The sequence below is a fragment of the Enterococcus sp. UD-01 genome, assembly GCF_044909655.1.
GTDB lineage: Bacteria > Bacillota > Bacilli > Lactobacillales > Enterococcaceae > Enterococcus_L.
In genome coordinates, this window is the sequence record NZ_JBIYEU010000019.1 from 1 (window position 1) to 57,671 (window position 57,671).

A 57,671-nucleotide genomic window follows, 5' to 3' on the forward strand; every position below is an offset into this window, starting at 1 on the left:
GCCCATACAGATTGTGATGAATATGGATTTATTTTGGATGTTATTGTGACTCCTGGTAACCGTCATGATAGTCAAATTGCTCCTGATTTAGTTGCCTCTATCTGTACCAAATTTCCAGCGATACATGCTGTGGCTGCTGATGCTGGGTATAAAACGGCCACTTTTATAGAATTTCTCCGACGGAGAAATCTTCACCCTGTTCTTCCTTATACACGACCTAGAGGTGATCGAACGTTACTATCCAAAAATCAATTTGTCTATGACGAATACTACGATTGTTACCTATGCCCTGAAAATCAACCCTTACATTTTTCTACACTTACTCGAGAGGGATACCGTGAATATAAGTCAAAATCTTACATTTGTCAGAATTGTCCGCAATTGAAGCAGTGCACAAGAAGTCAAAATCATCAAAAAGTAGTGACTCGTCATATTTGGCAAGCTGGGTTGGAGAATGCAGAACATCTTCGTCATACTTCCTTCAATCGAGAAACATACCGCAAGCGTAAAGAAACCATTGAAAGAGTGTTTGCCGATGCAAAAGAGAAGCACGGGATGCGCTGGACAAAATACCGAACCTTGGAAAAAGTCGCAGTGCATACGAGGCTGATTTTTGCTGCAATGAATTTAAAGAAATTAGCCCTGTGGGGCTAGAAAAAGGTGAATGCCTTTATTTTTTTACTTTGATTTTGATACTAAGATAAAAAAATACGCTCAACACTCTATTTTCTGAATGTTGAACGTCTTTGTCTACAGTCTGAGAAGCTTGAATTCAAGCTTCCTCACTTTTTACTTTTTCATATATTTCTTTTATTTTATCTATCAATGCTATTGATTCCTGTGATGAATAAAATCTATCTGCTCTCTCTAATACATTTAAAAGCTCTGTAAATCCCTCAGTAGATTTAGCTTTTTCTAACTGAGTTAACACTTGTGGGATACTCAATAATTGGATAAATTGATCATGGTGTTCTTTACTTTTCAAAATATAACGTATATTAGAGCCAGAAATCAAATATAATTCCAAACACAAATTACCTGTATCCGCAGCTAAAGCTCTGTGTATTTCTGTCAGCATTCCAACATTATTTTCATATTCCTTTTCTGATTCCAAAATTGATAAAGATTTACTTATTTTTTCAATTTCATTTGCGCTTTCTTTTGACTTCTCAATCAAATATGCTACATTGTTTACTCCGTAGTTATCAACTAATTCTTTAATTATTTCTTTTCTAGCTTGTTCCTTTGCTTCAGTAGTAATCTTTTTAATTTGGTTACTTGATAACCTCCACTGTAAAATTCCTACAAATACTAATACTACGCCTAAAATACCTATCTTGATTATCCATCATCATTTTAATAGAATCCACATATTGATCTTTTGTCAAATATATCACTCCTTTAAAATGATAATACCAAACTTTCAGATAAAGTGGAAGCTGATGCTTTTCATTGCAGATACCTCTCTTTCAAACTAGTTTTACCAGCCATCTTATTGAGCGCTTGTGTCATACTATCGACATCATCATGTTCTGCATTAGGGAATGCAATCAACTCTTCAACATAGTCATTAACCCAAGGCCTCCAAAGTGGATGAGGTAAATATACATTCCCCGCTTCCCATAATGGAGCTACTGCATTTGCACGTACTTCTTTTCCGCCTTCTGGATTTACAGGCACTATACCACTTAGTTCATTTTTAAGCATTTCAATTACTGCAGTACCGTTGGCTTTGTCCTCAATATAAATACCGCGAGCTTTTGGCCATTTAGCCGCCATTACATCAATTGCTTTCATCGTTTCGACAATCCCCATTCGTTCATGATGTCGATCCAATAAATAAAAATCTGCTCGCTTCTTCCCCCGTACTTGGCCAGAAACAAAGTCAGAGGTATCGGTATCTTTAAACGTACAATCTCATGATTGAGCTTGATGATCAAAAAGACGTGGTAAGATGACTACATCATCGCCAAGCCCTAACTCTGTTTTCTTTTCTAAAGAAGGAACATAGTATTTAATCCATGAACGTTTGAACACATTACCACCAGCTGGTGTTGGTCGCTGCTGATAGAGTGCTGCCCAACCTCTTGATCCAGTAACTGCTTTCGTTTTACTCGCCCATTCAACATCTTTGCCTATTTCTGGAGCTAATGCTTCACCTGGTTCTCTGCCTAAGAGATCATCGTCCTCTGCAATCGCCGGTATTTTAATTTCTTCCCACGGCAGAGTCATTTCTTTTAGCAGCCTGCCTGCTAAATCATCTTCATGCCAACGAGTCATGATAACAATAACACTAGCATCAGCTGTAAGACGTGAATAAAAAGTATCTTGCCACTCATTATAGATTTTATCCCTAATGGTCTTACTCTCTGCTTCTGCCCTATTTTTAATTGGGTCATCTATGATCAGTAGTCTAGCTCCACGACCTGTGGCACCACCTAAGATAGATGTACTATAAAGCGATCCTAGATGACCTTCAACTCCCCATTCACTAACGGAAGATGTTTCCGAACTTATTTTTAGACCAAATAAAGAATCAGAAAAAAGCCTGAACTTTTCACGATTTTTACGACCAAAATTTTTATACAATTCTTCGGAATATGAAACGAACATTGCCAAGCTATCCGGATGTCGCATTAAATAGTAAGCTGGGAATGTTTCTGTGATTACCGTTGATTTCCCATGTTGTGGTGGAATCTCAATAATATAATACTTTTGTTCACCGTCTATAATTTTCTGCAATCGATCAGTGATATATTTTTGATGCCGTAGCAGCTCCCACTGTTTTCCGTGAGACAGAAAAAAGAAGTCAGCATAATTACGTCTAGCTAACTCCTTCAAGGCTTCTTCTGCTATTGCATCCAAATCAAGATGAGTTTGGACCATTTGCCAATCTCCTTAATTCTTCCTCCGTCAAGCCATCTAACGGATTGTTTATATTAACAGCCCCACTATGTTTGATTTCATCGATTGCTTTAAATCCACCACGATCAAGGATATCTTGATAGATAGATTTTTTAAGACTCTGCAGCTTTTCCCAATCCCTGACCGGTAAATAGTACAGCTCATGCTTAGATCGTTCATTGAAAAGCTTTCTACGTTCCGTTTCTAATTCGAATGACTCTGCATCTAAGCTTTCCACATGTGCTAACAGTCCTCTTTTGCGTTCTTTTAGATCAGCTTTTCGTCCGTCAATTGCATCTGCAGCTCTTTGAACTCCAGCACGTTGATGTCCCAACTCTGAAAGTTCCAGAGAAATTTCATCAATTAGTGCATTTATTCGGATGATTTCGCCTTCTGCTTCGTAATGTTTTTGAATCTTTTCTTCAGTATCTATCGCAATTCCTATGAGCATAGCAAAACTACGCAAGCCCTCGTCTTTCATGCGCTCACGTAGTCTTTTCATTTCTATTTGTATTTTTTCTTTGATGTAAACATTTGTCAGCAGCCTATGACCTTGTTGTCTAGCCGTTTTTTTAGAATATCCAGCTGCTATTGCAGATTGAGTAGCATTGAATGATTCTAAATAATACAGAACAAACAAATCATATTTCTCTTTAGTTTTTCCCGTAGGTACGTTTGAATCACTCATGCTATCCCTTCTTTCTATTTATTTTTTTCTAAAATTGAAACCAAAGAATTCCACTTTTCTCTATCACTGATATTGTCAATTTCTTTTGCTAATTCTTTATACTCTTCAATTTCATTGATGTTACTTTCTATTAGATGCTGCTTAAAAGAAAATCTATCCTTTCCAAAAATCTTCTCATACAATTCATGTATTTCAGATCTAGCCTGAATCACCAACCTATTCTTAGTTTCATTTACCAACCTGACTGTTTCTTCTTTTAAGCCTAGAGCTAAAGTTGCTGACTCTAGCTCTTCAATAATTTCAACATGTCGTTCTGCACTTATAGTGTCAAACGTACCAGCAGTTTTAATTAAATCAGTTTGTAATTTAATGATAGGTGCCATAGCATCTTTTACAAAATCTATAGTCGCATAAGCTTCTTTAACTGCTTGTTTCAATTTAATTGATAGACCATCTTTCTTTAAAGTAAGTTCTGCGAATTTTTCAAAATTCCAGAATACTAATATAATAGTCGTACTCACCAATATGATCATATTGATTTGCCAAGGCTTGTCATTGATCACTAAGTATAATTGAGGAACACCGATAATTAACAAAACTAAAATATTTTTGATGAAAGCATATATTTTCTTTTTCATGTTGTTCAAATCCTCCTTGTTTCCTCTATTATATCAAGAAACAAGAAAAATATTACTTTAATCCCTAAGTATTTTATCCGCTTCAATGAGCGTTTTTAAATCACTGACCGAAGTCAGCTTTATTTCACCGGCTTTCAGATTTTGTAACCATTGAGCCATAGTCGCTCGAATAATTTTATGATACTGTTCATAGTCCTCAGCATCTTCAAATTCTTTGGCTATTTCCATGTCTAAAACGTCGATTAGATCATCTTTATCTTTTGTTCCCATTTACAAGCACCTCAAATCCTATATAATAAGAAATTGAGATAGTGAAGACACCACGCGTGGTGTCTTCACTATCTCTGGGGGTGCTTGTCACCTGTAGAAAGAGTCGAGTGTTTGCTGCACTCGGCTTCTTTTATTTGGGATATGGTTTATTTAGTGGAATTATTTGCTTCCGCATTTTTTTGTCCAATGGCATTAAATACTTAGAATGAATCGTTTTTCAATGAGTCTTTTTCCCATTAATAATAAAGCATTCTTCACCACCAGTTTTCCCCTCATAAATCCAATTGGTCGCTTGATAGATCCACCATGATGATGTTGTTCTGTATCTGCATAACTAACGTTCAAACGCATTGATAGATTAAATTCTTTTAAGAACTTAATAGCCTTAGATAATATCTCAGAAACAAAAGCTTTATGATTCGTTAATGCTACTCTAGTCAGCTCACAGCATTCGGTTTGTTTCAATCCATATGGACTACCAATATATTGATTAGCTCCCCTCGAGAAATTGACTACACCAATAAATTTTCCATCCTCCCATGCACCTACTTTTATTAATTTACCAGCTGGAACCGATTCAGAATAATGGAAATGAGTACAAGCATATTTAGCAGCTGCATGAGTAGCCCAATCAATTTTCAACGTCATTCCCCACAACAGGGACATTTCACAAGTTTAGGCAATAATTCTGTTAAACTTCCTTGATCATCCTCTGTTCCTGGTTCAAAATCAGGTATTTCCCAATCACCTAGCATCTGCTCTATTTCAGTATCTTCAAAACCAGTTAGCAACTGAAGTTCATTTTCAAGCCCTTCTAGTAAATTTGCTAATTTGTCTTGATTCCACTGCCCGGAAATCTTGTTTAAGGCTACATTTAAAGCTTTCTCTTTGTCTAAAGGTAAATCTATCAATGATACGTCGATCTCTTCACATAGATTGATTTCCTTTGCCACAGCCACATGTTGATGACCTCCGACTAAGTTACCAGTTCTTTTATTGAAAATTGGAGGTTCCACAAAACCAAACTCCAAAAGAGACCTTTTTAGTTTCTCATATTCTTCCATACCTGGTTCAAGATCAATTCTTGGATTATAATCAGCTGCCTTCAACTCAGCAATCTTCATCTTAATTATTTCCATGTGCCATTCTCCTTTTATGCTTATCATAATTTTGCTGTATATGATCACAATTAAAAAAGCCAAATCCTAAGTAAATCAACTTCATACTGTCAATTTCTTTGGGTTCCGCTTCATTGAAACATTCTATTAAAGTAAAGTCCCTTTTTAATTGAGCTTGTCTTGTCTTTCCTCTTGGGTAAGATTTACTTAAGCTCAAATACCAGTAATTCATACACTCCCTTCCTTTCATAAACAGATGAACAAAAAAACACAGATAGTATTATCTGCGCCTAGCTAAGTTTCTATTTTTTAAAAATATCATTAAAAACAAAACCCCCGATCCCTACAAGGGATAGTATTACAAAAATCACAGGATTCTCTCCGACGATGTTTTTGAAAAGTGAGAACTCTGAGTTTTTTTCGATGACTGCCAACAACACAGTCAAAAGTGCTATATATACTGATAATGTAGATATTAATAAAGTGACTCTTCCTCTAATTCTATCTCGTTTCATTAGCTTATGGTACTCATTGAAAAGTAGATCTGCTTTTTCATTGTTAATAGTTTCTGCTACTTCTATCGATGGGATAGAATCTTTTTCAACATATTCTTCTTTTAGTTCAGATTTAAGAGACAATAGCCTTTGACTTATTTCTATTTTCTTATCGTTTGTAACAAAACCAGAATCAACTATGTCTAATATTAATTCATCCAAGATAATTTCTGGCGACTCCATCCTATCCACATCTATATCTTCATCCCGGCTAACTGAATTTATTAATGAACTAATCAGATCAACAGTAAAGTTTTTTTCTTCAAGTACAATAGGTTTCAATAGGCTTACAATCTTTTTAGATGCTCTTCTGTATCCTTTGTTTTTATCTCTTTTCTGTAAATATCTATTTATAAAATATGTTGCTATTGGTGCAATAACCCAAGATAAAATAGGTAAACTTTTAAATATTAACTCACCAAAACTTTTAATCACTTCCATTATATACACTCCCAATTTAAGTATATAAATTATATCAGAAGAAAGTATTTAAAACTATAATAATTTGATATAGTCTTTCATAAAAATTACTCCTATTCTGCTGGTAAAGTAGCAATGAACTCGATAATTTCCTTACGCAAGAAATATACTTTTTGGTCACTTTTGTGTTTCTTTAGATCCATACTTGTATATTTATCTAAAGTACCTTTAGAACAGTTTTTGAAGAATTTTCGTGCTTCATTAATATTCAAAATCTCTTCTGAACCTAAAGGATCAATCAATCCAAACACCTTAGTGAACGCTGCTTCTAAACGGCTTACAATATATTCATCTACTTGTTTGTCAGTCTCTTCATTGGGTTTTATTTGGATAATTGTTGCTGACATAAGCTCCCTCCTTTACTCAATCCAATGTTGTTCCTTCCAATATGGTATTTTTTGTTTCATTAGATCCATGTAACTCATACCAATAATTTCAAGTTGCCTGCATAGTTGCGAAACCTCAAATAGTGTTTCGTCAGCAAGCTCTACTGAATGACAAAGTAGATCGTTTTTTTGTTTTTTAGTGAGCTCATTAATTTCAGTGGCTAAAATACACGCGATTTCTCGCTCGACTTCTACCTCTTTGCGCTCCTTAGATTCTCTCCTTTGGAAAGCATCTAAAGCTAAAGCATCTTTTTTTACCTGGCAACCATTGACTAAACCCATCAAACCAAGCATTTCTTGACTAATTGCAAAAGTCAGTTCGCTATTGTTAAAGGCATCGCTATAAAGAACTGCATTATCTGCTGTCACTGGATAGTCATTAAAATGTCCATTGGTTGTTGTATAAGCTAGGTATGTTTTTTGTGTAAGCCCACTATCTAATGCTGCTTTTTTTAGTGGTTTACTTAGAATCATTGATTTCATTTACTTCTCCTGTTTATTTTTCGTATTTCTTCATATTTTTATCCGATGATTTTTCAGATAAAATACATTTAAGCAATATCAATTACAGCGTCCTGTAACTGACGTTCCACGGTCCAAACCTCGATCTGATACCAACTTTCAAGCGCTTCATCACTCATCCCCTTAGCTAAGGCTACAACCTCTTTTTCCCTATGCGGAGAGGAATTAATAATAAAAGCTATTTTTTCTTCTCTGGTCATACTCCCCTTCCTTTCAATTATTTTTGTTTCTATTTTGTAAACTCATTGTTCAAAAAAATATCATCAGGTTTTAAGTTAAATACTGCAGCAATTTTTACAGCTAAAGGATAACTTAGTCCTCTCTTCCCGTTTTCAATAAGTGAATAGTAGCCTTTCGTTATGCCTACCATTTCTGCTACATCAGAACCGCTGTAATTATTCTCTTCTCTGATTTTCTTCAATTTTTCTAACAATCTTCACACCTCCTAAGCCAACTAAATTTAAATTCATCGTATTTACAAATAGTATACAAATCAACAGAATATTACCTTTTTTGTAAACTTCTTTCAAATTCTTTTGCGTTTACTATTTGTAAACGTTAGAATCAGTATAGAAAGAGGTGGGAACATGAGTTTTGGTTACAGACTTAAGATGCTTAGAACATCTAAAAAAATGACTCAGACAGAATTAGGCAATATTTTGAATGTGACAAAATCCTCCATTTCTGGTTATGAAAATGGAACAAGATTCCCTGATCAAGAATCATTAGTGAAAATTGCTGATTACTTCGACGTTACCACAGATTATCTTCTTGGTAAAAAACAAACTCCTGAATGGGCAAGTGACGATCAAGTCATTGAATTAGACAAGATATTAAAATCCAAAGCAGGTATGGCTTATGGTTCTGAAGGAGAAATATCGGAAGAAGATAGAGAAGCAATAGATGATTTAATTGCTGGGTATTTTTGGCAAAAGAAGCGCAAGGAAAAACGTAAAAAGTAATATGAATTTAAACTCTATAATTTTGGAGGCAGCTGAACGAGTCAATTCCTATAACCCCTTTTCTATTGCTAAAGAATTAGGAATAGATATCCAATACACTGACAAACTCCCCAGCAGTTAGTTTGGTCTAGCTGTGCCTGATTTAAATGTGATATTTTTAGACACTTGCTGCAAAGATTACAATTATAGATTTAGATACTTCCTCTGCGCTCATGAGCTTAAACATATGGTTGCTGATACCGGAATTCAAAATTATTACAATATATCTAATAAAACAAAAGGACAAATAGAGTATGAAGCGAATAAAGAAGCTATCAAACTTCTTATTTTGCACTATAACGAGGAGTACAGTATTAATCATTCAACTTCAACTCAACAAATAATATCTATGTATGATATACCGCAAGACTTGGACTTTATGGTTCAGAAAGAATTAGAAAAATGTTATTTTAAAAAAGGAGTACTAAAAATGAAAGGAATTTAAAAATGTGGGTATTTAATATTTTATTTTTGGGTGGATTTTTATTTAACTTAATATATTTTGTTATATCTCTTGTAAAGAAGTGGAAAGAAACTCCTATCACCAAAAATTCTTATATATATATGATTGGAGCTTCGACTTTCTCTTTCTCTAATATCTCTTATTTTATTTCTTCGGAAATGGAAGTAGGCAAGTACTTGGCACGAGCGTTAGTTCTTTTCCTCATACAGTTTATTCTTATAGGCGTGGTTTATATTCTTTATTCGTCTCAACCGAATGACAGAAAAAAAGGCTTTTCTAATGATAAAAATGAAGGTTTTAATTTCAAGTGGAAAAGAATATAATTACTATTATTAATTCCTTTAAGTTTAGTAATCGTTCTTGAGTTAGCTTCTTCTATTAGCAAAATAAATCTAACCACTAGTCCTAATAATTCTGAAACAAAAAATAACACATTTAGCTCAGAACAAAAGAAAATAGAACAGTATATACCAACTTCCACTAATCTTGAAAAAAAGATGAAGCTACTGAATCTGTTAATACTAAAACAACATCAAATTCTACTAAAGATGAAAAACAATATAATTAGAAACTGGCGATATAACATATTTGAATGATAAACCTAGCGTTGAACAAAAAGCAATCTTGCAGGAGTTAGCTGAATCGTATTTTAAAGAGCTATATCCGTACAAAGGAAGTAAAATTCATTCTGTTCTTGGGGTCATCCGAAATTGGACTAAAGATAAAGAACATTGGTTTTACAAAGCAGAAGCCACGATAGTTAACGAATTTGGTGCAGAAAAATCAACGGTCATTGAAATTTCAGTTGAGCCTACTGGAGTTGACAGTGGCATCGTCTCTATAATTGAATATTAACAAATAGAGTGGTAAGTTTATGATTTAACTTCAAGCTAACTTGAATAAGGAGATGAATAAGCAGTGCCCTTAATCGATGGAATCTTCCCCCAAATTTTATCTTATTTATCACTGTTGATGACTGGTATATATTTAATTTTTCTTTACTACTCCGGTGATTCTCTAACCAAATTTTTGGCTAGCCCTAAAGAAAAGATATTAGCCTTTGTTTTTAAGCAATTAGCTATAATATCTTACGATTTTGTTATAGTGATTTCTTTGTTCAGTGTATTTTCTAAAGCAATTGGCGTACCTGTATCAGAACTTAAGAATTTAAACGAATCTGAAAATCGATTAATGTTTACAGTCTTTATCCTCTTTTTTGTAGGTTGTTACATATTAAGTCTTTATGTGCTGAAATTCCTTAATAAATATGTTCTTTATAATAACCATATAATAACAAAAACTAGTAATTTCTATATATGTTTGGAAGAAGATTTTAATACAGAATTCAAAAAGAATGATCATGTTTATTTTTCAGTTCCTAGCAAAAAAGAACTACTTTGCTACAAAATAATTAAAAATGGAACTCAAACTGATTATTTAAAAATTTATTTACCTATTGAGTTTATAAAAAAGCATACTATTTTTTCTAAGAAAAACCCTTCTCCCAAAGTCGTCAGAGACGAAAATAGAAACAAATTCATCTCTGCAATAAATAAATCTAGATATGGTACTATCCCTGTTTGGCTACTTATAATTACAGTAATAATGCTATCATGTTTATCAGTCTATAACATCGTTTCTGCTCCTAATGGTTTCGAAATAATTTCTCTTATCCTTTATGCTCCTTTGTTGTTCTGGTTATGGATTTCACTATGGTGGGCAACTGGTAAAGAAGTAATAATATTAACATTCAAAACTACATTTAAACAAAAAAATGATCTCAGATGAAAAAGAAAATATTTCAAATGAAAAAGTTTAGCTTTCATTTTTTTAAATTTATAAACGCTGCTTTTAAAGTAATTCTATAGCTTATCCACAACTTAAGCATTAACAGTTCTGCACAGAGTGTGAATAACAATTCTAAACCTGTCGAATTCGACGGGTTTAGAAATAGGAGGTTATAATTTGGCGTCAAGAGAAAATATAAACACTAATAGCATCTCAGTATTTTTTCTAATAAAGTACTTTTTCGATTATGTTTTCGAGTGATTTTCGAGTGACTTTCGTGCTAATAATAATTCTGAAATATTCTGACAACACAAAAAAAATTTAGCAACCACTATATATAGTATTCTTTTTTCCAACTATTTTTTTTCACTCTATATATAGTACTAATACAAGAACAGTATATTTCTTTTTTTCGAGTGATTTTCAAGTGATTAACAAGCGAAAACTTATGCTATAAGGAGAACAATAATGGATTTAAAAAAAGAAGGAATAAATATAGAATATAAAACATCAAATAAATGCCTACCAAAAGACTTTTGGGAAAGCTATAGCGCCTTTGCAAATACCAAAGGAGGAAAAATATATCTTGGTATATCAGAACCACTTAGGGGATCATATGAAATTGTAGGTTTGCAAGATGCTCATAAAATAGAAACAGATCTTTGGAATTTATTAAGTGATAAAAATAAAGTTAGTCATAATTTGTTGAGTAGTGACGATGTAGTTATTAAAACAATAAACGATAAAGATATAATTATTGTAAGCGTTCCTGAAGCACAATATGATCAAAAACCCGTTTATATAAATAATAGAAAAGATTGCTGTTATATAAGAACCAACGACGGAGACAGAAAAGCAACAGAAGAACAATTCAAATATATGGTTGTAAATTCTCAAAATGATATTGATTCAGAAATCTTGAATGGCTATGATTTAGACGATTTAAATATGAAAGATGTTCATCTTTATAAAAATGAAATTGCTGAAAAAATTGGAGATGAGAGTATATTAGAAAAGTCTGATAAAGACTTTCTTATATCTTTAGGAGCACTAAAAAAAGACAGATTGGACTCCTCAAAACCTTACAAACTTACAGTTGGAGGCTTACTTTTCTTCGGAAAATACAATTCAATAAGAGATAGATTTCCTAAATTTCAACTTGATTATTTTAGAAAACGTAGCTCACTAGATACTGATTGGCTTGATAGAATATCTGTTGGTGATATGAGCTATCCAGACTTAAATATTTTTTCATTCTACAAACTCACTTTTGGGAAACTACTTGCCGGAATCAAAGAACGATTTGAGTTGAATGAAGATTTCACTAGATCGTCGTTTCAATTGGACTTAAGTACAGCTATCAGAGAAGCATTAATTAATTCTTTAATGCATGCATATTATGATTCAGATCAACCAATTAAAATAACAGAATACGATGATTATTATGAATTCTTTAATCCAGGTAACATGAGAATAACAAAATCGGAATTTATACATGGTGGAACATCAATAATTAGAAACAGCACTATATCAGTCTTATTTCGACGAGCTGGTTATGCAGAAAAAGCTGGATCTGGCGGACCTAGAATATTCGACACTATCACAAAACATAAATTGAAACTTCCAGAAATCATCTCAAGTGATTCTTCAACAACTTTACGGATATGGAAAACAGACATTTTAGGTAGTTTGAAGAATCATGACTTAACTGAAAAAGATCAAAAGTTACTAGAATTTTTAATTAAAAATCATCGTATATCAAAATCTACAGCAATGAAAAGCTTAGAATTCACTGAGTATCAATTCAAAATTACAATTAATAATCTTTTAGAAAAAAACATAATTAGAAAAATTGGTGTTGGAAGATCAACTGAATATATATTGGATCATAGCAATGAAATGGCAATTTACAGCAATAAAAAACTTATAAAAATGCTCGAAGATACTATGCTTTTCCCTGATAATTAACTATTCAATTGATAGATCAAATACGATCTAATTGCCCTCTATAGGGCTTTTCTTTCTCAACAAAAAGAACATACATTCTTATTTTCACACCAAAATAAGTTTTAATCATTTATATTCTTATGTTTAAATTTTTTTGATTAATATTCCTGAAACAAAATATTATCCGAGGTGACATCATGCCAAAAATAAAAGAAGTTAAGAAAAAGGATGGTTCCACTGTTTATAAATCTCAGGTATATTTAGGAATAAACCCAGCAACTGGTAAACCAAAATATACAACAATTACTAGTGATGCTTATAAACAATTAGAAGATGAAGTCAATAGGACGATAGCTGACAGAATTGATAAAAAGACTGTTAAAAATAATAGTATCACATTTAAGCAAGCCTACGAAGAATGGTTTAATCTGCATAAGAAAAACGTTAAGCCGTCGACCGTTGAAACTGTTGCAAGTAAAATGAATGCTATTCTGCCTTACTTAGCTCATTATAAAGTCCGAAAGATAACACCAATCATTTGTCAAAAAATGCTAAATGACATGGTAGAGTTCAAACGATACAAACGATCTTCTGCAGCGAACTATAGAATGTATTGCAGCATGATTTTTAGTTACTGCATAAAAAATGACTATCTATCTAAAAATCCGATGTAGTTTGTCACTGTACCGAAGACAGCCGATGATTTTATTTATAACGATGAAGATGCTCAAGAACATAGAAGGTACTGGCTTAAATCGGAAGTTGTTGAATTTCTAAAAATTGCAGAAAAAGAACTAAAGTTTTTTGACTATGTCATGTTCCGCATGTTACTTTTTACTGGTATAAGAAAAGGTGAACTGCACGCTTTGCATTGGAATAATGTAAACTTTGCAACTGGAGAATTAAGGATTGCCAAAACACTTGTGAATATCAATAAACAAGACATCTTGCAGAAACCAAAATCAAAAGCATCCAACCGCACTATTATTTTAGACGAAAGCACAATGGAACTATTAAAATGATGGAAACAAATTATTCGCGAAGAATATATAGTTTTTGGCAATAGAAAGCTCTGGGATAATAACCCGCCAATTTTTAGCGAGCCTAGCGGAAAATACTTCACCCTATCACATCTAAATAATGTGATGAACTACAATTTCTACATACATCATACAGATTTTTATAAAATCACTATACATCAGATGAGACACACTCATGCATCTTTACTGTTTGAAAGTGGAGCAAATCTAAAAGATGTTCAAGCAAAATTGGGGTATGAAGAAATGCAAACGACGATGAATATCTATACCCATGTTACAGAAACAAAATCGAAGAAAACTGTTGATAATTTCGCTAGTTTTATGGATATTTGACAATCATACATTTTTTATACATTTAATTTGAATTGAAGAAACAAAAAAAGGCACTTTCTCGAAACGAGAGAGTGCCTTTAAAGTCAATAATATCAACGTTTTTAACGTTTTGAGAATTGTGAAGCTTTACGGGCTTTCTTAAGACCTGGTTTCTTACGTTCTACCATACGAGCATCACGAGTAAGAAGTCCAGCGCGTTTTAAAGCGCCGCGGAAGTCAGGATCTACTTCTAACAATGCACGAGCGATTCCGTGACGGATCGCGCCTGATTGACCAGAGTAGCCTCCACCATTTACGTTTACGATAACATCATAAGCGCCTTTAGTTTCAGTTACACCAAATGGTTGGTTGATAACTTCACGCAAGTCAGCGTGTGGAATATATTCTTCAACGTCTTTTTTGTTTACAGTAATTTTACCAGTACCTGGTACTAAACGTACGCGGGCAACAGATTTTTTACGACGGCCAGTGCCGCTATATTGTACTTGTGCCAATGAATTTCCCTCCTTAAATTAGGTTAGTGATATCTAATACTTCTGGTTGTTGTGCAGCATGTGGATGCTCAGCTCCACCATAAACGTTCAACTTAGTAAATTGCTTACGACCTAAAGTGTTTTTAGGAAGCATGCCTTTGATTGAGTTTTCAATCAAACGACGAGAGTTTTTATCACGCAATTCACCAGCAGTAACAGATTTCAATCCACCTGGGTATTGGCTGTGACGGTAGTAAATTTTATCAGTTGCTTTGTTTCCAGTTAATTTCACTTTGTCTGCATTAATTACAATAACGAAGTCTCCAGTATCCACATGAGGTGTGAATGTTGGTTTATTTTTTCCACGTAGAATTGAAGCAACTACTGTTGATAGACGTCCTAAAGGAACATCTGTTGCATCTACTACGTACCATTTACGTTCGATGTCGCCGGCTTGGGCCATATATGTTGTACGCACGTTTTTTTCCTCCAATTTTCTATTCGATGTTTGACATACACTTGAGTTTCCGGGGCTCTTGTGGGGCAAACAATACCATTTAACATAATACCCTCAATTCCTTGTAAAGTCAATGGATTTCCAGGTTTTTCCCTTTTTTTCTGAAACTTTTTATTAGTTAAAAGAGATATCTTTGCATAAAAAAGAAAAATGCACTAGTATGCGTAATATTTACTACGCACTCTAAAAATGAATATTTTTACTTTATATAGCAAAATAATGAATATTTATTTATAAAATGGTTGATTTCCGTATTTTCAAGTGGTATGATAAGAACAATTCAACCTGATAATAAAAAGGAGTGTTCTCAATGAAAGAAAAAGTTGTTTTAGCTTACTCCGGAGGATTAGATACCTCTGTTGCCGTCAAATGGTTAGTCGATGAAGGTTATGATGTTATCGCCTGCTGTTTGGATGTTGGTGAGAAAAAGGATCTGGATTTCATTAAAAATAAAGCTTTAGAAGTTGGCGCTTCTGCTTCTTATACTATTGATGCTAAAGAAGAGTTCGCACAGGACTTTGCTTTAATCGCTTTACAGGGCCATACTTTTTACGAACAGTCCTATCCCTTAGTTTCTGCATTGTCACGTCCTTTAATTGCTAAAAAATTAGTTGAACTAGCTCACGAAACAGGTGCTACTACTATTGCTCACGGGTGTACAGGAAAAGGGAATGATCAGGTCCGCTTTGAAGTGGCGATTAATGCTCTTGCACCCGAGCTTAAAGTAATTGCACCGGTTCGCGAATGGAAGTGGTCACGGGAAGAAGAGATAAATTATGCCAAAGAAAAAGGCGTTCCAGTCCCAGCAGATTTGGACAATCCTTATTCTGTCGATCAGAATTTATGGGGACGGGCGAATGAATGCGGCATTTTAGAAGATCCTTGGGCGACTCCGCCAGAAGGTGCTTATGAATTAACAGTCAGTTTAGATGAGGCCCCAGATGAAGCGGATATTATCGAGCTAACGTTTATCGAAGGCGTCCCTACTGCAATTAACAATCAAAAAATGTCCTTATCAGAATTGATACTTGAATTAAATGACTTAGCTGGCAAACATGGAGTCGGTCGGATCGATCATGTGGAAAATCGTTTAGTCGGTATTAAGTCTCGGGAAGTGTATGAATGTCCGGGAGCGGTCACCTTAATGGCGGCACATAAAGAATTAGAGGATTTAACATTTGTACGCGAAGTTGCTCATTTCAAACCGATTATTGAAAACCAACTGTCTCAAATCATCTACAACGGCCTATGGTTCAATCCATTAACGGATGCTTTAATTGCTTTCTTAAAAACAACTCAAAAATATGTTAATGGCGTTGTTCGTGTGAAATTATTCAAAGGGCATGCAATCGTGGAAGGTCGTAAATCAGCCAACAGTCTATATAATGAAAATCTAGCAACCTATACATCCGCTGATACCTTTGATCAAGCAGCAGCAGTTGGCTTTATTAAGTTGTGGGGATTACCAACAAAGGTGAATGCCGAAGTGCAGGCTGAATTGGAGAAGCCATAGGGATTTATATTCTATCAAATCTATTTAGGAGGTGAATCAATGGAAAAATTATGGGGTGGTCGTTTTGAAGGTCCAAGCGAAGCTTGGATTGATGCATTCGGTGCATCTATTTCCTTTGATCAGAAGTTAGCGGCCCAAGATATTACAGGTAGCTTAGCGCATGTAGCGATGCTGGCTAAAACAAAGATCTTAACAGAAAATGAAGCCGCCCAGATTACGGCAGGTCTTGAGTCTCTACAAAAAAAGCTGGCAGATGGTGAATTAACGTTTACGATTGAAGATGAAGATATCCATTTAAATATCGAAAAATATTTACATGATGAAATTGGTCCTGTGGCTGGAAAATTGCATACTGCCCGCAGCAGAAACGATCAAGTTGCTACAGACATGCATCTTTACTTAAAAGAAACAGTTAAAGCTGTTATTGAACAGATTCATTCATTTCGCCACGTTTTGGTGAAAAAAGCGGAAGCAAATATCGAAACACTGATGCCCGGATATACGCACTTACAGCACGCTCAGCCAATTTCATTTGCTCACCACATGATGGCTTATTATGGCATGCTAACCAGAGATCAAGAACGATTTATCGAAAGCTTAAAACGGATTGATATTTCACCATTAGGCTGTGCAGCCTTGGCAGGCACTACCTTTCCGATTGATCGGGCATATTCTGCAGAACTAATGGGTTTTTCTGCTATTTATGAAAATAGCTTGGACGGCGTCAGCGATCGTGATTTTATTTTAGAATTTTTGAGTAACAGCTCGATTTTGATGATGCACCTTTCACGTTTTTGCGAAGAAATTATTTTATGGTGCAGTCATGAATTTCAATTTGTTGAATTGACAGATACATTTTCTACAGGCAGTTCAATTATGCCGCAGAAAAAAAATCCAGATATGGCTGAATTAGTACGTGGAAAAACGGGCCGCGTGTACGGCAATTTATTTTCGCTGCTGACCATTCTAAAAGGTCTACCGTTAGCTTATAACAAAGACCTGCAAGAAGATAAGGAAGGCATGTTTGACACCGCAGACACGATTTTAGCCAGTTTAAACATCATGTCTGGTATGGTTGAAACAATGGCATTGAACCAAGATAAAATGGCACAAGCCACCGAAAAAGATTTCTCCAACGCGACAGAATTAGCGGATTACCTTGCAAATAAAGGAATGCCGTTCAGACAGGCGCATGAAATTGTTGGTAAATTGGTTTTAGCTTGTACCAAACAAGGAATCTATCTGCAGGATGTTCCCTTAGAGGACTATCAAGCACTATCGCTTCTCATTGAAGCAGATATATATCAAGCTTTAGCTTCTAAAACCGCAGTAGAACGTAGACATTCCTATGGTGGCACTGGGTTTAATCAAATAAAAGCAGCTATTGCTCGCAGTAAAAAAACGCTCGAAAACGAAAGAACTGGTAAAAAATAGCAAGCTACTTTTTACCAGTTCTTGTTTTAATTAACGAGTTTTCGTACGTGTGTCTGCATCAATACCAGGTGCTTTACCTAATTTTGCTTGTAGCATCCAAATATTTTTTTCGATATCTGTTTTGTTGGCAATAAAGATATCTTGGGTAGAGTCATCGCCTTCTTCACCAGAAACTTCAATTCCTTTTTGGTAAAGATCAGCTAAGTAACGGTAACCTTCTACTAATTTTTCCATGCGTTCTGGAATAGTACGATCCCAGTTGCCGATTTCGTCTTCAATTCCAGTATGGTCAGCAAATTCTTGTAAAGTTGAATATGGTGAACCATCTAAAGTAATTAAACGTTCTGAAACAACATCTAATTGATCATTAATTTGATCCATGTATTCATCCATTTTTGGATGAAGCGTTAAGAATTCTTCTCCACGCATATACCAGTGTGTTTGGTGGATTACCACTGAAAATTGGCTTAGGTCAGCAACGAGTTGGTTTAACACTTCTTTGGTTTGTTCAAATTTCATTATGCATCATCCTCCTAATATTTTCTACATCTTTAATTGTAGTACAGAATACAGAAAAAGTATACTAAAACCATTCATATTTATAATATTTTTAATTTAATAATAATTATAATCTACGAAAATACTTATTCTGAATTTGATACTGCTTGAGTATCCAGAGAATCGATAATTTCTTGAGCAACGACATTCATCGCTTCTTCTAACTCATCGTTCATCTTATCCATAGTTTTAGCACCAGAAATAAAAGTGATATAAAGATTGATAGCTTCTTCTTTATTTTTCTCCGGTAAATACCACTTTCCTTTTTCTTTTTTCAAGTGTAATTTAAATTCTACCGGATCTGCTTTGACTTTTATTACTTTGACACGTTCTTCCAAAATATTAAATGTTGCTTCAACTGTTTTTTGATCCTCATCACTAATTTCTGAATTTGATAAGGTTTCTTTTACCAATTCTCTCGTCATTTCCTGTACAGCACTGACTAAGTCTAAACCCGTCACATAATATGTGATTGTTGCTCCGTTTCTTGTTTCGTTTACTTCCACAATCTTATATGTCGTCTTTTCTTTTGCCTGCTTCTGTAATTCCTGCGTCACTTGCTGTACCTGTTTTTTTGGAACTTTAGCACTCGTTGTATTTAAACTTTGAGCAAAATTTTCTCCAAACGTTTGTATGGTTTCATCCAATTCCTGACCAAACTGTTCACCATTTTGAAATTCTTTGGAAAATTTGCGTTCTTCTTTTTGATAGACTAATCGATTAACAAACAACTCTCCAGCTTCTTCTCCGGAGATCCCTTTTGAGCCGCAACCTGCCAATGCTATTAAAGCTATAACACTCACCACTGTTGCTAACCATAATTTTTTCATTCACTGCCTCCATTCTCTTACTTATTAGTAAAACAAGTTCTTTCTGTTTTGTCAAAATTATTTATTCCAAGTCTACTCTTACTTGCGCGAGCTGATGATAAACCGCAGAAAGCTGCTGCTGTGTGGCTAAAAACAAAGGATATATCTGTTGATAAATCTGGTGATTCTCTTCATTTGGTGTCACTATTTCATAAATTCTAATTTGTTTGCTGGTTTGTTTTAAATCTGCAATCGCACCAACACTTTGCCAGCCTAACAAAACAGCTCCCAATGCAGATGCTTCAATACTTTCAGTCAACGCTAAGGAGTGTCCTAAGACATCTGCCATCATTTGCTTAAAAACAGGTGAATCTGCAAAACCGCCGGTCGCCCGAATTTCTGCCACAGGACCACCTAGCTCCTCCAACTCAGTTAAGATACGCTTGATATTTAGACAAATGCCTTCAACTACAGCACGCATCATAATACTATCTGTATGGTTTCTTTTCAGCCCAATAAAACTACCGGTCGCTTCTGCATTCCATAAGGGAGCTCGTTCTCCTAAAAGATAAGGATGAAACAATAATCCCTTTGCACCTGCCGGAACTTCTTCCACTCTTTCCATTACAGCATCATAGGGATTTTCGCCAGAAAGGCGGGCTTGCTCTTGGCGTTCTTTTAATAAATTTTCGCAAGCCCAATCAAAAATTCCGGCGCCATTACTAGTGGCGCCGCCAATTACCCAATGCGTTTCATCCAACACACAACAAAATGTTTCTGCCTGCGGATGCAAATAGGGTTGATCCACAATATAACGCACAGCTCCGCTTGTTCCGACTGTCAATGTGGCGGTCCCTGCTTTCATTGTGCCTAAACCCAGATTTGATAATGGTCCATCTGCTCCACCTAAAATAAAAATCGTATCCGGATTAAGCCCCAAAAGCTCAGCCCATTCTCTTTTTAAACCTGTCAATTGATGAGTAGGAGCAACTAAGCGCGGCAACTGTTCTTTAGTAATAGCCATTTCAGCTAACGCCAACGAATCCCAATCAAGTTGATGAATGTTTAAAAAACCAGTTCCTGAAGCTGTACTAAAATCCGTAATATATTGTCCAAATAGACGATAAAGGATATATTCCTTCATTCCGATAAAAGCAGCAGCCTGTTCAAAAAGCTCCGGCTGGGTTTCTTTTAACCAGCGAATTTTATGAAAAGGAGTCATTGGGTGCATTGGCAACCCTGTATTTTGATAAATAGTTTGCCCAAACGCTGTTCCTTTGAAAGCTTCTGCTTGTTTTTCTGCTCGATTATCCGCCCAAGTAATCACTCGAGTTATAGGCTGATTTTCATGATTCATAACGATTAACCCATGCATTGCCGTTGAAAAAGAAACGAAGGAAACTTCACATGGATGGATTTTTTTTACCACCTGCTGAATACAATCCACGACTGCTGAAAACAGCTGATCGATATCCTGTTCTGCCATCCCTTCAGTGTCTTGGATTAATGGATAGCGCACATACGCAGTTGTTTGCACCTGCCCCTCTTCATCAAACGCAACCGCTTTCGTTTGTGTCGTACCGATATCTACGCCAATTGCTAATTTGTTCATTAAATCTCCTCGTTTCCTGCCGATAGTCTTATTTTTTATACTGAAAAAAAGAATTACTGCGTATGTTTATAATAGAGGGGGAAGCTTTATGCTATTTATCTATTTTACCATTGGTTGCATTATTGGTTCGTTTCTTTGCTTAGCGGCAGAGCGCGTTCCTCTTGGTCAGTCTATTTTATATCCGGCCTCACACTGCGCCAATTGTCAGACAAGGCTTACCTTTTTGGAGCTGATACCGCTTATTTCCATCTTATTTTTAAAGTTTCGGTGTCGCTATTGTCAAAGTAAATTATCCAGCATTTACTTTTTTAGCGAGTTGACTTGCGGGTTACTTTGGCTTTTTGTTTTTTTGAAAAGTGCAATGCCTGTTTATACACTCTCTTTTTTATTGTGTGCCTTTGTATTGGCTTTGACTGATATCTTCTACTTGATTGTTGAGCCCAAATTTTTTTATTTTTTCGCGGTTCTTTTATGTATGAATCATTTTCAGCTTGGTCTGTCATTTCATTTTATTGCCGGCTTCATTGCTCTTTCAGGTCTTTTACTCCTTAACTATATTTTACCAGATTCTTTAGGCGGTGGAGATAGTCTTATCATAATTTTATGGAGTATTTTATTAGGAAGCAGCAAGATGGTTCTTTTGCTGTTTATCGCAAGCGGCACCGGGTTACTTTTTTTATTGATTTATCAAGTTTATACACGAAAAAAGCTGCAGAGGCTGCCTTTTGTTCCTTTTTTAAGTATTGGTTTATTCGCAGTTCTTTTATGTACATAAAAAGAATCAAAAGAAATTAATCTTTTGACCCTTTTACTAACATGAACGTTTATATTTATGCTTTCTTTTGCCAATTTTTTCTTATAAAACCTGCTCGTCCGGAGCCTTCCCGATAGAGATTATAGTGAACACTATGCTTTTTATAATAATCCTGATGGTACTCTTCTGCAGGATAAAAAGGCTGTGCTGGTTCGATTTTTGTCACAATTGGTCGATCAAAGCGACCGCTATTTTGTAACGCGGCTTTTGATTGCTCAGCAATTTCCTTTTGCTTTTCATTTGCATAAAAGATGACTGGACGATAAGAATCTCCGCGATCGGCGAATTGACCGAGTGCATCGGTTGGATCAGTTTGCTGCCAATACGTTTCTACTAAGGTTTCATATGAGATTATGCTTGGATCATAGGTGATCTCCACGGCTTCCGTATGTCCGGTTGTTCCTGTCGTAACCTCTTCATAGGTTGGATTTTCGACATGCCCGCCAGTATAGCCTGAAATAACTGAGATAATACCCGGTTGACTATCAAAAGGTTTGACCATACACCAAAAGCAGCCGCCGGCAAAGATCGCTTTTTCATATTGCTGTTCCATTTATGCTCACCTCTTTTTTCTTTATAATAATCCGGATACAAAAATAAAGATATTGATTTGCTTTGAAAAAAGCCGTTGACATGGGATGGTTCCCACATGTTACATTAAAAAAAAGAAAGGAAAGTGAATGATATGAAAATTATTGTTGAAGAAACATACGAAAAAATGAGTCGAGTTGCCGCAAATATTTTATTAGGAAAAATGTACCAGCAAAAACGAGTGAATTTAGCTATTACTGCAGGTTCAACACCTGTTAAAATGTACGAATATTTAGTAGAAGACGTAAAAAATAAACCATATTTTGATAATGTTCATTACTATAATTTTGATGAAATTCCATTCAAGCAAAAGCAAGGCTATGGTGTAACAATGTCTAATCTTAACAGTTTATTCTTCGAACCAGCAGCAATTCCAACCGACCAAATCCATTCTCTTGATGAAAAAAATTATAAAGAACAGGATAAAAGAATTGAACAAGATGGCGGTTTAGATTTGATTTTACTGGGAATTGGTGCAGATGGTCACTACTGCGGCAACTTGCCAGGAACAACCAAATTTGAAGACCTGACTTCTTATGTAGGAGAAGATGCAACTGAAAATATGAAAGACATCTTGCTTAGCGAAGTTGGCGGCGACGAGAATGAACGTCCAGATTTTTATGTTACTATGGGACCAAAAAGTGTTATGCAGGCAAAAGAAATCCTACTTTTTGCTACTGGAAAGAAAAAAGCAGCAATTATCAAGCAAGCCTTCTTTGGTCCAGTCACTAATGATGTGCCCGCTTCTTTATTACAAACACACCCCAATTTAACGATCGTTCTAGATCAGGAAGCTGCTTCAGAATTAGCTTTATAGGTCACTTAGTAAAAAAACGAGCGACCGCAAACCATTGTTATAGTTTGCGGTTGCTCATTTTTTTGCTTATTTATTTAATTCATTCAGCGCATCTTCTGCAGCCATTTGAGCTTCAATATCAGAGATACTGTAAACATTTTCGCTTGCAACGCTAACTTCTTTTGGTTCCATATTACGGTAACGAGCCATACCAGTACCAGCTGGAATGATCTTACCGATGATAACATTTTCTTTCAAGCCAAGTAATGGATCTTTCTTACCGCGGATCGCAGCATCGGTTAACACACGAGTTGTTTCTTGGAATGACGCAGCAGATAAGAAACTGTTTGTTTCTAGAGATGCTTTCGTAATTCCTAGTAACACTGGACGGCTAGTTGCTGGAACTCCGCCGGCTACTAATGTGTCATAGTTACGATCTTTAAATTCTGCGATATCAAGTAGTGTACCTGGCAGAATTTCTGTGTCACCTGGATCCATAACACGAACTTTACGCAGCATTTGACGAACCATTACTTCGATATGTTTATCACCGATTTCTACCCCTTGCATACGGTAAACGCGTTGTACTTCACGCAATAGATAGTTTTCAACAGATAATACATCACGAACTTGTAATAATTGTTTTGGATCAATGGATCCTTCTGTCAACGGTTCACCACGATGAATGGTGTCGCCTTCAGCCACTTTCATACGCGCTGTATAAGGCACAGTGTATGTCCGTGTATCTGTTTTTCCTTTGATGGTTACTTCTTTTTGACGTGTAGCAGGATCTTCAGAAATATCGATGACTTCACCGGTAACTTCTGTGATGACTGCTTGCCCTTTCGGATTACGTGCTTCAAAGATTTCTTGGACACGAGGCAGACCTTGAGTGATATCATCACCGGCAACCCCGCCGGTATGGAAAGTACGCATGGTCAACTGTGTACCTGGTTCACCGATTGATTGAGCGGCAATTGTACCAACTGCTTCGCCCACTTCAACGCCGGAGCCAGTAGCCAAGTTACGACCATAACAATGCTTACATACGCCATGTTTCGTGTTACATGTAAATACGGAACGAATTGTGACTGTTTCAATTCCTGCATCAACAATTTCTTTAGCAATATCTTCAGAGATTAGTTGGTTTTCACCAATCAGTACTTTTCCTGTTTCTGGATGAACCACTGATTTACGAGTATAACGTCCAATCAGACGTTCTTCAAGAGATTCGATGATTTCATTTCCTTCACGGATCGCTTGAATTTCAAGACCACGGTCAGTCCCACAATCATCTTCCCGAATAATTACATCTTGGGCTACGTCAACCAGACGACGAGTCAAGTAACCTGAATCGGCTGTCTTCAAGGCTGTATCGGTCATTCCTTTACGAGCCCCGTGAGTTGAGATAAACATTTCCAAGACAGACAGTCCTTCACGGAAGTTAGAGATGATCGGCAATTCCATGATACGTCCGTTTGGCGCCGCCATCAATCCACGCATCCCAGCAAGCTGAGTAAAGTTGGAGATATTACCACGGGCACCAGAATCTGACATCATGAAGATTGGATTTTTAGCATCCATACTTTCGATCAGTTTTTGTTGAATTTCGTCTTTGGCTGCATTCCACACACCAATAACGCGTTCATAACGTTCATCATCTGTAATCAGACCACGACGGAATTGTTTTGTAATATTTTCAACTTGTTTGTGGGCATTTTCAATGATTTCTTGTTTTTCATGGAGAACCATAATGTCGGCAATCCCTACAGTCATACCGGCATACGTTGAGTGTTTGTACCCTAAGTCTTTCATGCGGTCAAGCATTTTAGAGGTTTCAGTAATATGGAATCTCTTGAATACTTCAGCGATGATATTTCCAAGGTTTTTCTTCTTGAACGGCAACACTAATTCCTGCGCTTTAATATGTGCTGGAATATCAGTTCCTGCTTCTACAAAATATTTATCCGGTGTTTGGACAGTTAAGTTGTAGTCAGTCGGTTCATTCAGATACGGGAATTCAATCGGCATGATTTCATTGAAGATAATCTTACCAACCGTTGTGATCAAAATACGTTCTTTTTGCCAATCCGTAAATGGTTTGTCGCCAAGCAACGTTGTTTGTACACCAATCCGAGAATGTAAATGGACATAGCCATTACGCCATGCTAAGACCGCTTCATTCATATCGCGGAAGATCATACCTTCGCCTTCACGATCAGCTTCTTCCATTGTTAAGTAGTAGTTTCCTAGAACCATATCTTGGGAAGGCGTTACAACTGGCTTACCATCTTTAGGGTTCAAGATGTTTTGCGCAGCTAACATTAGCATACGTGCTTCTGCTTGGGCTTCTTCGTTCAATGGTACGTGAACGGCCATTTGGTCTCCATCAAAATCGGCATTGTAGGCTTCACATACTAATGGGTGAAGACGGATTGCGCGACCTTCAACTAAAACAGGTTCAAAAGCTTGAATACCTAGTCTGTGCAGCGTAGGTGCCCGGTTAAGTAAAACTGGGTGTTCTTGGATAACTTCTTCCAGAATATCCCACACTTCATCTTCTTGACGTTCAATCTTGCGTTTTGCATTTTTAATATTCGTTGCAATTTCACGTTGAACTAATTCACGCATCACAAATGGTTTAAATAATTCGATGGCCATTTCTTTTGGCAAGCCACATTGATACATTTTAAGGTTCGGACCTACGACGATAACGGAACGACCAGAATAGTCCACACGTTTACCTAGTAAGTTTTGACGGAAACGACCTTGTTTCCCTTTTAACATATGAGAAAGAGATTTCAAAGGACGGTTACCTGGACCTGTCACCGGACGTCCACGACGACCATTATCAATTAATGCATCTACGGCTTCTTGAAGCATCCGTTTTTCATTTTGAACAATGATATTCGGTGCATTTAAATCCAATAGACGTTTCAAACGATTGTTACGGTTAATTACACGACGGTACAAGTCATTCAAGTCACTTGTAGCAAAACGGCCACCTTCTAATTGAACCATCGGACGTAAATCCGGTGGAATAACTGGAATAACATCCATAACCATCCAGCTTGGCTGATTGCCGGAAGCACGGAAAGCTTCTAGAATATCCAAACGACGGATTGCACGCGTTCTTTTTTGTCCTTGTGCTGATTTTAGTTCTTCTTTTAATTGAGCAACTTCGCCATCTAAGTCAACATTGTCCAATAGTTGTTTAACCGCTTCTGCTCCCATTGCAGCAGTAAAGCCTTGACCATATTGGTCGCGTTTGTCACGGTATTCGCGTTCTGTTAATAATTGTTTCTTCTCTAAAGAAGTATCGCCGGCATCAATAACTACGTAAGAAGCGAAGTAAATGATTTCTTCCAAGGCACGCGGACTCATGTCCAACACTAGACCCATACGAGATGGAATACCTTTGAAATACCAGATATGTGAAACAGGGGCAGCCAACTCGATATGTCCCATACGTTCACGACGAACTTTAGAACGAGTCACTTCTACACCACAACGATCACATACGATACCTTTATAACGAATCCGTTTGTATTTTCCGCAAGCACATTCCCAATCTTTAGTTGGACCGAAAATGCGTTCACAGAACAACCCTTCACGTTCGGGCTTTAACGTACGGTAGTTAATCGTTTCAGGTTTCTTTACTTCACCGTAAGACCAGCTTCTGATCTTTTCTGGAGAAGCCAAACCTATTTGCATACTTTCGAATTTATTTACATCGATCAAAAGGGATTCCCTCCATTCAATTAGTTAGAAAAGCTGAATGAGCTATTCACCGAGGTTCAAAGAGGGCGATACAAAAGCGTTCCACACTTATTTAGGCAGAGATCGCTTCTGTACAACCTAATCTCTTGAACGAACGGATTTTATTGGCACTTTAAACAAAATGTAAAACAACTAGTCTTGAATATCTTCCGCTGTCTCGAAGTTTTGAACAGCTGTTTCTTCGGCCGCTTCTTTTGCTTCAGCTGCTTCTTTTTCTAATTGTTTCGCTGATTGTTGTTCCGCAAATTTCGTTAGGGCATCAACTGTGATCAAGTCATCATCATCGTCATCCATATCACGCAATTCGATTTCTTGTTCTTCAATGTCCAATACGCGCATATCCAATCCAAGTGACTGTAATTCTTTTACCAATACGCGGAATGATTCTGGTACGCCTGGTTTTGGAATTGGTTCACCTTTGACAATAGCTTCGTAGGTTTTCACACGTCCGACCACGTCATCAGATTTGTACGTTAGAATTTCTTGTAAGGTGTAAGCTGCACCGTAAGCTTCCAGTGCCCAAACTTCCATTTCCCCAAAACGTTGTCCACCAAATTGAGCTTTACCTCCAAGTGGTTGTTGGGTAACAAGAGAGTATGGTCCAATAGAACGGGCATGCAATTTATCATCGACCATGTGAGCCAATTTAATCATGTACATCACACCGACAGAAATACGGTTATCAAATGGTTCACCTGTACGTCCATCATAAAGAATTGTTTTCGCATCGCTAGCCATGCCAGCTTCACGAACCGTTTCCCAAACGTCATCATCATTCGCACCATCGAATACTGGTGTTGCTACGTGGATGCCTAACTGACGAGCAGCCATACCCAAGTGCAATTCTAGTACTTGTCCGATGTTCATCCGTGACGGTACCCCTAGTGGGTTCAACATGATGTCAATTGGTGTTCCGTCTGGTAGGAACGGCATATCTTCTTCCGGCATAATACGGGATACAACCCCTTTATTACCGTGACGACCGGCCATTTTATCTCCTTCGTGAATTTTACGTTTTTGCACGATATAAACACGAACCAGCATATTTACACCTGGTGATAATTCGTCTCCTGCTTCACGAGTAAAGATTTTCACATCGTGAACGATTCCGCCGCCGCCATGAGGCACACGTAGAGATGTATCACGAACTTCACGTGCTTTTTCACCGAAGATTGCATGCAGCAAACGTTCTTCCGCAGATAATTCGGTTACCCCTTTAGGAGTGACTTTACCTACTAATAGATCACCGTCTTTTACTTCGGCACCGATACGGATGATCCCCATTTCGTCAAGGTCTTTCAAGGCATCTTCCCCAACGTTTGGAATTTCCCGAGTGATTTCTTCAGGTCCTAATTTTGTATCACGCGCTTCTGATTCGTATTCTTCAATATGGATAGAGGTATATACATCATCTTTCACCAAACGACGGCTCATGATGATCGCATCTTCATAGTTGTACCCTTCCCAAGTCATGAAGCCGACCAATACGTTTTGACCTAAAGCCATTTCGCCTTCTTCCATAGAAGGGCCATCTGCTAAGGTATCGCCTTTTTCAACTTTTTCGCCTAAAAGTACGATTGGACGTTGGTTGTAGCTTGTTCCGGAGTTTGAACGACGGAATTTTGTAACCATATATTTATCTAACGCGCCGTTATCGCGACGAACGCGAATTTCTGATGCGTCCACGTATTCAACGACACCATCATGTTTACATAAAAGAGCGGCTCCTGAGTCATGTGCAGATTTATATTCCATACCAGTTCCCACAAGTGGTGAACGAGGCTGGATCAACGGCACAGCTTGACGCTGCATGTTGGCACCCATCAAAGCACGGTTGGAGTCATCGTTTTCCAAGAAAGGAATACATGCTGTCGCAACAGCAACTACCTGCTTAGGTGAAACGTCCATGTAGTCTACTCGGTCAATCGTTACTTCAAGGTTTTCACTTTGTAGACGAGCCATGACTAATTCTTCCGCAAAGGTGCCGTCTTCATTTAAACGTGAATTTGCTTGCGCTACGATATAATGGTCTTCCGTGTCAGCGGTTAGGTAATCCACTTGATCGGTTACTTTGCCGGTTGCACGATCCACACGACGATACGGTGTTTCGATAAAACCAAATTTATTTACTTTGGCATAACTTGACAAGCTATTGATCAAACCGATATTCGGGCCTTCAGGCGTTTCAATCGGACACATACGGCCATAGTGAGAATAGTGAACGTCTCGAACTTCGTAGCCGGCACGGTCACGTGTCAAACCACCAGGTCCTAAGGCAGACAGACGACGTTTGTGCGTCAACTCACCCAGCGGATTGGTTTGATCCATGAACTGCGACAACTGAGAAGAACCAAAGAATTCTTTGATACTTGCTACTACAGGACGAATATTGATTAATTGTTGCGGTGTCAAGGTTTCTGTATCTTGGATAGACATTCTTTCACGAACCACACGCTCCATACGAGCTAAACCAATACGGAATTGATTTTGTAGTAATTCGCCGACAGAACGAATACGACGGTTTCCTAAGTGATCGATGTCATCTACATTGCCGATATCTTCCATCAAATTAAAGAAGTAGCTCATTGATGCAATGATATCTGCTGGACGTACTGTTTTAACACTTGTATCAGGATAGCCATTACCAATCACGTTCACAACACGTTCTGGATCTTTAGGTGATAATACTTTGATGACTTGAACGGTCATTGGTTCAGTAACTACACCGTCTTCAGTTGGGTAGTAAGTCACACTGTTCAACCCATTATCAATATGTTCGCCTAAGGTTTCCATTACTTGGTGCGTTAAGACTGTTCCTTTTTCAACAAGGATTTCGCCAGTTTCTGCATCAATCAATGTTTCAGCAAGAGTTAGGTTTAATAGACGCGTTTTTAAGTCTAATTTTTTGTTTACTTTATAACGACCAACGTTTGCTAGATCATAACGTTTTGGATCGAAGAAGCGGGCATTTAGCAAATTGCGTGAGCTGTCTGCTGTTTTTGGTTCGCCCGGACGAAGACGTTCATAAATGTCTTTTAGTCCTTCTTCCGTACGAGAATCGCTGGCATTTTTGTGTAAATCTTTTTCGATAGTATTCCGCAAGCTTAATGACTCACCGAAAATTTCAAAAATAGTATCATCAGAGCCAAAACCTAAGGCACGAACTAAAACAGTTAACGGAATTTTACGCGTACGGTCAATCCGTACATAAGAGATGTCTTTCGCATCAGTTTCCATTTCCAGCCAAGCGCCGCGGTTAGGAATCACCGTTGAGCCAAAGCCTTCTTTACCGTTTTTGTCTACTTTACCGTGGAAATAAACACCTGGTGAACGAACCAACTGAGAAACGATAACACGTTCTGCTCCGTTAATAATGAAGGTACCCATTTCAGTCATTAGAGGGAAATCACCAAAGAAGACTTCTTGTGATTTAATTTCTCCAGATTCACGATTTGTTAATCGTAGAGTGACGTGTAAAGGTGCAGAATAATTAGCGTCATGCGCGCGTGCTTCCTCTACTGTGTATTTAGGTTCTTTTAATTCGTAATCTACGAATTCCAAAGATAGATTCCCTTGGAAATCATCAATTGGTAAAATGTCTTCAAACATCTCTCTCAAGCCTTCATCTAAAAACCATTGGTAAGAGTCTGTTTGAATTTCAATCAAGTTGGGTAATTCCAACACTTCACTGATCCGTGCGAAACTTCTACGTTCGCGGTGTTTTCCGTATTTTACTACGTGTCCAGCCAAGCTCTTCACTCCTCTAATTAAAAGTCTATTCAAAACACTAACCGAAAATGTTTCATTATTGTTACTAAAATTAAATTTACGTAACAATAAGCATTTTTTGCAGTTTTTAGGCAAAAAAAAACCAAAAATAGAATGTGCTCTTGAAAATTTTCTCGTGCGTTTCTACTTTTGTTTCCCTATTAAAAACCGGAACGGACAATATTTCGCTCCTGCTTCGTCATTTTTCAGATAGTTTTTGCATCTATACATTCTACTTCTTTCTATAGTAAAAGTCAAGGGTTTCTGCAAGTTTTTTAGAACAAAAAAAAACGCCGACATTCTTCTGTCAGCGCTCCTTTTGTGAGTTAACTAGGGATTCAAAATCCCTTTATTTCTCTATTACTTAGTGAAATTATTGAACAGTAATGTCACCAGTTACTTCTGCGCCTTCTTTATCAAGAGTTGCAGATGTTTTGTATTCGTCTTTTTCAAAGATTACGTTTCCGTCAACCTTCGCCCCATTTAAAACAAAGCCGTTTGCTTTAACTAAAACGTCACCTTTGATTGTACCATTCACAATATTGAAGTTTTCAGATTCAACGACTAACTGAGGAACAGTCACTGTGTATCTAGCTGTTACTTTCATATCTGAATCTTGTGCGTATAACGCAAATTTTCTGTAGATTTCTTTAGAATCGTCACCTTTGTTGTGGAATTCACCAGAAACAGTTACATCCTTGTCAAAAGTCATATCTTTGGTTGTTGCAACGATCCAGTTACCGTCTGCACTAAGTGCTTTTTCAATAACTTCTGGTTGATCACTAACTGAAGCTGAGCTTACTGCATCCATACTTGAGCTTGTTGAAGTTGCTTCGGTTTTGCTGCTGGAGCTATTTGAGCTATCTTTAGAATTGTTGTCGCTGCTGCATGCGCCTAACACTAACACAGTTGCTGCCAATGTTCCTAAAGTAATTAATTTTTTCGAAATCATATACATCCTCCTAATATTTTAGTTATATAATTATTATTCGCCTTAGATTCTAGCACGAACGCATTAAAATTCCTAAACATAACCCTTCTATTTTTCTAAATTATTGACTTTTTTAACATAAATTTGTCAAACTAAAATATTCAGAAAATTTGAAATAATCTGTTGACATCTTCCCGCCTTTTCCTTTATACTGAAACCAATTCAAGTGGCGGAGGAATTTTTTATGAATATACTTAACGCACAACTGAATCATTTTTACTTTAGCTATTTTAGATAGTTTTGTATTCATGTGATTATGGATACAAACGGCAAAGACCTGTTTTTGTATCTATGATGGCTAGAGCACTTTGTTTTGAACAAACAGCCGCGTAGACAATCCTAAGTGGCTAACGACAAAGTGATTACTTAATGACTTTTATCATCCATTTAGGCAAATTGTCTAAATGGATTTTTTGTTTGATCAATTAACTTTTAGGAGGAATTAAGATGAAGAAGAAAGCACTAAGTTTCGCACTCATTTCTGCCGCAGCATTATTATTTTTAGGCGCCTGCGGAAATAGCAAAAAGGAAGCGGAAGATACAAACAATAAAAAAATCGGTGTCTTGCAGCCGGTCGCACACGGTTCACTAGATGCCGCATACAAAGGCTTTAAAGAAGGCTTAGCAGAAAACGGCTTCGAAGAAGGTAAAAATTTAACGATTGAATACAGCAATGCACAAAATGATCAAGCACAGTTAAAAAGTATGAGTGAAAAGCTGGTAAAAGGTAAACCGGATTTACTATTGGGGATTGCCACACCAGCAGCTCAATCATTATTAAATGAAACTACAGATGTTCCCATTGTCGTTACAGCGGTGACTGATTTAGTCGGCGCCAAATTAGTGAAATCAGACGAAAAGCCCGGCGGCAATGTTACTGGTACCACAGATATTGTCCCAATCGATAAACAAATCGAATTACTTTTAGCTATCGTTCCTAAAGCAAAAACCGTGGGAATTATGTACAATGCCGGCGAAGCAAATTCTAAAATCCAAGCAGAGATGGCCGAAAAAGCACTCAAAGAAGCTGGCGTTAAAACCAAGGTTCTTACAGCGAACTCTACCAATGACGTTCAGCAAGTCACTACTAGTTTAGCCAAAAGCACCGATGCGATCTATATTCCAACAGACAATACCTTCGCCTCCGCCGCAGCTGTAATCGGCGAAGTCGCAAAGGAACAGAAAATTCCGGTCATTACGGGCTCTATTGAACAAGCAGAAGAAGGCGGCTTGGCTACAGTTGGGATTGATTATACCTCTTTAGGCAAACAAACAGGCGTTATGGCCGCAGCAATCTTAAAAGGTGAGAAAAAACCAAGCGACATGCCTGTTGAAAAAGCCAAGGACTTAACTCTTTACGTTAATAAAGATATGGCCAAAGCTTTGGATATTGATCCAGATACAATTAAAGAACCTTAATTGATCTAAACAGATTTTGGAAAGCATTTACCTCATAAATAGGCAGCGGGCATTCGATGATGTCCGCCCCTATTACATAAAACTTATTGAAAGAAGCTGATTTTAGTGATAGACATACTCCTTTCCTCAACCTCCCAAGGCCTGCTTTGGTCTTTACTCGCAATAGGCGTTTTTCTGACCTACCGCATTTTAGATATTGCCGATTTGACAACTGAAGGTAGCTTTCCTTTAGGCGGCGCTGTAGCAGCTATTATTTTGACAAAAGAGCCTAGCAGCTGGCCTAGTCCCCTGCAATCTCTTTTTGAGTTCCCTATGATGACGCCTATCGTTGCTCTGATTATTGCTTTTATCGTCGGCATGCTGGCCGGTTTAGTTTCCGGACTCCTTCATACCAAGCTGAAAATCCCGGCATTATTGGCAGGAATTATTACCATGACCGGTTTATACACGATTAACAATCGGATTATGGGGGCACCGAATATTTCATTATTAGGGGCAGACTCCATCTTTTCTCAAGCAGAATCATGGGGCTTGTCAAAAGTAACTAGTACAATTTTTGTAGGATTAATTATTGTTGCTTTCGTCATTACCTGCTTAGTATTATTTTTCAAAACTGAAATTGGTTTAGCTACTCGTGCAACGGGGGATAACATTGACATGAGTGAAGCTAACGGAATCAAAACAGATAATATGAAAATTATCGGATATATGCTTTCGAATGGCTGCATTGCCTTATCCGGAGCTTTATTAGTTCAAAATAATAGCTTTGCGGATTTAAATTCAGGAATTGGCACGATCGTTATTGGTCTTGCTTCTATTATTATTGCTGAGGTTCTTTTCAAAAATAAACCATTAGGACTGCGTTTAATTACCATTGTTATTGGAGCAATCCTTTATCGCTTCATCTTGGCTTTAGTTCTAGAACTACAGGTTGATCCTACAGACTTGAAATTATTCTCAGCAATTATCCTAGTTATTTGTCTATCATCACCATTAATTCAAAAGAAATTAGGCTTTGCCAAACGAAACAAACGCAAAGGGGGCACCAACTAATGCAGCCTGTTTTAACGATCAAGAATTTACACCAATATTTCGAACGCGGAACAGTCAATGAAAATCATGTACTTAAAGGTATTAATCTGACGATCGAGCCAGGTGAATTTATCACAATTATCGGCGGTAACGGCGCTGGAAAATCCACTTTATTAAACAGCATCGCGGGAACTCTGTCTATTGAAGAAGGCCAAATGACCTTAAATGGAAAAGACATCACCAAACAGCGGGTGGTTGCCCGTTCTAAACAAATTAGCCGCGTTTTTCAGGATCCAAAAATGGGGACGGCTGTCCGTTTAACCGTTGAAGAAAATATGGCGCTTGCCATGAAACGCGGTAAAAAGCGTGGATTAGGCAGCGGCGTTCGTAAAAGTGACCGGCAATTTTTCAAGGAGCAGCTTGCCAGCTTAAATCTTGGACTTGAAAATCGCTTAACAACAGAAATCGGGCTTTTGTCCGGCGGTCAACGTCAGGCAATCACTCTTTTAATGGCTACCTTAATTCGGCCAGAGCTCATTTTACTTGATGAACATACTGCTGCTTTAGATCCAAAAACCTCCATTACTGTAATGGAGCTGACCCAAAAGCTCATTGAAGAACACAGCTTAACAGCCTTTATGGTAACTCATGATATGGAAGATGCGATCCGTTACGGCAATCGTTTGATCATGCTACACCAAGGTCAAGTTGTGGTTGATGTAGCGAAAGAAGCCAAAAAAGAATTAACGGTTAATGCTTTAATGGATTTGTTTCATAAAAACAGCGGCACAGAATTAAAGGATGACCAGCTTTTATTAGGTTAAACAGACAAAAAAGATTTTGGCAAAAAGCAAAAGCTTCTTCCAAAATCTTTTTATTTGTATCAATTTATTTAACCGCCCATTAAAAAGTCCAACACATTCCAGCCATCACTGGTTTGGCTACGGTATAGTTCTGTAAACCCGCATTTAGTACAGCTGATTGTAATGAATTTTTTATTTTGCACATCGAATATTTTGGCAAAATTACCACCTGTTGCTTGAAATTGATCAGAAACATAATGCATATTGCCACACTTCTCACAAACATATTGTTGTTTTTCCATTTTTCCCCCACACTTCCTTTTACTCTTTCATGACTTTTAGTTCTATGTCATTTATTATAGCAAGACTTCAGCAGGCTTGCCTACATCTTAAGAAGGATTTTTCCCTCCTCATTCCGTCCGATTCCGGTTGACCCTTTTCTATTCTATCAGATACAATAAAGCTATTCATTTGAAGGAGCTGAGATTATGTCCACGAAAAGCCAAGTATTAACATTATTAATGAAGCATGCCCCTGATTATCTTTCTGGTGAAGAGATGGCACAGTCACTTTCACTATCTCGAACAGCTATTTGGAAAGCCATTAATGAATTAAAAAAGGAAGGACATCTCATTTCCAGCGAACATCACAAAGGCTATCGCTATGAAAAAACGGATGTATTATCGGCAGAAGGTATCCGTTTAAATTTAACAGACGCCACGCCAGAGCTAATGATTACAGTTCTTGACTCGTCGGAATCTACTATGAAAGATGCAAAGCTTGCGGCAATTAATGGTGCACCGGCCCATACTTTAATCGTTGCAGATACACAAGAAGCGCCAAAAGGTCGTTTTGGTCGCCCCTTCTTTTCGAAAGCAGGCAGCGGTATTTATATGAGTCTCTTGCTTAAACCCAATCAAAATTTTGAAGAAATGGCACAATACACTGTGATTACAGCAGTTGCAGTGGCACGGGCAATGGATCAATTAGCAAAGGAGCATACAGAAATAAAGTGGGTCAATGATATTTATTTAAATGGAAAAAAAGTTTGCGGAATTCTTTCAGAAGCAATGAGCGACGTTGAAACGGGGCAAATTACCGATGTAATTATTGGTATGGGGATTAATTTTTCTTTGAAGCAGCAAGAATTTCCGGAAGAATTAAGAGCAAAAGCGACTTCTTTATTTGCTGAAGAGAAGCCTCTGATTACCCGCAATGAGTTAATTAGCGCAATTTGGAATCAATTTTATGCGATTTTAAATCAGCTTCCAGAACAATCCTTTATCGAAGAATACCGGGAAAAATCCTTTGTACTAGGAAAAACGGTTGCCTTTACTCAAGCAGGTACAACTTATCAAGGAACTGCCATAGATATTAATGATTTGGGTGAGTTGATTGTACAACTAGCTACCGGCGAAAAAAAAGCTTTGTCTTCTGGAGAAATAAGTTTAAGTAAAATAAATGAATAGCAGCTTGGTCAAATCATTAATTTATTAATTTTTCCTTAAGAAATAAAACTTTCTTCTTACGAACAAGTCCAAATGATTACTTTTGTGTTACATTAACATTACAAATAATACAAATGTAATATAAAAGGAGAAGGGTTATGAAAAAATTAGTTTTTTGTTGGGTTGCATTATCATTAATCACTGTATTTCCAGATATAGTATCCGCCGAGGAACTTCAGCAGAGTTCAGAAGAGGCAACTATTTCAAAAGTAACGGAAGTTTCCACCAGTAAAAGCAGTGAGGCTACTGCTAGCTCCGAGGAAACCACAGCTTCTACAGTAGAAGAAGCTACTGCCACAGAGCCAAATGCTGTGAAGGATTTAGGAATTATCAATACTTCTGTCATTATTCATAAAGGCGAAAAGCTCACTGCAAAAATGCTGGAAGATAATGCCCATGCTCATAGTGCAAGATATGAAGAACTGGAACTGCTAGAAGATGCTCCTACAGATAAAGCAGGCAAACATTTAGTAAAAGTCCGCTTTGTCATTTTCCCGCTAATTGAAGGAGAAGGCGAAAAGCAAACATTTACCGCTCAGATGGACTATCTTGTTGTAGAAGCCGATAAGAATAACTTTTATATTCAGTTTATTTCTTATGATTCCAAGACAAACGAAGTTAAAGGTCGTGTAGGCTCTGAAAATGGCAGCCCGGTTGGTCAAGCTTCGATCTATGGTCTGGACGTTTCTACTATAACAGTAGATCCTCCCGAGACTTTTGCAGATTTTTATACAAATTTTCTCATTCCAACTGAAAAAGTTGCAGTAGATGATAACGGCTACTTTGTTTTGCCATACAAAGAAAACTATCGCCTAGCTGCATTAACTATGGAAACAGGAGAGCATTCAATTATTTATACGCTAGATAAGCGAACTTTTACTCAAGAAGAAGCTTCTTCAATTTCAACTGAACGTACAGATTCAACTCAACCAGTCAAGAAATCAGAGAAAAATAAAAAAAGCGTATTTCCAAACACAGGTGAGAAAAAAGGATTTTATTTATCAATTATCGGCATTGCTATTATTCTATTGATCATCTTATTTTTGTTCATTAAAAGTAAAAAAGGCAGCACCAAGTAGTTTTATCAAAAATGGAGCCACTTGCCATCATCATTCATGTCGATATCAGTTGTTGGGAGATTATTCAATTTTAGGGTGCGGCATAAAAGTCATAAGTACTTTTATGCCGCACCCTATTTTTGTTGATGAATATCTTTATATTTTGCTGCTATTTATTACTAATCCGTCGAATGTCTTTACCAAATACTTCTCGATAAGTTGGTAGATTATGAATATCTTGGCTATGATTTGTTTTTTGTTTGCCAATCAATTCAAAACGTTCAATTTTTGTCAGTTGTTGATCTGGCTGCTGCTCTATTTCAGTTAAACTGCGTCCTGTTTCCCAAATAGCGACATCTGTATTTTTTAAAATTAACTTATTAGTATTGTTTCTCAAATTGACCACGCTTTGGCGCGCAATTCGTTTAGAATCCGTTGTATTACTAAAATCATAGGCTTTTGGCTGATCAAGCTCAATCGTACAGTTCGTTGCTTCATAGCCAGTATTCGACGTGAAGTAATTGTCGCCAGTAAAATCGACGACACTGATTCCACCAGTTCTGTCTGCCTCTCCTTTCACGAATAGACTACCACCAGGTTCTACCTTCAATTGGCAATTTGAAATTTTAGTCGGACTTAACGGTCCTCGCCCAAATTGCAACACCTTTCCATTACCATTAGAAATCAAACTTAGCTCCGCATCTTTTTTGATGGTTAGTGAACTACCACTTTGATCAAAACGCCAAGCATTTCCTTTCGTTTCCAACTTTACAGTAGTCTTTTCATCAATAACAGCTTGTTTATAATGTCCATAAAAAGCAGGGTAGTTCTTTCCTTTCTCAGGATTCTTCAGAGTGATATCACAATTTTTGCCGATCGTCAGCTCTTCATTGCGTCCAGTCCCTTGCTTTTGATCTCCTAGAACAAACCAAACAACTGAAAGATTATAATATTCCGTACTCCCTTTCCAATTAGTGGCATCTTCAACAATCAAGGAGCCAACGTACATATTTTCTGATGTTGTGCTCAAATCCAGCGATCCGTATAATGTAACCTCTGCTCCATAAGCCGCAACTAAGCGTGCCAGCCCTCTAGCATTCGCAGCATTATCATCTTCTTTCGTATCAATATTACCGAATCGGAAATACCAGTTTTTTGTTAAATCCTCTTCTCGTGATGAAACTTCTTTGCCCCAAGAGGAATGCGTATCTATTGCACCTACAAACGCATTAGAAGAGTACTGGCCACAACTAGCTGCCGCACCACTCATATTTTGGCGTAAAGAAATATCATGTAAATGGAACATAGAACGACGTACCGTTTGGTCATCAACTACTTCTTGATAGGAATCAGGAGCCTCGCTAGTGCGCAGGCTATGATACTTCTTCAAGGTCAGTCTATGGCCTTGACCATCAATTTCAATGGATTTTTTCCGTTTGTAGCTAGTTGGCCCTTTAGCTCCATTCGGTGAACTATCCTCAATATTCTTAGTCAATACGATTTTCGTTACTGCTTCATTTCTATATGCATCAATAAATGTTTGCCAATCACCTGCTTGAACGACATTTTTTTCTGGGTCAAACTTACCATGTAACCGATTATAATTATCTGAACCTTGTCCCTTTTTAGGTTTAAATTTAGCGATTACCTGCTTTTCAGCCTCTACCCTGAAACGATAATTCACGTCTGTTGAAACCTGTTTTTCATCGTGATACCAACCGACGAATTCATACCCTTCATTTGGTACAGCTGTTAACTGAACAAAATTACCTACTTTATAAAGCCCACCGCCAAACACAATGCCTTGCTCTTCATCTGCTGATTCAGCTGTTATCTTATATTCAGCTTCTGCAGCTTCTTCACCAGCAAGCTCCACATCAGGAGTAATTTCTTGCTTCGTCTGTTCGTCTACTAGCGTATAGGCCACATCCGTACCATTTTCAGTGCCATTTTCAAGCTCTTCAGTTGTGTATGCGGGAATTTGACTAGTATACGTTTTATCTTTTTGTAACGGCAGATCATAGTAATTTCTGATTCTAGTAACCTCACCAGCTTCATAGCTGTACTCATTGATTGCATAAGACATCTTACCATTATCTGTTGCTTTCACTTTAATTGAGTAACTGGCATCCGGCGGTAAATAAATCAGCTTCTCTCCGTTTTCATTTATTGAAGAAACCAGACTTGTCAGCTCTTGTGGTTCATTATTAACAATCGCTGCAACTAATTGATTTTCATCATTATAGACTTCGACATCCACCGGACAGTTAATACGAATAATTCGGTAGTTCCCGCTGACAAATGATGCTTTACCGCCTTCTGTATAGTTGGAATCCTGTGATTGTAGCCATGCGAGACATAACTCGGGGTAATGGGCTTGCATGATCCCTTCATTTTGTTTATATAGGGAATAGAACATAACTGGATGATTTATTAGTGACTCCAATATGGACGCTAATGGTTTCATCACTTTACTATCATACGGAACCCCTTCTTCAGCAAAAATCCGCTTGACCGAATCCTCTAAATAATCTATCGCTATAATACCTGAATTTTTTCTATATTCATTCCACCCTTCATAAAGGATTAAATTAAATAATTTTTCTGTAAAGATAACTTTAATGTTAGTATCGCCTATCCCATACATTGAGGCAACAGAATCTCTAATAGCTGATTCGTAGTGTTTTACGTAATTAGAACGATTTTTGAATGATTCATTAGCGATGACATTAACAAAATCATCTAGAAAAACACTTTGAGTGGCATTATAGAGGAATGGTTTTCCACCTGGAATGATTGAACTTAAATCTACTTTTTTCATAGAAAAATCGTCTACTAGGTAATTAGTGTTTGGCGCTAGAGAATTGAAACGTTTTTGCATGTTACTAACAAGTGTTTGATATTTAGAAATAGACACCCTGTCCCTAGAAGGCAGAACTTTATCTTGACCATATCTTGCAAATCCCCAATCTTTAGGTGCTACACGCGGCACAGGATCGTTTACATTAACAATATTATAGATATTTTTATAAATATTTCCTTTTACTTTCGATTCTATGGCTCCTGCCGGCGTTTCAAATGTATAAGCAAACACATCGTCTAAATCCAGTGTACAATTTGTAAATTTGACACCTTCATCTATTTTCCCTGCTACCAGATTAGCCGTTGCAGCCGCTCGACTAAAGCCAGTTACCCATAGTTTGATATCTCCGGAAATCCCATTGGCTTCAATATATTCTTTTGTTAAAAATTGTAGCACCTGATCTCTTGCTTCACTGAAGCCTTGATGATAATCAGATTTTCCTAGGGTAAAATTACTCGCCCATTCACTTTCATAGCCGCCGCCGCGTACAGCTAACGCGATTAGTGTATATTCTTTACCGTTTTCTGTGATTTTCTTTTTTCCGGCAATCGCTCCCACAGAATCCTTTTCTGGCTTTTTAGTAAACCAGTCATTGGTTTTAACATCGGTAAACCCAATTTCCTTTAGTAAATTTTTTGCATTGTTGCTTTTATTTTGATAATCAGAGCCTACATCTGTACTGCCAAAAGCAGAAAGTGCCAAGCTTAGTGACATCGTCGCCAGTTGTTCATTATACTCATATGCACTTTTCTTAAAATAGTTATCTTTATAGTAATAAACTGCACTGGCATCACTGTTTTTCAGCTTTTCATCCGAGCTTGGATATTTAAAAACATTACTACGACTTGTGATATCATCTGCGATTTTACCAAATTCAAATTCCAGTTCATCGCTTGAAGTGACATCATAATAACCCGCGTTTTGCAAACGATCCATAAAGGTACGTGCTCGCGTCAGCGAAGTACCTGATAAATTATGAAAGAAACCCAGAGAATAGATATAATGCGCATCTTCTTTTAAACGCTCCGCTACATCCAAGGCTCTGTTTTCAGAATTTGGTTCTCCGTCAGATAAAACAACAATATTTTTTATGGCTTCTTCCGTGTTGACTTTTTTTAATAGCTCTTCTGCTCGCAGCAATGCTTGATCTGTAGCAGTTCCGCCACTAGAATAAAGCTGAGTAATTGCTTTTTTCAATTTTTCAGAATCATTGGTAAATTCGCTATACGTTTTTGCATAATCTGAGAAACCAACAACTGCAACATAATTTTCTCCTTGTTCTTTTAATATCTGCTGGATAAATTTGTCAGCTGCTCCTTTAGCAGTTTGCATTGGAGTACCTGACATGCTGCCTGACGTATCAATAGCAAGAACTGTGTAACGAGCTTTCAGAGAAGCAGTCTGCAAGCTTTTACTTTCATCCTTTGCAGGAATTCCTTTTGTCAGCATAATTTCCTGAACCGAAAATGATTCTGGTTCTGCTTGTACTTCTTTTTCCTCAAACTCTTGCTCATGATTCATAACATAGTCGTCCCATGCATTTCCACTTACATCCGGTACTTCTTCCACAGCATTGACTGATATCGGAAGCAGGAAGAAAATCATTGCAACCACGCTTAATAACCAACAACCTCTTTTTTGTTTCATTTCTTATTCTCTCCTTTACCCTTTTCTTCTTTTAAGACAAATACTTTTTTACCTTTTACAATACCCTCCTTTCTTTCCAATTTTGTATCTTTAGCCACGCAGAAAGCGGGACGGACACTTAATTTGAATAATTTTTGTACAGTCATATCCTCTAATGTCGTATATGTGGCACTGCCATCATTTCTAATTGCCCACACCGTCGTATCATGTTCTGTATAAGGAGTTCTTAACCAATAGGGCTCAGCTTCTCCTGCTTTGGTTGTTGCAATATAAGAATGGAAACCCATGAAATACAGGAGCTTCTTTCCTTCTTCAGCCGCTATTCTTGATTTTCCGGCCGCTATTTCTGTACGAGATAATAAAAAAATTTTTCTTGGAATTGTTGTTGTTATTTTTCCTACAGAACCAACACTCGACTCGTCTGTAATTTGTATCTTACTTGTAGTTAGTTGTTTTAATATAGTTTCATCAAATATACTTAAAAATTTACTATTTAAATATTGATCGATCTTACTATTTTCATAATATGCCGCAAATCGTTCATTTTCGTTATAAATTCGTGGTTCGTCCAAAAGATATTTCCGCAGTAACACGACTTCTCCATCGCCATTATAATTTTTACTTAGTACCAGATAAGGTTCATATTCACCATTTTCTTTCAGATACACTGTGTAACCTTCAAACTTATTTACAACGGACAAGAGATTATCGTATGCGATATCTTTGATCGTTAATGGTTTGTTCAGTTGAATCACACCCCAAATTCCCCATACAACAAGCAGTCCGCCTAAAACTTTCAGTAGATTTATGATCGTTGCTTTTAGCCCTTTTGACCTTTTCATTTTATTCCTTCTTTCTTACTTGGAGGTTTCTTGTAAAACAAAAACCTTCTTTCCTTTTATAATTCCTTCTTTTCTTTCCAATTTTGTATCTTTAGCCACGCAGAATGCGGGGCGGACATTCATCACTGCAACATCATTTGTTAACATATCCCCTAATGGAATATAGGATGTAAATCCCTCTCTTTTAATAAACCATACAGTTGTATCATGTTCCGTATAAGGTGTTCGCAACCAATAAGGTTCAGCTTCTCCTGCTTTGGTTGTCGCAATATATGAATGGAAGCCAACAAAATATAAAAGTCTTTTTCCTTCTTTTGCTGCTATTCTTGATTTTCCTGCAGCCATTTCTGTATGTGATAGTAAGAAAGCTTTCCGTGGTATGGTTATAGTTTCTTGCCCTACCGAACCGACACTTGATTCAGCTGTAATCTCTAAGTTACTAGTGACTATTTTAGATTGGATATTTTCTCCTAATGTTTTTAAAAAACGATGATTTAAATATTGATCAATTTTACTATTTTCATAGTAAGCTCCATAGGCTTCATCTGTATTGTAAATTCGTGGTTCGTCCAAAAGATATTTCCTTAGTAAAAGTACATCACCTTCGCCATTATAATTTTTGCTTAATACTAAATAAGGTTCATATTCACCATTTTCTTTCAAATAAACAGTGTAGCCTTCAAATTTGTTCACAACGGACAAAAGATTATCGTATGCGATATCTTTGATCGTTAATGGTTTGTTCAGTTGAATCACACCCCAAATTCCCCATACAACAAGCAATCCGCCTAATACTTTCAGTAGATTTATGATCGTTGCTTTTAACCTTTTTATTTTTTTCATTTGATTTCTCTTTTCTTATTTTATTTTCCTTATACTAATTAATTAATTTTACAATACAAAAAACACAGTTACAAATACATTTAATAAAATTTATATTACTTTTAAAATAAAAAAATACCAAAAACAGGCTGACACAACCGTTCATAAACAACGTTTGCAAGCCTATTTTCAGTATTTTCTCTTATTTATTTCGTGATTTTTTCTAAAATAATTATCATTAACAGTCCCAAAAGATAGCTGCCGTTAAAAAGAATTAAATTTTTTATCGAATAGCCGAAGCTTTTGGGGTGAGGCAGTTCTTCTTTAAATAATTGTAAATTTTTCCTAATAGGTAATAAAGATAGAAATACGATTAGAATCGGCCACCGGTAAACGCCGACAAGTAGCCCAATTAGAATGACGAGGTAGCACGCCAGCATCATTAATTGAAACAACATAACTCCTTGTTTCCGTCCAATATAATAAACTAAAGTATAGCGATGATTCTCGATATCCGTATCTAAATCCCGCAGGTTATTGGCAAGCATGATGTTAGCAATGGTAAACACCATCGGCAGAGATGCCAAAACAACCGCTAAGACTGTCCAAAAATTTCCCACTAATGCAAAATTTCCTTTTTGCCAATCGAAGCTTAGATAAAATGGTCGATTCGACATAACATTTAAATAGATCGTCATTGCGAAAATTCCCAGTCCCATCGTAAATCCGCTGAATACTTCGCCTAACGGCATCCGCGATAAAGGAATAGGTCCAAATGTGTAAAACACACCAATAAAGCAGCAAATCCCGCCTAATACTAGAAACAACCAGCCTGTTTTCACTGTTAGAAAAATACCGATAATTGCAGTAAAAGCAATCATTCCCAAAATCATGTTTCTCACTAATTCAGGGGAAACACCGGAGCTTCCAATAATATTTTCCTCATATTTATAAACAGTTGATTTGGCTTTTTTAAAATCCATGTAGTTATTGATGGCAGTCGTCGCCATATCAAATACTACCATTCCGATAAAAAACAGCAGCGTGTAGCCTAACTGAAACTGTTTAAAATATGCAATAGAAAACAAAACCCCTATTGCAAAAGGAAACAAACTAGCCAATTTTGTTTGAATTTCGACTACTTTTAAAAACACTTTTAACGACATGCTCTTTCTCCTTATTTCAACTCTTTACGATCACCCATGGTATAGCCTGAATCTTTATCTAGTTCAAAGGTCTTTTCAATATCCTTGCTGACATAAACTTTATCTTCTTTTGTCACAAAAATCACGTCAACGCCTTTAAGACCTTCCGCATATTCCAGTCCTTTTTTCACACCCATTGAAAAGACTGCTGTAGATAAGCCGTCTCCATCTATTGATTTGTCCGTGATAATCGTTACACCTGCAATATCATTATCAAAGGGATAACCCGTTTCCGGATCAAACAAATGGTGATACGTTTTGCCGTCTACTTCTAAAAAGCGCTCATAAATTCCGGAAGTAACTAAAGTTTTGTTGCTTTCCTGAATTGAACCGATAACTGTGTTACGCGCTTTATTTGGATCTTGAATGCCGACATTCCAGTCCACGTCCTTACCGCGAGGGCTATGACCTAGAACAAAGACGTTCCCGCCTAAATCCACAATAGCAGTCGTTACACCGTTATCTTTTAGCACCTTCACGACTTCATCTGTAATATAGCCTTTGGCAATAGCGCCAAGATCAAGCTGCATGCCTTTTTCTTCCAAATAAACCGTTTGTGCCTTGTCATCCAATTTTACTTTGTGATAATCAACGAGTTTTAACGCTTGGTCGATTTCTTCCTGTGATGGTTTACGCGCATCGTCAAAGCCAATGTGCCACAATTGAGTAATCGGACCAATTGCCATATCAAAGCCTCCAGAAGAATCCTGGCTGTACTCATACGCACGTTTGACTAGTGGATAGATATCTTTAGACACTTTTACCGGTTTGATGCCTGCTTGTTCATTGACAGCATCAATTTCAGAACCTTTTTGATTAACGGTAATTTTATCGCCCAATTCCTTCACACGAGCAAATGCTTTCGGCAATACATCTTTCTTACCGTCATCATAAATTCGAACCTGCACGTATGTACCTAGTAATGATTGTTGATCAGAATAAGGCTCTTTATTGATCTTAACTGCTTCTGTTTTTGGCTTCGAATTACATCCCGCTAAAAGGATTAAAAATAACCCTGCGAATAATATGATCAATGATTTCTTCGTTTTCATCGTATCCCTCTTTCTAAATAGAAAAATTTTCTTATTTATAGTAGCTCTTTTTCGCAGTAATGAAAAGGATTTTCTTTTTTTGATGTCGGTATTCTAATAAAATTATTAGCCTCTGCTCTTTTGTGATTTTTTGAGCGATGATTTTTAGTCATCGTCGATGTTTGGTTATCATTGGATAATAATAAAAAGCAGAATCCAGATAATTATCTGAATTCTGCAAATATCTGTTTTTCGTGATTTTATAAAGAATTATTTTTTCATTACAATGTTGTCTACAACGATTTCGTTTGTGTCGCCTTTTTCAGCAGCATTTACTAATTGTTGAGCGTAGATTACGAAAGAGTGAGAGCTGTGAGTTGCACCTGTTACTACTTCAACATCTGCTGGTGAGCCGTCTTCTTTGCTCATTGCTTTAACGAATTCTTCGTTAAGTGTTGGGATGTAAGCTTCAGGGTTTGTACCAGATTTTTCTTTCATGTTTTTGTTGTAGTCAGCATCATCTACTTTAGATTTGCCTTCATCGTTAATGTTGTCGTATTTAGATTCGGTAACTTTACCGTCTTTAACAACCATAGTAAATTCTGCATGGTAGCCGTTTGAGTTATTTTTTTCTTTCAATGAGTACGTACCGTCTTTAAGGTCAGCGCCATTGTCGATTTCGATTGTTTTAGTATCGCCAGCTTGTGCAGCTTGAATCAATTGTTGTGCATAGTTTTGGAATGATTCTGATGAATGAGTTGCACCAGTCACAACTTCAACATCAGCAGCATTTTGAGCTTTGATGAAAGAATCGTTTAATTGTGAAATATATTCAGCAGGACCTACGCCAGATTTAGCTTTCATATTTTTTTCATAGTCTTTATCGTCAGCTTTTGATTTACCGTCTGCATTGATATTGTCGTATTTAGAATCAGTAATTTTACCGTCTTTAACAGTCATTTCAAAGGTAGCACGGTAACCATTTTTTTCGTTCTTTTCTTCTAGTTTGTAAGTACCATCTTGTAAATCAGCCCCTGCTTCTTTCTCAGCTGCTGTAGAAGATTCAGCTGTTTTTGAAGTCGCAGCGCTAGAGTCAGATGATTTAGCTGTATCTTTCTTGTTATCTGAACCACAAGCTGCTAATAATAATGTAGATAATGCGATAGCTGTGAAGCCCGTTACAAATTTATTCATTTTCATTTTTTTCACCTATTCCTTTTCTTAAGCATTCACAAATTTTCTTTGTGATCTATTTTACATTCTATAACATTTTTCGATTATGTCAATTAAACTAATAAAAGAAAAAGTTTTTTTTAGCTTTTTATTAGTCCTTTTTAATAAAAAAAATTTATTTTGACTATTCAATAATTGTTATTAGACAAAACATAGAAATGGCTATATAATAAGTTGGATTGTGTAATTATTATCATTTCATTTAAGGAGCGGATTATCAATGACAAAGCAAAAGATTGTCGTTGTGGGAGCTGGTTATGCTGGAGTTTCAGCAACTAAATTTTTAGCAAAGAAATTCAAGAAAGATTCTGACGTTGAAATTACATTAATTGATCGTCATTCTTACCACACCATGATGACTGAGTTGCATGAAGTAGCTGGGGGCCGTGTTGAGCCTGAAGCGATTCAATATGATCTACAACGTTTATTCTCACGTAAAAAGAATGTCAATCTCGTAACCGATACTGTAACCGGCATCGACAAAGATAAAAAAGTGATCCAAACAAAATTAGGTTCTTACGAATTCGACCAATTAATTATTGGTATGGGTGGCGAACCAAATGACTTTGGTACTCCTGGCGTTAAAGAACATGGCTTTACTCTTTGGTCTTTCGAAAATGCCCTACGTATCCGCCAACATATTTTAGAAACAGTAGAAAAAGCAGCAATCGAACCTGATCCTGAAGTTCGTAAAGCTATGCTGACATTCGTTGTCTGCGGTTCAGGCTTTACTGGAATCGAAATGATTGGTGAACTAATCGACTGGAAGGATCGCTTAGCAAAAGACTTCAAGCTTGATCCAGATGAATTCACTTTAATGGTCGTTGAAGCAATGCCAACCATTTTAAATATGTTGTCACGAAACGATGCAGCCAAAGCAGAACGTTACTTAGCTAAGAAAAACGTTCAATTATTGCTTAATGCACCAATCGTTGAAGTTGCTGCAGATCACATCAAACTAAAAGATGGTTCTGAAGTACCTACACATACATTAATTTGGACTGCCGGCGTGAAAGCAACTTCTGATGCTGCTGACTTTGGTTTGGAAGCAGCACGCGGCAATCGTTTAGTAGCGAACGAATACATGCAGGCAAAAGGCTATGAAGATAAAAACATTTATATTGTTGGGGATTTAGTTTATTACGAAGAATTCCCACAAACACCTACACCGCAAATCGTTCAGGCAGCTGAACAAACAGGTCATACAGCAGCGGCAAATATCGTTGCTGATGTAAAAGGCGGAAGCAAACACAAGTTCAAAGGAAACTACCAAGGATTTATGGTTTCTGTCGGAGCTAAATGGGGCGTTGCTTGTCTATTTGACAAAATTCACCTTAGCGGCTTCTTAGCGATTATCATGAAGCATATTGTTAACTTAAAATACTTCTTTGACATTCGTTCCGGCTACTATATGTTCCAATATATTATGCATGAATTCTTCCATATTAAAGATGACCGCAATGTGACTCGCGGACATTCTTCACGCTACGGAAACGTATTATGGAGTGTTCCACTACGTGTATTCTACGGTACTGTTTGGTTAGTTGAATCCATGAAGAAAATCGTTGGTAACGGTGACTACTTAAAACCAAGTACTTGGTTCGGTGACGGTTCATGGTTTACTGATAAAGTTGTTTTCCCATTCCCTTGGCTGCAAGAACAAGTAACGACTGGCGCATCTGCAGCAGCGGATACTACTACAGCAGCGAGTGGTGCAGGTGCTGCTTCAGCAACAGCTGATACAGCAACACAAGCAGCTCACTTTGGTTTAAGCTATGCGTATGGCGAAGAACCGATGCAAGTGTTCGATCACATGCCTAAATGGTTTGAAAGTGTTATGAAATTCATGATGCCAAATCAAGACGTTGCTTTATTCATGCAAAAATTCATGACAATCGTCGAAGTTTTAATTGCCTTAGCCTTAATCGCTGGTTTGTTCACTTGGTTGAGCAGTGCGGCAACGATTGGTTTAACTGTTGCGTTCTGTTTATCAGGCATGTTCTATTGGGTAAACATCTGGTTTATCTTTGTAGCATTTGCTTTAATGAACGGTTCAGGCCGTGCTTTAGGTTTAGACCGCTGGGTAATCCCTTGGATCCAACGTACTGTAGGTAAATGGTGGTACGGAACACCTCGATCCAGATACGGCAATAAATAGCTACGATTTATAAACAAACATTTTAAGAGAGTTCTAGGGTTACTCCTAGGGCTTTCTTTTATACTTGTGCTAAAATGAAGAAAACTATAAGACAATAAAGGAGAGGAAAGTGTTGAAATTAAAAGATTTTATTCGTAAAAGTTACCTTCGACCTTGGGATATTGCTATTATCGTCCTTTTAACGCTCAGTTCTTTCCTGCCCCTTGTTGTTTTCGGTATGCAGCAAGTACAAGACAGTGATGTAACAAAGCAAGCTGTGTTAAAAGTAGACGGAGAGGTCATTAAGATCTTTGATTTAAAAGAAGATGGGCCTACCTATACGTATAAATATGAAGACAAGGACGGCGATTACAATATAATTGAAGTCAGCGGTGAACGTATCCGCATGCTGGAATCCAATTGCGGCGATCAGGTTTGTGTACAGCGCGGCTGGATATCCAAACCGGGAGAAACGCCAATTGCTTGTTTACCGCATAATTTATTCATCACAGTGGAAGCATCAGATGGGAGTGAGGACGGCAGCCTGATTTATTAGGTCGACGATTATGAATACAAACCTTCAAAAAAACATTTATATTTCCATGCTAGTCGCTCAAGGAGTCATTATTGGTCTTCTTGAAAATATGATCCCCTATCCGTTTGCCTTTGCACCAGGAGCAAAATTAGGTTTAGCGAATTTAATTACTATCATTGCTATTTTTACAATGAAAAAACGCGATAGTTTTTTCTTAGTCTGTATGCGTCTGCTGTTAACTACTTTATTGGGCGGCACTATTTCAACCTTCTTTTATAGTGCTAGTGGCGCATTACTCAGCTATTTAGGCATGCTACTGATTAGACAATTAGGACCGAAGCGCGTTAGCATTATCGGTATAAGTGCTGCCGGTGGATTTTTGCATAATGTTGGCCAGCTGTTGACGACGAGCTTTTTTGCACAATCCTGGGCACCGATGTTGTATCTGCCGTTTTTAGCACTCTTCGGTTTGTTATCGGGAATCGCCATTGGTATTGCTGCCAATTATTTACTGCGTCACGTGCATACCCTACGACAGTTTCAATTAGATTATGACCAAACAACAAAACATAAATGGAGCCAGGACTTCCAATAATTATCTGATCTTAACGAGTATACTCAAAGGAGTCGTTTTATGAATATTCATCCAATGTGGGAAAAATATCCTGAATTAGCCAAAGAATTAAACCGTACATTGACTTTAATGGACAAAAGCGTGAACCTCAAAAACAAAGAGGTTGAAACAGCAATTATGTCGATGATTCACTCAGGCGGGAAATTATTACGCCCTGCTTATCAGCTGCTTTTTTCTCAATTTGGCGAACAAAGAGATGCCAATAAATCGATTGCTTTGGCGGCAGCTATTGAGCTTTTGCACACTGCAACCTTGATTCATGACGACATTGTAGATGATGCAGATCTTAGAAGAGGCTTGCCGACGATTCGTTCTCAATTTGGTAACAGTACCGCTGTTTATGCAGGCGATTATTTATTTGTCAGCTGTTTTAAATTATTATCAGATTATTCCTCTTCCCTAAAAAGTATTCAGCTTAATTCCCGCAGCATGGAAAAAATTCTAAGTGGGGAATTAGGACAAATGGATAACCGTTATAATTTGGAAATGACGATTGATCAATATTTAGAAAATATTTCCGGAAAAACAGCAGAATTGTTTTCATTAAGCTGTTTTGTCGGAGCTTATGAAAGCGGCACATCCGAACGCTTTGCTAAAAATTGCGGCACTATCGGTGAAAATATTGGACTTGCTTTTCAAATTATTGACGATGTGCTTGATTACACCCAAAGCCCTGAACAAATTGGCAAGCCTGTTTTGGAGGATGTACGTCAAGGAATCTATTCATTACCGCTATTGTATGCGTTGGAAGAAGGCCGGGATACTCTTTTACCTTATTTGGAAAAGGGTGAGGCATTGACCGACAGCGAAACAGAAAAAATATATGAGCTTGTGCATTCCTTCGGCGGCGTAGAAAAAGCGCAGCAATTAGCAGAAAAATATACCCAACAGGCCTTGAAAAAAATCAAGAAACTACCGGATACTGCACCTCAAGCAAAAGATGAACTGTTGACAATCACCCAAGCTATACTACAAAGAACTAATTAAAAAGAGTTTGAGCCAAAAGTCGTTTAGGTTCGAGCAATTGGAGTAAAAGACGAACAATATACTTTTCATATTGATCGGATTTTATGAAATTGCCGCAGAACCTGACTTCTGGCCACCGTTTATTCGTAAGAAGTGGGCTGGACAAAACTATTTTTTAGTTTTGTCCAGCCCACTTCTATATTTTATCTCATTGTTACAAATTCTTCTGACCCAGTTGGATGAATCGCCACTGTATTATCAAAATCTTTCTTAGTTGCACCCATCTTGATGGCCACGGCAAAGCCCTGCAGCATTTCATCAACACCTAGGCCAATTCCATGTAGCCCTACAATTTTTTCTTCTTCTCCCACACAGACTAATTTCATATCACATTTTTGACGATAATCACCTAAAGCAAAGTACATTGGCGTGAATTTAGACGTATATACTTTAACCTTTTCATCACCATAAGCTTCAATCGCTTCTTGCTCGGTCATTCCTATGGTCGCAATCGCTGGATGCGTGAAAATAACGGTAGGAACCAGTTGATAATCTAAAAACTCCTGCTCTTTCCCATTAAACAAACGTTCAGATAAACGCCGACCAGCAGCAATCGCTACAGGCGTTAAATCAATTTTCCCAATGACATCCCCGATCGCATAAATACCGGCTTCACTAGTATTTTGGAATTTATCCACTGCTACATAGCCGCCCTTGGTTAGCTTTACTTGTGTATTTTCCAATCCTAAACGATCGGTATTTGGCTGACGACCAGCACCGGAAATAATTGCATCCGCTTGAATGGTTTTGCCATTTTCAAAAGTAATTTCCAGTTCACCTGAAGCAAGCTTTTCGATCTTTTCGGGAACTGAACAAGGATGAAGCTGCATCCCCGCTTCTTCATAAAGCTGCATTAGATTTTCTGACAGCATTTTGTCAAAGCTTCTTAATGGACGTTCTTTTCTAAAGGCCCAATGCGTTTCAGCACCCAGTCCATTCAAGGTCCCTGCTAATTCAGCAGCAATGTAACCAGCACCTACAAAAACCACCCGCTTCGGCATTTCTTTTAATGCAAAAAATCCGTTGGAGTCTAGTACATAGTTATCACCAGGAATTCCTAAAGGCTTCGGACGACCGCCTGTTGCGATTAAAATATGAGGCGCAGTATATAATTCATTCCCTGCTTTAATTGTGTGCGCATCAACAAACGTAGCATATTCTCTCAACACATCAATATGATTGCTGTCCAGACCACGCTGATAAGCGCCATGTAAAAAATCAATATACTTTTCCCGATTGTTAACCAGTTGAGAAAAATCAAAACTTTTGACCTCCACGTCAAATCCATAACCTGCAGTATCACGCTGCATCATTTCCATCATTTCACTGGCCTGCCACATAACCTTTTTCGGCACACAGCCAACATTCACACATGTTCCACCAAGCTCACCTGCTTCAATAAGCAGAACCTTAGCCCCATGCATCCCGGCACGATTAGCAGAAGCAATCCCCCCACTACCGCCACCGATCACAATATAATCATATTCCATTACCATAAAAATCCTCCTTACTATAAAAGCGGAACAAATCGGTTAATCTTGTAGAAAATTAGGAAATTGGCTTTGAAACGCTCTTTGTTTCACTGACAATTTATCTATTTTCCTAGAGATTGATTTGTGCAGCTGGATAATAATAATGATCAACACTTTCTACGAAAGTCTTGTACTGTTCATCATCAGTTCAATTTCATTTCACTGTGATTCTCAGCAAAGCTGTAACGAAAGGGATAAGCTGTAAAAGCCGATCCCTTCAATAGATTGATTATTTTTTCTTTCGAATCATATCTCCTACTGCCACTGGTTGTGCCACCGGCATTGTTAAGATCATCATCGGGTTAGGGGCACGATCAATCGACTCGCCATCTTCATTATACATAACTTCTACCGTTTGATGGAAATGATTGAACCCGGGTCCGTAAAATTCGATTTCATCGCCCACACTGAAATGATTTCTTTGACGAATCGTTGCTACTCTTGTGGTTCCATCATACGCCATGACTTCACCAATAAATTTATATTGAGGAATTTTACGACGTTCACCAAAAAGCTGCTCCTCCTCGGTAGGTACATGGTAGTAAAAACCAGTAGAAAGCTCTCGTTGTGCGACTTTCCACAATTCATCAATCCATTCCTGCTTACATTCATAATTATCTGGATCTTCCATATAGGTATCAACTGCTTTTTTGTATACATTTGCCACAGTCGAAACATAGTGAATCGATTTCATTCGTCCTTCAATTTTAAAACTATCAACGCCATTTTGAATTAGTTCTGGAATATGTTGAATCATCGCCATATCAACCGCGCTCATTGAAAACTCTTCTTCAACTTCTCCTTTGTCTGTCAAACTAGTACGTTCTGTACCAAACGGCATATCATAAAGCTCATACTTCCAACGACAAGATTGAGAACACCCGCCACGATTCGCATCACGCATAGACATATGGTTGGACAACGTACATCTACCTGAATAGGAAATACACATCGCGCCATGAATAAACGCTTCAATTTCGATATCGGTATTTTTCCGAATTTCAGCTACTTCTTCCATAGAAACTTCTCGAGCTAAAACAACCCGCTCCAAGCCTTCATTTTTCCAAAATTCCAATGTTTCGTAATTAGTAGCTGACGCTTGTGTTGACAAATGAATCGGCAGCCCCGGTGCTTCTGTCGCACAAATTTCAATCAAAGCAGGATCGGAAACAATTACCGCAGAAATTCCTACATCACGAATTTCTCTGAAAAAATCGCCGGCTCCTTCTTGATTTCCTTCGTGTGTCACCATATTCGCAGCTACATAGACTTTGGCATTGTGCGCTTTAGCGAAAGCTACGCCTTCGATCATATCTTCCTTAGTAAAATTTCCAGCTCGGCTGCGTAATCCATAGGCATTACCGCCAATATAAACTGCATCTGCGCCATAATGAATGGCGGTTTTTAGTTTTTCTAGCGTCCCTGCAGGTGCTAAAACCTCGGGACGCTTCAGTGTTCGCTCGTTTGTCATTTGTCCTAATCTCCTTATTTTATCTCATCTGGGTCTAAGTCAAAGAAACCGACGTCCAACCCTCTATTCACTGGATGTAATGCTTTTATTTGTTCACTGGCTTTTTGGGCCTTTGCACTAGTCCAAGTTCCCGCTTCAAGCTGCTCTTTAGCCGCTACAAAGATTTTAGCCACTTCTACAAAATTTTCTCCCGGCGCATAGATGCCGTCCAGCTTCCATTTCGTATAATGAAACTCATTTAACTGCTCTAGCTCATTAATCAAATTCACATCATTATCCGCAAAAATATGCGTACCATGACTATCCTCATAGATAGAATAATGTGTTTCCTCTTTTTTTGGCTCTGAAATAAACAAGCCGCGGTCTTTGCCGGCAGATTCATCGTTCTTCGTAAAATTATAATAGTTCTGCAATAACGGCCGCTTTGATTGATGAATACACGTCGCACCGTAAACCAGGACTTCCGCCGGTACAGCCAAATTTTCCGCCATTTGCTTCATTTCCTCAAAAGGAACTTCACGAGCAAGCACTGCACCAATCGCTCCACGTTTGGCCCAAAAGTTAATCTGGCGAGAACTTGTTACTAGCGTTTCTCCATCATAAATATAGGGAATTGCCAAATCGTCACGCTGCATAACAAAAATAATGCCCGGATCGCCTACAGTTACCTGATCAACATGAATCTCTTTCAAAAAAGCCAGATATTCCGGAACTTGCTTCATCTTTTCCGGATGCATAATACCGTTTAAAGCCACTGTAACTTTTTTCCCTGCAGCATGCGCTTTTTCAGTAATGCTCCGTTGCTCTTCTCTGGAAAACGATGTTGGTAAACGTAAACCAAACGTTTCCTCTCCGATATACAACGTATCTACTCCAGCCAAAAGCAAAGCCTCCGCCTGCCCCACTGATTCCGCGGTCGCAATAAGTTCGATCATAAAACTAAATCCTCCTCTAAAAACTGAATAAGCCCTCTGCGTAGCTGCCAGTTTTTATCTTTTTCCAAAGAGCTTGCTTTCTATTTTTCTCTATAAACTTGCTTCTAGCACCTGCTTTATAGTAGCACAGGTTCACAAACTTTCCAATAGCATCTATTTATTTTAAAGAGCCTTTTTCACAAAGTAAAGGCGGAGCGAAAGCAATAATCACTTTCTCCCCGCACATAGATCTTAAACGATCGCCCGCCTATATTTGTTGTTTAAATTACACCTTTTGCAAAATCGGTTCAGGATTAGAAGATTTTACATTTAACGTAATCTTCCCTTTACTTGCACCAATCGTTACTTTGTCACCTAAATGAATTTGACCTGCCAGCAAGGCCTCACTTAAACGATCCTCTACTTCTTTTTGTAGTGCTCGGCGGATTGGTCTTGCACCATACTCTGGATCAAAGCCGACTTTGCCGATAACTTCGATGGCTGCGGGAGTAATTTTAACATTTACATCCTGCTCTTTTAAACGTTTAATAATAGATTTGCTCATAATTTTTACGATTTCGTGAATTTCTTCCTGATCTAGTGAACGGAAGACCACTGTTTCATCCACCCGATTTAAAAATTCAGGACGAAAGGCTTTTTTCAACTCTTCTAAAATACGTTTTTGCATCGCATCGTAATCTTTAGACAAGTCTTTCACATTGAAGCCCACATTCTTTTCCTCACGAATCGCTGTTGCACCAATATTTGACGTCATAATTAAAATCGTGTTTCTAAAATCGACCTTACGCCCTTTAGAATCCGTCAAATGTCCATCGTCTAATACCTGCAACAAAATATTAAAAACATCCGGATGTGCTTTTTCCACTTCGTCCAGTAAAATAACAGAATAAGGTTTTTGACGAATTTTCTCAGTTAATTGACCCCCTTCGTCATAGCCGACATAGCCTGGAGGTGAACCGATCAGGCGACTGGTACTGTATTTTTCCATAAATTCGGACATATCAACACGAACCAACGCATCTTCACTACCAAATATTGTTTCAGCTAATGCTTTAGCCAACTCCGTTTTACCCACACCTGTAGGACCTAAAAACATGAATGAACCAATCGGTCGATTCGGATCCTTCAAGCCACTGCGAGCTCTGCGAATAGCGCGTGAAACGGCTTGAACAGCTTCATCTTGACCGACCACTCTATGATGCAGAATGCTTTCCAGCTCAAGCAAGCGTTCGCTTTCCTTTTTCTCTAATTGTTGCAACGGTACACCGGTCCATTGTGAAACCACGTTGGCAACATCCTGATCTGTGACACGATCAGCGTAGCCGGAAGCTTCTTTTTGTTCCAATAAAAGAATGTTTTCCAATTTTCGAGCTAATTTCTTTTCCTTTTGGCGTAAGCGTGCAGCACTTTCAAAGGATTGTGCTTGAATCGCTTCTTCTTTTTCCTGTACTAAACTTGCTATTTCCATACGTAGATCATTAATCTCTGAAGGCTCATCTGCCAAATCCAAACGAACTTTTGCTGCAGATTCATCCATCAAATCAATCGCTTTATCCGGTAATTGTCGAGAATTAATGTAGCGTACCGATAACTGAACGGCTGCATTCAATGCTTCATCCGTGATTTCAACCCCATGATGTTTTTCATAACGAGAGCGCAGACCTTTAAGAATTTCTTCTGCTTCTTCCGGTGTTGGTTCTTCTACCTGTACTCTGGCAAAGCGGCGTTCCAAAGCAGAATCTTTTTCAATATATTTTTGATATTCATCTAAAGTAGTAGCACCAATTGTCTGCAATTCGCCTCTAGCCAATGCAGGTTTTAAAATATTAGACGCATCAATAGCCCCTTCTGCTCCGCCTGCACCTATTAATGTATGCAATTCATCAATAAACAAAATAACTTGTCCGTCTTGGTAAATTTCATCAATAACCTTTTTCAAACGATCTTCAAATTCACCACGATATTTTGTTCCAGCCACTAAAGCACCCATGTCCAGCATCATTAAGCGTTTTTCCTGCATATCTTCCGGCACTTCACCGTTAACAATTTTTTGAGCTAACCCTTCAGCAATTGCGGTTTTACCAACACCAGGCTCACCGACAAGAACAGGATTGTTTTTCGTTCGACGACTTAAAATTTGAATCAGTCTT

At 37.5% G+C, this 57,671-nt stretch carries 53 protein-coding genes and 2 pseudogenes (1 of these 55 running past the window's edge); 22 read left to right on the forward strand and 33 right to left on the reverse strand.

Features of this window, described 5'->3' with window-relative positions:
* Positions 1 to 648 (forward strand): annotated as a pseudogene (locus ABH902_RS13445) (transposase); the annotation flags it as partial.
* 124 nt (positions 649 to 772) lie between these two features.
* Here the strand turns inward: ABH902_RS13445 and ABH902_RS13450 are convergent.
* The 13 genes and pseudogenes from ABH902_RS13450 to ABH902_RS13510 form a co-directional block, all read right to left on the reverse strand.
* Positions 773 to 1,177, reverse strand: a complete 405-nt coding sequence (locus tag ABH902_RS13450; RefSeq protein ID WP_404591539.1) for a hypothetical protein — start codon at positions 1,175 to 1,177, stop codon at positions 773 to 775.
* A 272-nt stretch (positions 1,178 to 1,449) separates the two neighbouring features.
* Positions 1,450 to 2,886: pseudogene (gene terL, locus ABH902_RS13455) on the reverse strand (phage terminase large subunit).
* Complete coding sequence (locus ABH902_RS13460; RefSeq protein ID WP_404591541.1) at positions 2,867 to 3,592, reverse strand: terminase small subunit; 726 nt, start codon at positions 3,590 to 3,592, stop codon at positions 2,867 to 2,869. Before ABH902_RS13460 ends, terL begins: the two are co-directional and overlap by 20 nt.
* A gap of 14 nt (positions 3,593 to 3,606) precedes the next feature.
* Positions 3,607 to 4,230: a hypothetical protein gene (locus ABH902_RS13465; protein WP_404591543.1), complete on the reverse strand. Its 624-nt coding sequence runs from the start codon at positions 4,228 to 4,230 to the stop codon at positions 3,607 to 3,609.
* A gap of 57 nt (positions 4,231 to 4,287) precedes the next feature.
* The gene (locus tag ABH902_RS13470; RefSeq protein ID WP_404591545.1) at positions 4,288 to 4,500 is read right to left on the reverse strand and encodes a hypothetical protein; all 213 of its coding nucleotides are present in this window, start codon (positions 4,498 to 4,500) and stop codon (positions 4,288 to 4,290) included.
* 192 nt (positions 4,501 to 4,692) lie between these two features.
* Positions 4,693 to 5,142, reverse strand: a complete 450-nt coding sequence (locus ABH902_RS13475) for a hypothetical protein (RefSeq protein ID WP_404591547.1) — start codon at positions 5,140 to 5,142, stop codon at positions 4,693 to 4,695.
* Between the two features lie 2 nt (positions 5,143 to 5,144).
* Positions 5,145 to 5,639 carry a ParB N-terminal domain-containing protein gene (locus tag ABH902_RS13480; protein ID WP_404591549.1) on the reverse strand — a complete coding sequence of 165 codons (495 nt, stop codon included), beginning with the start codon at positions 5,637 to 5,639 and terminating at the stop codon, positions 5,145 to 5,147.
* Positions 5,626 to 5,850: a hypothetical protein gene (locus ABH902_RS13485; RefSeq protein ID WP_404591551.1), complete on the reverse strand. Its 225-nt coding sequence runs from the start codon at positions 5,848 to 5,850 to the stop codon at positions 5,626 to 5,628. Before ABH902_RS13485 ends, ABH902_RS13480 begins: the two co-directional genes overlap by 14 nt.
* 70 nt (positions 5,851 to 5,920) lie before the next feature.
* A complete protein-coding gene (locus tag ABH902_RS13490; protein WP_404591552.1) occupies positions 5,921 to 6,613 on the reverse strand; it encodes a hypothetical protein in 693 nt (230 codons plus the stop codon).
* Positions 6,614 to 6,705: 92 nt separating this feature from the next.
* Entirely contained in the window at positions 6,706 to 6,999 is a 294-nt protein-coding gene (locus ABH902_RS13495; protein ID WP_404591554.1) for a hypothetical protein, read from the reverse strand.
* A gap of 12 nt (positions 7,000 to 7,011) precedes the next feature.
* Positions 7,012 to 7,521: a hypothetical protein gene (locus ABH902_RS13500; RefSeq protein ID WP_404591556.1), complete on the reverse strand. Its 510-nt coding sequence runs from the start codon at positions 7,519 to 7,521 to the stop codon at positions 7,012 to 7,014.
* Positions 7,522 to 7,589: 68 nt separating this feature from the next.
* Positions 7,590 to 7,760 carry a hypothetical protein gene (locus tag ABH902_RS13505; RefSeq protein WP_404591558.1) on the reverse strand — a complete coding sequence of 57 codons (171 nt, stop codon included), beginning with the start codon at positions 7,758 to 7,760 and terminating at the stop codon, positions 7,590 to 7,592.
* 29 nt (positions 7,761 to 7,789) lie between these two features.
* A complete protein-coding gene (locus ABH902_RS13510) occupies positions 7,790 to 7,993 on the reverse strand; it encodes a helix-turn-helix transcriptional regulator (protein ID WP_404591560.1) in 204 nt (67 codons plus the stop codon).
* 154 nt (positions 7,994 to 8,147) lie between these two features.
* Between ABH902_RS13510 and ABH902_RS13515 the strand changes: the two genes are divergently transcribed.
* From ABH902_RS13515 to ABH902_RS13550, 8 genes are all read left to right on the forward strand, one after another.
* A complete protein-coding gene (locus tag ABH902_RS13515; protein WP_404591562.1) occupies positions 8,148 to 8,522 on the forward strand; it encodes a helix-turn-helix domain-containing protein in 375 nt (124 codons plus the stop codon).
* A 226-nt stretch (positions 8,523 to 8,748) separates the two neighbouring features.
* Positions 8,749 to 9,006 (forward strand): hypothetical protein, encoded by a 258-nt coding sequence (locus ABH902_RS13520; protein WP_404591563.1) that lies wholly within the window; start codon positions 8,749 to 8,751, stop codon positions 9,004 to 9,006.
* 606 nt (positions 9,007 to 9,612) lie between these two features.
* Entirely contained in the window at positions 9,613 to 9,879 is a 267-nt protein-coding gene (locus ABH902_RS13525) for a hypothetical protein (protein ID WP_404591565.1), read from the forward strand.
* Positions 9,880 to 9,942: 63 nt separating this feature from the next.
* Positions 9,943 to 10,812 (forward strand): hypothetical protein, encoded by an 870-nt coding sequence (locus ABH902_RS13530; protein WP_404591567.1) that lies wholly within the window; start codon positions 9,943 to 9,945, stop codon positions 10,810 to 10,812.
* A 468-nt stretch (positions 10,813 to 11,280) separates the two neighbouring features.
* Entirely contained in the window at positions 11,281 to 12,780 is a 1,500-nt protein-coding gene (locus tag ABH902_RS13535; RefSeq protein WP_404591569.1) for an RNA-binding domain-containing protein, read from the forward strand.
* A 176-nt stretch (positions 12,781 to 12,956) separates the two neighbouring features.
* Positions 12,957 to 13,433, forward strand: coding sequence for a phage integrase central domain-containing protein (locus ABH902_RS13540; protein ID WP_404591571.1), 477 nt, complete (start codon positions 12,957 to 12,959; stop codon positions 13,431 to 13,433).
* A 33-nt stretch (positions 13,434 to 13,466) separates the two neighbouring features.
* Positions 13,467 to 13,781, forward strand: a complete 315-nt coding sequence (locus tag ABH902_RS13545) for a tyrosine-type recombinase/integrase (protein ID WP_404591635.1) — start codon at positions 13,467 to 13,469, stop codon at positions 13,779 to 13,781.
* Between the two features lie 123 nt (positions 13,782 to 13,904).
* Entirely contained in the window at positions 13,905 to 14,132 is a 228-nt protein-coding gene (locus ABH902_RS13550) for a tyrosine-type recombinase/integrase (protein ID WP_404591573.1), read from the forward strand.
* 101 nt (positions 14,133 to 14,233) lie between these two features.
* Here ABH902_RS13550 and rpsI read toward each other — a convergent pair whose 3' ends face one another.
* Positions 14,234 to 14,626: a 30S ribosomal protein S9 gene (rpsI, locus tag ABH902_RS13555; protein WP_069662643.1), complete on the reverse strand. Its 393-nt coding sequence runs from the start codon at positions 14,624 to 14,626 to the stop codon at positions 14,234 to 14,236.
* Between the two features lie 13 nt (positions 14,627 to 14,639).
* On the reverse strand, positions 14,640 to 15,068 hold the full coding sequence (gene rplM, locus ABH902_RS13560) for a 50S ribosomal protein L13 (protein WP_404591637.1): 429 nt from the start codon (positions 15,066 to 15,068) through the stop codon (positions 14,640 to 14,642).
* 364 nt (positions 15,069 to 15,432) lie between these two features.
* Between rplM and ABH902_RS13565 the strand changes: the two genes are divergently transcribed.
* Positions 15,433 to 16,635, forward strand: coding sequence for an argininosuccinate synthase (locus ABH902_RS13565; RefSeq protein ID WP_404591575.1), 1,203 nt, complete (start codon positions 15,433 to 15,435; stop codon positions 16,633 to 16,635).
* A gap of 39 nt (positions 16,636 to 16,674) precedes the next feature.
* Positions 16,675 to 18,069: an argininosuccinate lyase gene (gene argH / locus ABH902_RS13570; protein WP_404591577.1), complete on the forward strand. Its 1,395-nt coding sequence runs from the start codon at positions 16,675 to 16,677 to the stop codon at positions 18,067 to 18,069.
* Positions 18,070 to 18,099: 30 nt separating this feature from the next.
* On the opposite strand, the gene ABH902_RS13575 is transcribed toward argH, so the two are convergent.
* The 3 genes from ABH902_RS13575 to ABH902_RS13585 all read right to left on the reverse strand — a co-directional run bounded on the left by ABH902_RS13575 (position 18,100) and on the right by ABH902_RS13585 (position 21,048).
* Positions 18,100 to 18,588 carry a DNA starvation/stationary phase protection protein gene (locus ABH902_RS13575; RefSeq protein WP_404591579.1) on the reverse strand — a complete coding sequence of 163 codons (489 nt, stop codon included), beginning with the start codon at positions 18,586 to 18,588 and terminating at the stop codon, positions 18,100 to 18,102.
* Positions 18,589 to 18,713: 125 nt separating this feature from the next.
* Positions 18,714 to 19,457, reverse strand: a complete 744-nt coding sequence (locus ABH902_RS13580) for a DUF5105 domain-containing protein (RefSeq protein WP_404591581.1) — start codon at positions 19,455 to 19,457, stop codon at positions 18,714 to 18,716.
* A gap of 61 nt (positions 19,458 to 19,518) precedes the next feature.
* The gene (locus ABH902_RS13585) at positions 19,519 to 21,048 is read right to left on the reverse strand and encodes a gluconokinase (RefSeq protein ID WP_404591583.1); all 1,530 of its coding nucleotides are present in this window, start codon (positions 21,046 to 21,048) and stop codon (positions 19,519 to 19,521) included.
* An 88-nt stretch (positions 21,049 to 21,136) separates the two neighbouring features.
* Here ABH902_RS13585 and ABH902_RS13590 point away from each other — a divergent pair, with 88 nt between their 5' ends.
* Positions 21,137 to 21,823, forward strand: coding sequence for a prepilin peptidase (locus tag ABH902_RS13590; RefSeq protein ID WP_404591585.1), 687 nt, complete (start codon positions 21,137 to 21,139; stop codon positions 21,821 to 21,823).
* Between the two features lie 55 nt (positions 21,824 to 21,878).
* Here the strand turns inward: ABH902_RS13590 and msrA are convergent, their stop codons facing one another.
* The gene (gene msrA / locus ABH902_RS13595) at positions 21,879 to 22,415 is read right to left on the reverse strand and encodes a peptide-methionine (S)-S-oxide reductase MsrA (protein WP_404591587.1); all 537 of its coding nucleotides are present in this window, start codon (positions 22,413 to 22,415) and stop codon (positions 21,879 to 21,881) included.
* Between the two features lie 132 nt (positions 22,416 to 22,547).
* Here msrA and ABH902_RS13600 point away from each other — a divergent pair, with 132 nt between their 5' ends.
* A complete protein-coding gene (locus ABH902_RS13600) occupies positions 22,548 to 23,270 on the forward strand; it encodes a glucosamine-6-phosphate deaminase (protein ID WP_404591589.1) in 723 nt (240 codons plus the stop codon).
* A 66-nt stretch (positions 23,271 to 23,336) separates the two neighbouring features.
* Here the strand turns inward: ABH902_RS13600 and rpoC are convergent, their stop codons facing one another.
* The 3 genes from rpoC to ABH902_RS13615 form a co-directional block, all read right to left on the reverse strand.
* Positions 23,337 to 26,990: a DNA-directed RNA polymerase subunit beta' gene (rpoC, locus tag ABH902_RS13605; protein WP_404591591.1), complete on the reverse strand. Its 3,654-nt coding sequence runs from the start codon at positions 26,988 to 26,990 to the stop codon at positions 23,337 to 23,339.
* 171 nt (positions 26,991 to 27,161) lie between these two features.
* Complete coding sequence (gene rpoB / locus ABH902_RS13610; RefSeq protein ID WP_404591593.1) at positions 27,162 to 30,779, reverse strand: DNA-directed RNA polymerase subunit beta; 3,618 nt, start codon at positions 30,777 to 30,779, stop codon at positions 27,162 to 27,164.
* Between the two features lie 391 nt (positions 30,780 to 31,170).
* Entirely contained in the window at positions 31,171 to 31,749 is a 579-nt protein-coding gene (locus ABH902_RS13615; RefSeq protein WP_404591595.1) for a polymer-forming cytoskeletal protein, read from the reverse strand.
* Positions 31,750 to 32,235: 486 nt separating this feature from the next.
* Between ABH902_RS13615 and ABH902_RS13620 the strand changes: the two genes are divergently transcribed.
* From ABH902_RS13620 to ABH902_RS13630, 3 genes are all read left to right on the forward strand, one after another.
* Positions 32,236 to 33,207 carry an ABC transporter substrate-binding protein gene (locus tag ABH902_RS13620; RefSeq protein WP_404591597.1) on the forward strand — a complete coding sequence of 324 codons (972 nt, stop codon included), beginning with the start codon at positions 32,236 to 32,238 and terminating at the stop codon, positions 33,205 to 33,207.
* 105 nt (positions 33,208 to 33,312) lie between these two features.
* Positions 33,313 to 34,260, forward strand: a complete 948-nt coding sequence (locus ABH902_RS13625) for an ABC transporter permease (RefSeq protein ID WP_404591598.1) — start codon at positions 33,313 to 33,315, stop codon at positions 34,258 to 34,260.
* Positions 34,260 to 35,063 carry an ABC transporter ATP-binding protein gene (locus ABH902_RS13630; protein WP_404591600.1) on the forward strand — a complete coding sequence of 268 codons (804 nt, stop codon included), beginning with the start codon at positions 34,260 to 34,262 and terminating at the stop codon, positions 35,061 to 35,063. Before ABH902_RS13625 ends, ABH902_RS13630 begins: the two co-directional genes overlap by 1 nt.
* A 68-nt stretch (positions 35,064 to 35,131) precedes the next feature.
* Here the strand turns inward: ABH902_RS13630 and ABH902_RS13635 are convergent, their stop codons facing one another.
* Positions 35,132 to 35,344, reverse strand: coding sequence for a zinc ribbon domain-containing protein (locus ABH902_RS13635; RefSeq protein ID WP_154778433.1), 213 nt, complete (start codon positions 35,342 to 35,344; stop codon positions 35,132 to 35,134).
* A gap of 186 nt (positions 35,345 to 35,530) precedes the next feature.
* On the opposite strand from ABH902_RS13635, the gene ABH902_RS13640 reads away from it, so the two are divergent.
* Both ABH902_RS13640 and ABH902_RS13645 read left to right on the forward strand, forming a co-directional pair.
* On the forward strand, positions 35,531 to 36,511 hold the full coding sequence (locus ABH902_RS13640; protein WP_404591602.1) for a biotin--[acetyl-CoA-carboxylase] ligase: 981 nt from the start codon (positions 35,531 to 35,533) through the stop codon (positions 36,509 to 36,511).
* A 137-nt stretch (positions 36,512 to 36,648) separates the two neighbouring features.
* The gene (locus ABH902_RS13645) at positions 36,649 to 37,629 is read left to right on the forward strand and encodes an LPXTG cell wall anchor domain-containing protein (RefSeq protein WP_404591604.1); all 981 of its coding nucleotides are present in this window, start codon (positions 36,649 to 36,651) and stop codon (positions 37,627 to 37,629) included.
* 148 nt (positions 37,630 to 37,777) lie between these two features.
* Here the strand turns inward: ABH902_RS13645 and ABH902_RS13650 are convergent, their stop codons facing one another.
* The 6 genes from ABH902_RS13650 to pplA form a co-directional block, all read right to left on the reverse strand.
* On the reverse strand, positions 37,778 to 42,118 hold the full coding sequence (locus ABH902_RS13650) for a VWA domain-containing protein (RefSeq protein ID WP_404591607.1): 4,341 nt from the start codon (positions 42,116 to 42,118) through the stop codon (positions 37,778 to 37,780).
* Positions 42,115 to 42,960, reverse strand: coding sequence for a DUF6273 domain-containing protein (locus ABH902_RS13655; protein WP_404591609.1), 846 nt, complete (start codon positions 42,958 to 42,960; stop codon positions 42,115 to 42,117). Before ABH902_RS13655 ends, ABH902_RS13650 begins: the two co-directional genes overlap by 4 nt.
* A gap of 15 nt (positions 42,961 to 42,975) precedes the next feature.
* A complete protein-coding gene (locus tag ABH902_RS13660; protein ID WP_404591611.1) occupies positions 42,976 to 43,803 on the reverse strand; it encodes a DUF6273 domain-containing protein in 828 nt (275 codons plus the stop codon).
* Positions 43,804 to 43,988: 185 nt separating this feature from the next.
* Positions 43,989 to 44,948, reverse strand: coding sequence for a 1,4-dihydroxy-2-naphthoate polyprenyltransferase (gene menA, locus ABH902_RS13665; protein ID WP_404591612.1), 960 nt, complete (start codon positions 44,946 to 44,948; stop codon positions 43,989 to 43,991).
* Positions 44,949 to 44,959: 11 nt separating this feature from the next.
* The gene (locus ABH902_RS13670) at positions 44,960 to 46,039 is read right to left on the reverse strand and encodes an FAD:protein FMN transferase (RefSeq protein WP_404591614.1); all 1,080 of its coding nucleotides are present in this window, start codon (positions 46,037 to 46,039) and stop codon (positions 44,960 to 44,962) included.
* Between the two features lie 249 nt (positions 46,040 to 46,288).
* Positions 46,289 to 47,218: an extracellular electron transfer flavoprotein PplA gene (gene pplA, locus ABH902_RS13675; RefSeq protein ID WP_404591616.1), complete on the reverse strand. Its 930-nt coding sequence runs from the start codon at positions 47,216 to 47,218 to the stop codon at positions 46,289 to 46,291.
* Positions 47,219 to 47,471: 253 nt separating this feature from the next.
* Between pplA and ABH902_RS13680 the strand changes: the two genes are divergently transcribed.
* The 4 genes from ABH902_RS13680 to ABH902_RS13695 all read left to right on the forward strand — a co-directional run bounded on the left by ABH902_RS13680 (position 47,472) and on the right by ABH902_RS13695 (position 51,544).
* Positions 47,472 to 49,409 carry an FAD-dependent oxidoreductase gene (locus ABH902_RS13680; RefSeq protein WP_404591618.1) on the forward strand — a complete coding sequence of 646 codons (1,938 nt, stop codon included), beginning with the start codon at positions 47,472 to 47,474 and terminating at the stop codon, positions 49,407 to 49,409.
* A gap of 112 nt (positions 49,410 to 49,521) precedes the next feature.
* Entirely contained in the window at positions 49,522 to 49,944 is a 423-nt protein-coding gene (locus tag ABH902_RS13685; RefSeq protein WP_404591620.1) for a NusG domain II-containing protein, read from the forward strand.
* Between the two features lie 10 nt (positions 49,945 to 49,954).
* Positions 49,955 to 50,518, forward strand: coding sequence for a Gx transporter family protein (locus tag ABH902_RS13690; protein WP_404591622.1), 564 nt, complete (start codon positions 49,955 to 49,957; stop codon positions 50,516 to 50,518).
* Positions 50,519 to 50,557: 39 nt separating this feature from the next.
* Complete coding sequence (locus tag ABH902_RS13695) at positions 50,558 to 51,544, forward strand: polyprenyl synthetase family protein (protein WP_404591624.1); 987 nt, start codon at positions 50,558 to 50,560, stop codon at positions 51,542 to 51,544.
* 182 nt (positions 51,545 to 51,726) lie between these two features.
* Here the strand turns inward: ABH902_RS13695 and gor are convergent, their stop codons facing one another.
* From gor to ABH902_RS13715, 4 genes are all read right to left on the reverse strand, one after another.
* On the reverse strand, positions 51,727 to 53,079 hold the full coding sequence (gor, locus tag ABH902_RS13700; RefSeq protein ID WP_404591626.1) for a glutathione-disulfide reductase: 1,353 nt from the start codon (positions 53,077 to 53,079) through the stop codon (positions 51,727 to 51,729).
* 265 nt (positions 53,080 to 53,344) lie between these two features.
* The gene (locus ABH902_RS13705; protein WP_404591628.1) at positions 53,345 to 54,586 is read right to left on the reverse strand and encodes a U32 family peptidase; all 1,242 of its coding nucleotides are present in this window, start codon (positions 54,584 to 54,586) and stop codon (positions 53,345 to 53,347) included.
* 14 nt (positions 54,587 to 54,600) lie between these two features.
* Positions 54,601 to 55,521 carry a peptidase U32 family protein gene (locus ABH902_RS13710; protein ID WP_404591630.1) on the reverse strand — a complete coding sequence of 307 codons (921 nt, stop codon included), beginning with the start codon at positions 55,519 to 55,521 and terminating at the stop codon, positions 54,601 to 54,603.
* A gap of 265 nt (positions 55,522 to 55,786) precedes the next feature.
* Positions 55,787 to 57,671 carry the 3' portion of an ATP-dependent Clp protease ATP-binding subunit gene (locus tag ABH902_RS13715; RefSeq protein ID WP_404591631.1) on the reverse strand. It continues 602 nt past the right edge of the window, so only the last 1,885 of its 2,487 coding nucleotides appear in the window; the start codon falls outside the window, past its right edge — the gene reads right to left on this strand; the stop codon is at positions 55,787 to 55,789.

What these genes read in the sequence shown, in the direction of transcription:
- ABH902_RS13460 (WP_404591541.1), bottom strand. Translation starts at nt 3,592, where the DNA reads ATGAGTGATTCAAACGTACCTACGGGAAAAACTAAAGAGAAATATGAT.
- ABH902_RS13465 (WP_404591543.1), bottom strand. Translation starts at nt 4,230, where the DNA reads ATGAAAAAGAAAATATATGCTTTCATCAAAAATATTTTAGTTTTGTTA.
- ABH902_RS13470 (WP_404591545.1), bottom strand. Translation starts at nt 4,500, where the DNA reads ATGGGAACAAAAGATAAAGATGATCTAATCGACGTTTTAGACATGGAA.
- ABH902_RS13480 (WP_404591549.1), bottom strand. Translation starts at nt 5,639, where the DNA reads ATGGAAATAATTAAGATGAAGATTGCTGAGTTGAAGGCAGCTGATTAT.
- ABH902_RS13485 (WP_404591551.1), bottom strand. Translation starts at nt 5,850, where the DNA reads ATGAATTACTGGTATTTGAGCTTAAGTAAATCTTACCCAAGAGGAAAG.
- ABH902_RS13490 (WP_404591552.1), bottom strand. Translation starts at nt 6,613, where the DNA reads ATGGAAGTGATTAAAAGTTTTGGTGAGTTAATATTTAAAAGTTTACCT.
- ABH902_RS13495 (WP_404591554.1), bottom strand. Translation starts at nt 6,999, where the DNA reads ATGTCAGCAACAATTATCCAAATAAAACCCAATGAAGAGACTGACAAA.
- ABH902_RS13500 (WP_404591556.1), bottom strand. Translation starts at nt 7,521, where the DNA reads ATGAAATCAATGATTCTAAGTAAACCACTAAAAAAAGCAGCATTAGAT.
- ABH902_RS13505 (WP_404591558.1), bottom strand. Translation starts at nt 7,760, where the DNA reads ATGACCAGAGAAGAAAAAATAGCTTTTATTATTAATTCCTCTCCGCAT.
- ABH902_RS13515 (WP_404591562.1), top strand. Translation starts at nt 8,148, where the DNA reads ATGAGTTTTGGTTACAGACTTAAGATGCTTAGAACATCTAAAAAAATG.
- ABH902_RS13520 (WP_404591563.1), top strand. Translation starts at nt 8,749, where the DNA reads ATGGTTGCTGATACCGGAATTCAAAATTATTACAATATATCTAATAAA.
- ABH902_RS13535 (WP_404591569.1), top strand. Translation starts at nt 11,281, where the DNA reads ATGGATTTAAAAAAAGAAGGAATAAATATAGAATATAAAACATCAAAT.
- ABH902_RS13540 (WP_404591571.1), top strand. Translation starts at nt 12,957, where the DNA reads ATGCCAAAAATAAAAGAAGTTAAGAAAAAGGATGGTTCCACTGTTTAT.
- ABH902_RS13550 (WP_404591573.1), top strand. Translation starts at nt 13,905, where the DNA reads ATGAACTACAATTTCTACATACATCATACAGATTTTTATAAAATCACT.
- rplM (WP_404591637.1), bottom strand. Translation starts at nt 15,068, where the DNA reads ATGGCCCAAGCCGGCGACATCGAACGTAAATGGTACGTAGTAGATGCA.
- ABH902_RS13565 (WP_404591575.1), top strand. Translation starts at nt 15,433, where the DNA reads ATGAAAGAAAAAGTTGTTTTAGCTTACTCCGGAGGATTAGATACCTCT.
- argH (WP_404591577.1), top strand. Translation starts at nt 16,675, where the DNA reads ATGGAAAAATTATGGGGTGGTCGTTTTGAAGGTCCAAGCGAAGCTTGG.
- ABH902_RS13575 (WP_404591579.1), bottom strand. Translation starts at nt 18,588, where the DNA reads ATGAAATTTGAACAAACCAAAGAAGTGTTAAACCAACTCGTTGCTGAC.
- ABH902_RS13580 (WP_404591581.1), bottom strand. Translation starts at nt 19,457, where the DNA reads ATGAAAAAATTATGGTTAGCAACAGTGGTGAGTGTTATAGCTTTAATA.
- ABH902_RS13585 (WP_404591583.1), bottom strand. Translation starts at nt 21,048, where the DNA reads ATGAACAAATTAGCAATTGGCGTAGATATCGGTACGACACAAACGAAA.
- ABH902_RS13590 (WP_404591585.1), top strand. Translation starts at nt 21,137, where the DNA reads ATGCTATTTATCTATTTTACCATTGGTTGCATTATTGGTTCGTTTCTT.
- msrA (WP_404591587.1), bottom strand. Translation starts at nt 22,415, where the DNA reads ATGGAACAGCAATATGAAAAAGCGATCTTTGCCGGCGGCTGCTTTTGG.
- ABH902_RS13600 (WP_404591589.1), top strand. Translation starts at nt 22,548, where the DNA reads ATGAAAATTATTGTTGAAGAAACATACGAAAAAATGAGTCGAGTTGCC.
- ABH902_RS13615 (WP_404591595.1), bottom strand. Translation starts at nt 31,749, where the DNA reads ATGATTTCGAAAAAATTAATTACTTTAGGAACATTGGCAGCAACTGTG.
- ABH902_RS13620 (WP_404591597.1), top strand. Translation starts at nt 32,236, where the DNA reads ATGAAGAAGAAAGCACTAAGTTTCGCACTCATTTCTGCCGCAGCATTA.
- ABH902_RS13630 (WP_404591600.1), top strand. Translation starts at nt 34,260, where the DNA reads ATGCAGCCTGTTTTAACGATCAAGAATTTACACCAATATTTCGAACGC.
- ABH902_RS13635 (WP_154778433.1), bottom strand. Translation starts at nt 35,344, where the DNA reads ATGGAAAAACAACAATATGTTTGTGAGAAGTGTGGCAATATGCATTAT.
- ABH902_RS13640 (WP_404591602.1), top strand. Translation starts at nt 35,531, where the DNA reads ATGTCCACGAAAAGCCAAGTATTAACATTATTAATGAAGCATGCCCCT.
- ABH902_RS13645 (WP_404591604.1), top strand. Translation starts at nt 36,649, where the DNA reads ATGAAAAAATTAGTTTTTTGTTGGGTTGCATTATCATTAATCACTGTA.
- ABH902_RS13650 (WP_404591607.1), bottom strand. Translation starts at nt 42,118, where the DNA reads ATGAAACAAAAAAGAGGTTGTTGGTTATTAAGCGTGGTTGCAATGATT.
- ABH902_RS13655 (WP_404591609.1), bottom strand. Translation starts at nt 42,960, where the DNA reads ATGAAAAGGTCAAAAGGGCTAAAAGCAACGATCATAAATCTACTGAAA.
- ABH902_RS13660 (WP_404591611.1), bottom strand. Translation starts at nt 43,803, where the DNA reads ATGAAAAAAATAAAAAGGTTAAAAGCAACGATCATAAATCTACTGAAA.
- menA (WP_404591612.1), bottom strand. Translation starts at nt 44,948, where the DNA reads ATGTCGTTAAAAGTGTTTTTAAAAGTAGTCGAAATTCAAACAAAATTG.
- ABH902_RS13670 (WP_404591614.1), bottom strand. Translation starts at nt 46,039, where the DNA reads ATGAAAACGAAGAAATCATTGATCATATTATTCGCAGGGTTATTTTTA.
- pplA (WP_404591616.1), bottom strand. Translation starts at nt 47,218, where the DNA reads ATGAAAATGAATAAATTTGTAACGGGCTTCACAGCTATCGCATTATCT.
- ABH902_RS13680 (WP_404591618.1), top strand. Translation starts at nt 47,472, where the DNA reads ATGACAAAGCAAAAGATTGTCGTTGTGGGAGCTGGTTATGCTGGAGTT.
- ABH902_RS13690 (WP_404591622.1), top strand. Translation starts at nt 49,955, where the DNA reads ATGAATACAAACCTTCAAAAAAACATTTATATTTCCATGCTAGTCGCT.
- ABH902_RS13695 (WP_404591624.1), top strand. Translation starts at nt 50,558, where the DNA reads ATGAATATTCATCCAATGTGGGAAAAATATCCTGAATTAGCCAAAGAA.
- gor (WP_404591626.1), bottom strand. Translation starts at nt 53,079, where the DNA reads ATGGTAATGGAATATGATTATATTGTGATCGGTGGCGGTAGTGGGGGG.
- ABH902_RS13705 (WP_404591628.1), bottom strand. Translation starts at nt 54,586, where the DNA reads ATGACAAACGAGCGAACACTGAAGCGTCCCGAGGTTTTAGCACCTGCA.
- ABH902_RS13710 (WP_404591630.1), bottom strand. Translation starts at nt 55,521, where the DNA reads ATGATCGAACTTATTGCGACCGCGGAATCAGTGGGGCAGGCGGAGGCT.